The organism is Terriglobales bacterium, from assembly GCA_035487355.1.
GTDB lineage: Bacteria > Acidobacteriota > Terriglobia > Terriglobales > Acidobacteriaceae > QIAW01.
Genome location: DATHMF010000008.1, coordinates 1 through 43970 on the forward strand (window position 1 = coordinate 1; position 43970 = coordinate 43970).

46 protein-coding genes and 1 other RNA gene are annotated in these 43970 nt (G+C 56.0%); 27 read left to right on the forward strand and 20 right to left on the reverse strand.

The features are described 5' to 3' along the window. The 3 genes from VK738_01670 to VK738_01680 all read left to right on the forward strand — a co-directional run. On the forward strand, positions 1-736 hold a 736-nt coding region (locus VK738_01670; protein ID HTD21330.1), incomplete at its 5' end, for a histone deacetylase. A gap of 1029 nt (positions 737-1765) precedes the next feature. Beyond that, positions 1766-3130: a signal recognition particle protein gene (gene ffh, locus VK738_01675; GenBank protein HTD21331.1), complete on the forward strand. Its 1365-nt coding sequence runs from the start codon at positions 1766-1768 to the stop codon at positions 3128-3130. Positions 3131-3244: 114 nt separating this feature from the next. Beyond that, entirely contained in the window at positions 3245-4066 is an 822-nt protein-coding gene (locus VK738_01680; protein ID HTD21332.1) for a hypothetical protein, read from the forward strand. 108 nt (positions 4067-4174) lie between these two features. Here VK738_01680 and VK738_01685 read toward each other — a convergent pair whose 3' ends face one another. Further along, entirely contained in the window at positions 4175-4816 is a 642-nt protein-coding gene (locus tag VK738_01685; protein HTD21333.1) for a peroxiredoxin-like family protein, read from the reverse strand. 112 nt (positions 4817-4928) lie between these two features. On the opposite strand from VK738_01685, the gene VK738_01690 reads away from it, so the two are divergent. The 6 genes from VK738_01690 to rplS all read left to right on the forward strand — a co-directional run bounded on the left by VK738_01690 (position 4929) and on the right by rplS (position 7911). Further along, positions 4929-5117, forward strand: coding sequence for a hypothetical protein (locus VK738_01690; GenBank protein HTD21334.1), 189 nt, complete (start codon positions 4929-4931; stop codon positions 5115-5117). Positions 5118-5293: 176 nt separating this feature from the next. Next, positions 5294-5539, forward strand: a complete 246-nt coding sequence (gene rpsP, locus VK738_01695) for a 30S ribosomal protein S16 (GenBank protein ID HTD21335.1) — start codon at positions 5294-5296, stop codon at positions 5537-5539. A 72-nt stretch (positions 5540-5611) separates the two neighbouring features. Next, entirely contained in the window at positions 5612-5869 is a 258-nt protein-coding gene (locus VK738_01700) for a KH domain-containing protein (GenBank protein HTD21336.1), read from the forward strand. A 26-nt stretch (positions 5870-5895) separates the two neighbouring features. Further along, complete coding sequence (rimM, locus tag VK738_01705) at positions 5896-6459, forward strand: ribosome maturation factor RimM (GenBank protein ID HTD21337.1); 564 nt, start codon at positions 5896-5898, stop codon at positions 6457-6459. A 135-nt stretch (positions 6460-6594) separates the two neighbouring features. After that, a complete protein-coding gene (gene trmD / locus VK738_01710; protein HTD21338.1) occupies positions 6595-7491 on the forward strand; it encodes a tRNA (guanosine(37)-N1)-methyltransferase TrmD in 897 nt (298 codons plus the stop codon). Between the two features lie 30 nt (positions 7492-7521). Beyond that, positions 7522-7911, forward strand: coding sequence for a 50S ribosomal protein L19 (rplS, locus tag VK738_01715; GenBank protein HTD21339.1), 390 nt, complete (start codon positions 7522-7524; stop codon positions 7909-7911). A gap of 27 nt (positions 7912-7938) precedes the next feature. Here rplS and VK738_01720 read toward each other — a convergent pair whose 3' ends face one another. After that, positions 7939-10671 (reverse strand): hypothetical protein, encoded by a 2733-nt coding sequence (locus VK738_01720; GenBank protein HTD21340.1) that lies wholly within the window; start codon positions 10669-10671, stop codon positions 7939-7941. A 212-nt stretch (positions 10672-10883) separates the two neighbouring features. Between VK738_01720 and VK738_01725 the strand changes: the two genes are divergently transcribed. Further along, positions 10884-11666 (forward strand): ribonuclease HII, encoded by a 783-nt coding sequence (locus VK738_01725; protein HTD21341.1) that lies wholly within the window; start codon positions 10884-10886, stop codon positions 11664-11666. Between the two features lie 307 nt (positions 11667-11973). Beyond that, positions 11974-12717, forward strand: coding sequence for a PIG-L family deacetylase (locus VK738_01730; protein HTD21342.1), 744 nt, complete (start codon positions 11974-11976; stop codon positions 12715-12717). Positions 12718-12756: 39 nt separating this feature from the next. On the opposite strand, the gene VK738_01735 is transcribed toward VK738_01730, so the two are convergent. The 12 genes from VK738_01735 to pheS form a co-directional block, all read right to left on the reverse strand. Next, positions 12757-13848 carry an energy transducer TonB gene (locus VK738_01735; GenBank protein HTD21343.1) on the reverse strand — a complete coding sequence of 364 codons (1092 nt, stop codon included), beginning with the start codon at positions 13846-13848 and terminating at the stop codon, positions 12757-12759. Positions 13849-14009: 161 nt separating this feature from the next. Next, complete coding sequence (locus VK738_01740; GenBank protein ID HTD21344.1) at positions 14010-15902, reverse strand: hypothetical protein; 1893 nt, start codon at positions 15900-15902, stop codon at positions 14010-14012. 82 nt (positions 15903-15984) lie between these two features. Further along, a complete protein-coding gene (locus VK738_01745) occupies positions 15985-16242 on the reverse strand; it encodes a hypothetical protein (protein HTD21345.1) in 258 nt (85 codons plus the stop codon). 22 nt (positions 16243-16264) lie between these two features. Then, positions 16265-17419 (reverse strand): VWA domain-containing protein, encoded by a 1155-nt coding sequence (locus VK738_01750; protein ID HTD21346.1) that lies wholly within the window; start codon positions 17417-17419, stop codon positions 16265-16267. A gap of 113 nt (positions 17420-17532) precedes the next feature. Next, positions 17533-18570 carry an RluA family pseudouridine synthase gene (locus VK738_01755; protein ID HTD21347.1) on the reverse strand — a complete coding sequence of 346 codons (1038 nt, stop codon included), beginning with the start codon at positions 18568-18570 and terminating at the stop codon, positions 17533-17535. Further along, positions 18563-19369 carry a prolipoprotein diacylglyceryl transferase gene (gene lgt, locus VK738_01760; protein ID HTD21348.1) on the reverse strand — a complete coding sequence of 269 codons (807 nt, stop codon included), beginning with the start codon at positions 19367-19369 and terminating at the stop codon, positions 18563-18565. The genes VK738_01755 and lgt overlap by 8 nt, the downstream gene beginning before the upstream one ends. A gap of 91 nt (positions 19370-19460) precedes the next feature. Then, positions 19461-19651: non-coding RNA, 6S RNA (ssrS, locus tag VK738_01765), on the reverse strand. Between the two features lie 332 nt (positions 19652-19983). Beyond that, positions 19984-21531, reverse strand: a complete 1548-nt coding sequence (locus VK738_01770) for a hypothetical protein (protein ID HTD21349.1) — start codon at positions 21529-21531, stop codon at positions 19984-19986. Positions 21532-22141: 610 nt separating this feature from the next. Further along, entirely contained in the window at positions 22142-22459 is a 318-nt protein-coding gene (gene zapA / locus VK738_01775) for a cell division protein ZapA (protein HTD21350.1), read from the reverse strand. 102 nt (positions 22460-22561) lie between these two features. Beyond that, complete coding sequence (locus tag VK738_01780; protein HTD21351.1) at positions 22562-22858, reverse strand: hypothetical protein; 297 nt, start codon at positions 22856-22858, stop codon at positions 22562-22564. Between the two features lie 131 nt (positions 22859-22989). Next, the gene (pheT, locus tag VK738_01785) at positions 22990-25044 is read right to left on the reverse strand and encodes a phenylalanine--tRNA ligase subunit beta (GenBank protein HTD21352.1); all 2055 of its coding nucleotides are present in this window, start codon (positions 25042-25044) and stop codon (positions 22990-22992) included. Further along, positions 25041-25997 (reverse strand): phenylalanine--tRNA ligase subunit alpha, encoded by a 957-nt coding sequence (gene pheS, locus VK738_01790; GenBank protein ID HTD21353.1) that lies wholly within the window; start codon positions 25995-25997, stop codon positions 25041-25043. Before pheS ends, pheT begins: the two co-directional genes overlap by 4 nt. A gap of 21 nt (positions 25998-26018) precedes the next feature. On the opposite strand from pheS, the gene VK738_01795 reads away from it, so the two are divergent. After that, a complete protein-coding gene (locus VK738_01795) occupies positions 26019-26147 on the forward strand; it encodes a hypothetical protein (protein HTD21354.1) in 129 nt (42 codons plus the stop codon). 311 nt (positions 26148-26458) lie between these two features. Here the strand turns inward: VK738_01795 and rplT are convergent, their stop codons facing one another. From rplT to mtaB, 4 genes are all read right to left on the reverse strand, one after another. Next, a complete protein-coding gene (gene rplT / locus VK738_01800) occupies positions 26459-26827 on the reverse strand; it encodes a 50S ribosomal protein L20 (protein ID HTD21355.1) in 369 nt (122 codons plus the stop codon). 199 nt (positions 26828-27026) lie between these two features. Further along, positions 27027-27221: a 50S ribosomal protein L35 gene (rpmI, locus tag VK738_01805; GenBank protein ID HTD21356.1), complete on the reverse strand. Its 195-nt coding sequence runs from the start codon at positions 27219-27221 to the stop codon at positions 27027-27029. A 140-nt stretch (positions 27222-27361) separates the two neighbouring features. Next, a complete protein-coding gene (gene infC, locus VK738_01810; protein HTD21357.1) occupies positions 27362-27910 on the reverse strand; it encodes a translation initiation factor IF-3 in 549 nt (182 codons plus the stop codon). Positions 27911-28089: 179 nt separating this feature from the next. Then, positions 28090-29457 carry a tRNA (N(6)-L-threonylcarbamoyladenosine(37)-C(2))-methylthiotransferase MtaB gene (mtaB, locus tag VK738_01815; GenBank protein ID HTD21358.1) on the reverse strand — a complete coding sequence of 456 codons (1368 nt, stop codon included), beginning with the start codon at positions 29455-29457 and terminating at the stop codon, positions 28090-28092. Positions 29458-29687: 230 nt separating this feature from the next. Between mtaB and VK738_01820 the strand changes: the two genes are divergently transcribed. After that, positions 29688-30146 (forward strand): response regulator, encoded by a 459-nt coding sequence (locus VK738_01820; GenBank protein ID HTD21359.1) that lies wholly within the window; start codon positions 29688-29690, stop codon positions 30144-30146. Between the two features lie 84 nt (positions 30147-30230). Here VK738_01820 and VK738_01825 read toward each other — a convergent pair whose 3' ends face one another. Further along, positions 30231-30545: a zinc-ribbon domain containing protein gene (locus VK738_01825; GenBank protein HTD21360.1), complete on the reverse strand. Its 315-nt coding sequence runs from the start codon at positions 30543-30545 to the stop codon at positions 30231-30233. A 204-nt stretch (positions 30546-30749) separates the two neighbouring features. Next, positions 30750-30932 carry a 30S ribosomal protein S21 gene (gene rpsU / locus VK738_01830; protein HTD21361.1) on the reverse strand — a complete coding sequence of 61 codons (183 nt, stop codon included), beginning with the start codon at positions 30930-30932 and terminating at the stop codon, positions 30750-30752. 346 nt (positions 30933-31278) lie between these two features. Between rpsU and VK738_01835 the strand changes: the two genes are divergently transcribed. The 14 genes from VK738_01835 to VK738_01900 form a co-directional block, all read left to right on the forward strand. After that, complete coding sequence (locus VK738_01835; protein ID HTD21362.1) at positions 31279-31812, forward strand: gamma carbonic anhydrase family protein; 534 nt, start codon at positions 31279-31281, stop codon at positions 31810-31812. Positions 31813-31824: 12 nt separating this feature from the next. Beyond that, on the forward strand, positions 31825-32460 hold the full coding sequence (locus VK738_01840) for a DJ-1/PfpI family protein (protein ID HTD21363.1): 636 nt from the start codon (positions 31825-31827) through the stop codon (positions 32458-32460). Continuing rightward, entirely contained in the window at positions 32457-33743 is a 1287-nt protein-coding gene (gene hisS / locus VK738_01845) for a histidine--tRNA ligase (protein ID HTD21364.1), read from the forward strand. Before VK738_01840 ends, hisS begins: the two co-directional genes overlap by 4 nt. A gap of 78 nt (positions 33744-33821) precedes the next feature. After that, the gene (locus tag VK738_01850) at positions 33822-34334 is read left to right on the forward strand and encodes a hypothetical protein (GenBank protein ID HTD21365.1); all 513 of its coding nucleotides are present in this window, start codon (positions 33822-33824) and stop codon (positions 34332-34334) included. Between the two features lie 86 nt (positions 34335-34420). Next, complete coding sequence (gene aspS, locus VK738_01855; protein HTD21366.1) at positions 34421-36235, forward strand: aspartate--tRNA ligase; 1815 nt, start codon at positions 34421-34423, stop codon at positions 36233-36235. Positions 36236-36352: 117 nt separating this feature from the next. After that, a complete protein-coding gene (locus VK738_01860) occupies positions 36353-37018 on the forward strand; it encodes a hypothetical protein (protein HTD21367.1) in 666 nt (221 codons plus the stop codon). A 12-nt stretch (positions 37019-37030) separates the two neighbouring features. After that, positions 37031-37255, forward strand: coding sequence for a KTSC domain-containing protein (locus VK738_01865; protein ID HTD21368.1), 225 nt, complete (start codon positions 37031-37033; stop codon positions 37253-37255). Next, positions 37252-39279, forward strand: coding sequence for a DNA mismatch repair endonuclease MutL (gene mutL / locus VK738_01870; protein HTD21369.1), 2028 nt, complete (start codon positions 37252-37254; stop codon positions 39277-39279). Before VK738_01865 ends, mutL begins: the two co-directional genes overlap by 4 nt. Positions 39280-39340: 61 nt before the next feature. Continuing rightward, a complete protein-coding gene (locus VK738_01875) occupies positions 39341-40213 on the forward strand; it encodes a hypothetical protein (GenBank protein HTD21370.1) in 873 nt (290 codons plus the stop codon). 23 nt (positions 40214-40236) lie between these two features. Continuing rightward, positions 40237-40965, forward strand: a complete 729-nt coding sequence (cmk, locus tag VK738_01880) for a (d)CMP kinase (protein HTD21371.1) — start codon at positions 40237-40239, stop codon at positions 40963-40965. 220 nt (positions 40966-41185) lie between these two features. Beyond that, on the forward strand, positions 41186-41833 hold the full coding sequence (locus tag VK738_01885; GenBank protein HTD21372.1) for a sigma-70 family RNA polymerase sigma factor: 648 nt from the start codon (positions 41186-41188) through the stop codon (positions 41831-41833). Position 41834: 1 nt separating this feature from the next. Further along, on the forward strand, positions 41835-42611 hold the full coding sequence (locus VK738_01890; protein HTD21373.1) for a hypothetical protein: 777 nt from the start codon (positions 41835-41837) through the stop codon (positions 42609-42611). After that, entirely contained in the window at positions 42608-43522 is a 915-nt protein-coding gene (locus VK738_01895; protein HTD21374.1) for a DUF5668 domain-containing protein, read from the forward strand. Before VK738_01890 ends, VK738_01895 begins: the two co-directional genes overlap by 4 nt. Beyond that, positions 43515-43970: DUF5668 domain-containing protein (locus VK738_01900; protein ID HTD21375.1), on the forward strand; the 456-nt coding region annotated here is incomplete at its 3' end. The genes VK738_01895 and VK738_01900, both read left to right, overlap by 8 nt.

Below are 43970 nucleotides of genomic sequence, written 5' to 3' on the forward strand. Positions count from 1 at the left end.
ACATGCGCTACGCGATGGCGTGGCCTTCAATATCGGCGGCGGATTTCACCACGCCTTCCCCGATCATGGCGAGGGGTTCTGCATGATCCATGATGTCGCGGTGGCGATCCGGCGCATGCAGAAAGACAGCAAGGTTCATCACGTCATGACGGTGGATTGTGACGTCCATCACGGCAATGGCACGGCGGCAATCTTTAACTCTTGGCTTAGCGGTGGAAGCTCGCGCGCCGGTATGGGAAGCCTGCCATCGTCGTTTGCTGCACACACAGAAGTCCTGGTGCAAGGGAAGGGAGGTTCGTTAAAATCCAGCGCGGTCAAATCCGAATCGGATACCGGCAGCGATGTCTTTACCATCTCCCTGCATCAGCAGAACAATTATCCGGCGATCAAGCCGCCATCTTCGATTGACGTAAACCTGCCCGACGGCACTGGAGACGATGACTACCTGCACTGGCTGGATAACGCGCTCAGCTCAGGCCTGCGACAGTTCACGCCCGAGCTGATCTGCTACGTCGCCGGCGCCGACCCTTACCGGGAGGACCAACTCGGCGGACTCGCCCTGACCATCGAAGGCCTAAAAAAGCGCGATGAGCTCGTCTTTCGTGTGGCCCGGGCAAGGCGTATCCCGGTGATGGTGACCTATGCCGGCGGGTATGCGCGCCGGGTGGAGGATACCGTCACCATTCACTGCAATACCGTCGTGGCAGCCAAAGAGATCTTTGCCGAGAAGATCTAACCGCAGAGGGCGCTGAGGAGCGCGGAGGGGAAACCCGTGCCGGGCCGGGGGTGGGGTACTTGCTAGGTAGTGGTGAGGCCCTAAAAACAACGCTGATTGCCGCTTATCCAGCGGGGAAAGTTGAGGTCGGGTGGAGGACTAGCTGAGCAGGTGGATGGAGCGTGGGTGGGCATCAAAAAAACTTACCCGAGGCTAACCGCAGAAGACGCTGAGGATCGCAGAGGTGAGCGCGGCCAGTAGGTGGGGGGGTGGGGTACTACTTGAAGTAGTCTGTTTAGGGGTAAGTCATTGAAATTAAATAACATACAGCCCATTAACAAGTAGTACTCAGTACTCAGTCCGCAGTACTCAGACAACGAATTTTCAAAGACCCAAAAGGGCTATAAAAGCCCAGGCATTCTTGAATGCCTAAACGGAAACACACGTGTGGCACAATGATGGCATACAGTTGCTGAAGAATGAACGGTTTGATATCAGAGTGATATCACTGTTTGGCTAAAACAAAAGCTTGCCGCGGATTTCGCGGACTGCGCAGATTTTTGAAAGCAGCCTCTGGTGACGGTGGGCTACACTAACCTGTAAGAAGATAATCAATCACGGGCCTCTTTCAGCGGCTTTTCGCAGTCAATGAACAAGCGAAGTTTGTAAATTTAATGTAATTTCTTGCCGCAATTTTTCTGTTGAACTTTCTGGCTCACGGATGCATCGAAATCATCTTGAGCTTGCTAGAATAGCAAGGGTTTTGAGGCATCTAAATAAATATGCCGGTGCTCACTTTTGCTCAGGTGGCAAGGCAACGCTCATGATAAGGAACATAAACGGGAACATGGATCTTGGCTATGAACGCGGTTTTCAGTTCTCAGTCAAAACCCAGGTCCCTCGACTCCGCCGCGAAGCGCGGCTGCGCTCGGGATGACAAAAGTTGGAACTAGTAGAAATTGGACCAGCAGAAATTAAGGATGCGAACAGAGCCAAACAAACTCTAACTGCCAAACAAACCCTAACTAAATATGTTTTATCTAACTAAGTATGTTTGAGAATCTCTCCGAAAAACTTCAGCGCGCATTCAAGAACCTTCGCGGACAGGGCAAGCTCACCGAAGAAAACATGGGTGAAGCCCTGCGCGAGATCCGGCTGGCGCTGCTCGAAGCCGACGTCAACGTCAATGTCGTCAAGAAATTTATTGACGAGGTGAAAGCCAAGGCCACCGGCGCCGAGGTCATGACCGCGCTCTCGCCCGCCGAGCAGGTGGTGAAGCTGGTGCGCGACGAGATGGTCGAGCTTCTGGGCAAAGATACGGCCAAGCTTAAGTTTGCCTCGCAGCCACCCACGGTGGTGTTGATGGCAGGTTTGCAGGGTTCCGGTAAGACCACCACCACGGGCAAGCTGGCGGCGTGGTTCAAGAAGGGCGGGCACCGGCCTATGCTGGTCAGCGTGGACGTTTATCGTCCGGCGGCGCGCCAGCAGTTGAAGATCGTTGCGGACGCCATTCCCGCGCACATCTACGAAGGCAAGATTGAGGGCGAAGGCAATACGGCCATGGTCGAACGCCTGGCCAAAGAGGCTCGCCGCGAAGCGATCAATAACGGCTGCGACGTGCTCATTGTGGATACCGCCGGGCGCCTGCATATTGACGATCAACTGATGGACGAAATGCAGTCGCTCAAGAAGCTGCTGAATCCATCGGAGATCCTGTTCGTGGCCGACGCCATGACCGGTCAGGATGCGGTCAAATCGGCCGATGAATTCCATAAGAAGCTCACGCTGACGGGCGTGGTGCTGACCAAGATGGATGGCGACGCCCGCGGGGGCGCGGCACTTTCGATCCGCAACGTCACCGGGCAGCCCATCAAGTTCCTGGGCATTGGCGAAAAATACGATGCGCTTGAACCTTTTCATCCCGACCGCATCGTGGGCCGCATTCTGGGCATGGGCGACATTCTTTCGCTCATCGAGCGCGCGGAAGAGACCATGGACCGGAAGAAATCCGAGGAGTTCGCCAAGAAGGCCCTCACCGGCGACGGATTTTCTCTGGAGGACTTCCGCGACCAGTTGCGCCAGGTGAAAAAGATGGGCTCGCTGCAAAGCATTGTGAAGATGCTGCCCAACGTGGGGCCGTTCCAGGGCCTGCAAAAAGCATCTGACAATATTGACGAGAAGCAACTGGTGCGCACGGAGGCGATCATCAATTCGATGACCGCGCACGAGCGCGATCACCATGAGGTCATCAATGGCAGCCGGCGCAAACGGATCGCCCGCGGCTCTGGAACTTCGGTGCAAGAGGTCAACCAGCTTTTACGGCAATACGCGCAGATGCGCAAGATGTTCAAGAGCATGAGCAAATCAGGCTTCATGCAAAAACGTTTGGCAGGAATCAAACTGCCAGGGATGTAATATTTGCGGATTTTGAGTATTATTCCGTGCGCCAGTGTGACCGTCAGGAGGGCTTTGTTGCCAAATCAAAGTCGTTCAAAGATATATCGGCTGCTTTTGTGCAGTGTCTGCAGTGTGTTGTTGTTTGCCGCTTGTGCCTATGCAAGCGAATTGCTGCCGCCTGCACCGTCACTCGATCACGGATACCAATTGGCCTATAACCTCGACTTTACTTCTGCGCAGCAGGAATTCACTGCCTGGCAAAAAGTCCATCCACAAGATCCGCTTGGTCCGGTTTCGGAAGCTGCCGGCCTATTGTTTTCCGAATTCAGCCGGCTGGGCATCCTGGAGTCACAGCTCTTCACCAAGGATTCCAGCTTTGAAAAGCGCAAGAAGCTGACACCTGATCCCGCGCTCCGGGCACGTTTCCAGGCTGCCTTGCTCCGCGCCGATGCTCTAGCCCAGGCGCAGCTTACGAAAGACCCCAACAACACCGATGCACTCTTCGCGCAGGCGCTCAGCAACGGCTTGCGCGCCGACTATACTGCCCTCATTGAGAAGCGCAATGTGGCTTCGCTGGGATATACCAAGGACGCCAGCGCGGCCGCCAAAAAATTGCTGAAGATTGATCCGGAATATTACGACGCGTATCTGGCCACAGGACTCAACGACTACATTGTCGGCAGCCTTTCCGCGCCGGTGCGCTGGTTCATGCGCATGGGGGGATACGAAGGCGATAAGAAGGCGGGCATCAACGAGTTGAGACTCGCCGCCGAGCATGGCCGCTTCTTCGCACCCTTTGCCCGAATGCTTTTGGCGGTGACCTATTTGCGCGACAAAGACCCGCGTCATGCGCGCGAGTTGCTGTCAGGGTTGCGTGACCAGTTTCCGGCCAATCCGTTGTTTGCCCGCGAGATCGCCCGCCTGGACCATAGCCACACGGGCGGCGGGGAATAAGGCAGCTTCCTACAAAACCCTTACCGCGGATTTCACGGATCAACGCGGATTTTAATCGTTATTCACCACAGATCACATGCGCCTTGGTAGAGGCAAACAGAAAATCAGTTAGCCTGCGAGAACTGTGAGAATTTCTTCCGGCTCCATGCGGCGGGTGTAATCGGCGTGCGCTTCAGCAAACTGGACCTTTCCATCAGGCTCGATGACAAACGTAGCAGGCAGCGGCAGCTCCCAGCTTTCGTCTCCGTTGCAATGCGGCAGATTTACGAAGGTGCGTTTGTATTGCTGTTTTAAATAATCAGGGATGGCATAGACCAATCCGAATTTTCTTGCCACCTGATTGCCGGCATCGCTGAGCAGAGGAAATTTCAGGTGATGCTGTTCGGCAGCAAAGCTGGTCTGCCGCTGGGTTTGCGGCGATACGGCGATGAGAGAAGCTCCTTTGGCCTGAATCTGCGCCCAGACTTGTTGCAGCGCCTCGAGCTGCGCCACACAGTACGGACACCAGCGCCCACGATAAAAGCTGATGACCAAACGGCCGCGGGCGCGAAGCTCCGAAGAGCGTACGAGCTTGCCATTCGCATCCGGCAACTCAAAGTCGGGAGCGGTAGCACCTGCGGGCAGTATCCGTTTCGCAAGGCCTGATTCCTGCAGCTCTGCAATGGCGCGGTCGGTGACGGCCAGATGCTCGGGGCGCAGCAGTTCACGAGTGCGGCTTCGGATTTCATCGAGTTGCGCTTGCAGGGACATGGGTTCATGCTAGCATTGCTTCTTATAAAAACGTTCACCCAGCGCCCAGTTAGCGGCATCTAAAGATTGAGTAATAGGGTAATTGTAAAATCGGGTAATTGAAGGTGCTGCTATGCTTCGAGAGTTATCTGCAGAACAACCAACACTGAAGGCTGCGCAAGAAGAACCTGAGCGGTTACCCTTAGCCAATCGAGAAGCCCACGAGCGTGCGCTCGATGAGACCCTGGCAGAAACCTTTCCGGCCAGCGATCCGCTTTCTTCGATTCCTGACCCGGCCAGCGATGATCCTCTGGCTGCATAGGTCAAAATCCCCAACAATATTGCCAAACCTGCTGGTTTTACGTGATAATACTTGTTTGTCTATTGCCCGATGACCCCACGGTAGGATCGTGTTATAGCGACCAGGCCGGGGAGGCGCGTTAGACGCTGCCGAGCAGTTTTTCCTAGTCATTAGAAAGGACAAGTTTTACAGTGTTAATGATTCGTTTAGCGCGCATTGGTGCGCGTAAGAAGCCGTATTACCGCGTGGTCGTGATCGAAAAAGACCGCGCCCGCAACGGACGGTCGGTAGAGGTTGTGGGAACCTACAATCCGCGTACGACTCCGGCCACCATTAATCTCAAACGGGACCGTATTGACCATTGGGTCTCCAAGGGCGCACAGTTGTCGGAGACCGTCAGCAAGCTTATCTCCAAGCAGGCGCAACCGGCTCCTGCGGCTTAGGTTCGTGGCTGGTGTGGCATTGACTTTATGGAGTTCCCTCGGCTCTAGAAAAAATCAGGAGTGCCGTCACCTATGACAGGCGAACCCGGTGGGGACATGAGAGCGCTCGTGGAACAGATGGCGAAGGCGCTCGTGGATGAACCAGATCAAGTTTCCGTCAATCTTGTCGAGGGAGATGGGGAAAGCGCCGTGCTTGAGTTGCGCGTTGCCCCCGGCGACCTGGGCAAAGTCATTGGCAAGCAGGGCCGCACAGCACGCTCGATGCGAACCATTCTGGGCGCAGCCGGCATGAAGCTGCAAAAGCGGTTCACGCTGGAAATTCTGGAGTAGCGCGTATCAGCGAAGGGTTTGTCACCATTGCGCGCGTCCTCAAACCCCAGGGGCGGCGCGGCGAAGTTGCAGCCGAACTTCACACCGATTTTCCCGAGCGGTTTGCCGAAGAACAGCGAGTGTTTCTGCTGGGAGCGGACGGAGAGCGGCGCGAGCTGGAGTTGGAAGAACACTGGCTGCACAAAGGCCGCGTGATTCTTAAGTTCCGCGGCGTAGATTCCATCAGCGAAGCCGAGTTGCTGGCAGATGCCCAGGTGCAGATTCAGGCCAGCGAGCGCCACACGCTGGAACCGGGCGCGGAGTATATCAGCGACCTGGTGGGTTGCTGCGTAGTGGACCTGAGCGGCACGCCTACGGAGATCGGTATTGTGCGAGAGGTCCAGTCGGGGGCGGGAGAAGCCCCGTTGCTGGTGATTGAGGCCGAAACGGAAAAAGGGAAGAGAGAGATTCTTGTGCCATTGGCCGCTGAATACTTGAAGAAGGTGGATGTAGCCGCCAAGCGCATTGAGATGATTTTGCCGGAAGGGTTATTGCAGCTTGATGCTCCTCTCACAGCAGAGGAAAAAGAGCGGCAGGCCCGAGGGAAATAGCGTAATAAGGCTAGTTCATGTTGGTCGGCCAGAAACAAGGGGTGAGCTTTTGGTGAGCGCCGTTCAGCGCGAACCAAAAGCGAGGGCGGAGCGGCCTTGTTTTGGCTGCGAAGCCCTTAGAGAAATGTCCCGACAATGAAGTTCGAAATTATCACGATTTTTCCGGACTTTTTTCACGGGCCATTGCAGCATGGCATTGTGCGGCGGGCACGCGAAACTGGAATTATTGATATTCGCGTGCATGATCTGCGGGCCTTTACCCATGACCGGCATCGTACAGTAGATGACCGGCCCTTCGGCGGGGGTGAGGGCATGTTGCTCAAGGCGGAGCCGATTTTTGGTTGCGCCGAATCGCTGGCAGTGAGCCCGCGGGAAGTACGGATCACGGGGCGGGCGACAGAGTCGGTGATATTGCTCTCTCCGCGGGGAACGCTGTTGACCCAGGATGTGGCCGCGCATTTGGCCTCCCTGGATAGACTGGTGCTCATCTGCGGGCGTTACGAGGGTGTGGATGAACGCGTAAGCGAGCACCTAGCCGATCGCGAGATTTCGGTGGGCGATTATGTGCTGAGCGGCGGTGAATTGCCGGCAGCCGTGCTGGTGGATGCAATCAGCAGATTGCTCCCAGGCGCTCTGGGCAACGAGAATTCCGCACGGCAAGAGTCTTTTACGAGCTCGGCCGTGACGAAAAATAGCAACGCACGCGCCGCGAAGGCAAAAGGCAACGCGCACTCTGCGAACTCAAAGAGTGCACGGAAGAACAAGAACGAAGACGCGCCCGCTGCTCCGGATTCCACGTGTGGCTCCGGTGGGCTGTTGGACTATCCGCAGTACACCCGGCCCGCGGATTTTCGCGGAATGAAGGTGCCGGAAGAGCTGATGTCGGGCAACCATGATGAGATCCGGCGCTGGCGGCGCGAGCGAGCGCTGGAAAAAACATTTCACCACCGCCCAGAGTTGCTGGACCGGGTGGAATTGAGCGCGGAAGACAAGAATTTTTTGCAAAAATTGCGGCGCGAGGCCGCGAGCTAACAAATTTAGAATTTTTGAAAAGGGCTGAATATGTCAACGTCAACATTACTCGATAAATTGAATGCCAAGCTGCAGCGCAGCGACATTCCCAACTTCGTTCCCGGCGATACCATTCGCGTGCACGTCAAGATCAAAGAAGGCGATAAAGAGCGCCTGCAGGCTTTTGAGGGCACCGTCATTGCCAGGAGCCGCGGCCCGCAGGCCAGCTTTACCGTCCGCAAGGTCAGCTTCGGGCAGGGGGTGGAGCGCATCTTCCCAGCCAACTCCAAGGTGATTGATAAGGTGGAAGTGCTTCGTTCCACGCGCGTCCGCCGCGCCAAGCTGTACTACCTGCGCGGCCTCAAAGGCAAGGCGGCGCGCCTGACGGAAGTTGAGCGCGAACGTCCGGCACAGCCGGCGGCGGCTGAGCCACAGAAGTAGCCAAGTTCCAGACTATTGGTTATTAGCTTATTTATGGTCTGAGAGCAGGGCCACGCGCATCTGGCCCAGGTTGGTGACGTGCTTCATCAAGCTTTGCGTGGTGGAGTCGGGGCCGCCGTTGAGCAGCCGGCGGAGTTTGCCGCGTTCTTTCAGATCAATACCTATGATTTCAAAGCTCATCTGACGGGGCTGCTCTTCCCGCATCAGGACTGCTGCCCGCACCCGGCGCACACCCACGTGCAGTTCCAGATCGGCTTCTGTACCGTTGCCCAGGCGTGTATTGGTGGTCCCAAATCCGCCACCCAGGCTGAGACGGTTGACCTTTAATTTCGATTGCGCTCTCGACGTGCTGACTGTTCCAGAGACCGCGGCTGTGGGCATAACGCGGGGATAACGCCGCTGCCGTGACCACGGGCAGCCATTTACCGCATCCAGGGGGCCGAAGCAGAGGTCGCTATCGGTCAAACCCTTGGACATGGCAAACGTGCGCCCTTCCAAGGGATCAATCATCAGCAACGCCTGGGCAGCGGCGATACGAAGCTCATGGGGATACTCCCAGCGCATCAATTTGCGCGCTTCAATAATCGTGCACAGTTGGTTTCCTGCCTTGCTCTCACGCAAACGTCCCAGAGCTTCCATGGCCTTGATGCGCAAATAGTCGAACCCCTCGGTTTCGTTATCGAATGCAATCCGCATCAACCGTGGGCTGGCCTCGCGATGGCCGCTCATGCCCAGCTCATCTAAAAGGATGGGTAGAAGCACCGGGTCAATGTCATCCATGATTTTCAACAGCAGACGTCCGCGTTCGGGAGCGCCGGCCGCAGCGATCTGGCGTATGGCCATATCCTGATAAAAGCGGCTCCAGTTCACCATGCGCTTGGGCAGCACCTCTTCCAGGACAGCTGTATCCAGCCGGCTCAAAATGCCCACGGTCACCACAGCATCAGCAGGAGATTCCCCCTTCAGCTTCTCTTTCATGTGGTTGACTGCGTGTGGGCCGAGGTGCTTAATCAGGAAAAGAATACGTTCACACTGGTCGCGGCGCACACTGTGGTCGAACTGGTGCAGCAACTTTTCTGTGGCCGTCTGCGGGATGCCACGCAGCATCTCGAGCAGATCGGCGGAAAGCTGCGGAGTACGCGTGGCTTCGGTCACGAATTCATCCAATTTATCGAGCACGCCAATGCGGGGCCGCAGGCGCTCGGCCAGGGCTGGGAATTTTTCCCGCAGCTCATCCACCGACGCTATCGCCTGCTGGATGGCGATGTACTGCTTGTTATTGGCCGCCTCCTGGCTGAGCCGTATGAAAGTGGCCCCCAGGGTCTTTTGCAATTCCGGATCAGGTTCCTGGCCCAGTTGATCTCCAACGATCTGCAGCGCCTCCTGCAGCAAGCTGGGAGAGCGACCGTAGAATTCTGCCAACTGACTGAGCCCCAGCGCGGCCTTCATGCGCCCTTCCAACTCTTTGCTCTTTACACACTGCGCATAGTTGATCAGGATCTTTCCGGGAAGATTGACGGCATCCCGCTCCAGCAGCTCGCCCACGTATTGCGCTACGTTGCGGGGCGGAATGCACCAGGCATCGGAGGAAAGCAGAACGCTGCGCTTGCCCTGCTCGGGCATGGCGGCCCAGAATTGGCGGTCCAAGATGTCGGCGCGGTTTTCCACCAGCATGCCGGCGCGGACCATTTTTTCTTCATGAGCGTTCAGAACCTTGCGCAGAGATTCCATCTCGCGGCTCATGCGCTCCATCATGTCGCGGACGGCGTTGACTTTGACCTCGCCGCGCTGGAAGCGGTCCATGGCGAATTTGATGGCAAGGTTTTCCGCCAACTGGATAAGCAACGGCGCATCCGGCTGGGCGCTGGGATGTTCTGCAATGTGAAGCAGCGCCTGCTGCAGTGCCTGCTGGCCGGCACGGGTAAGCTGGGTAACCTGCCTCTGGAACTCGGCCGGCATCTGCTCCGCGGATTGATTGGGAGCCTGGCTGCCATCACCAAGGTTGGTCAGCATGTGAATAATATTGATGATGTCGGTCTCGCGCGGCGTCTCACAGATAAGCGGCATAGGCGGCGAATCCGGATCGCTGCTGGCGGCCTGGCTGTTCGCGAATATCCCACTGCCGGGCGTGAATACTCCGCTGCCGCTGGTGAATATTCCACTGCTGGCGCCCTCGGCGGCGGCGATCATCTGCAAAAGCTTTTGCGGATTGCTCAGCCAGGCGCGGATTTCACCGGCATGCTCGCCCAGCGATTGCATGGCGATCTGCGAGGCCAGGTTTGAAACTTCGCTTTCGTCACCGCTCTGGGCTACAAAGCGGATCTGGTTAATGCGGATGCTGGAAGACTCACCAAAAGATTTTTTCAGCTCATCCGCCAGGGTGGAAGACTTATTGCCGGAGTTCATGAAGGCGCGCACGAAGCGCGAGAAATCTTCTATGCTGGTGGCCGCGGAAAAATGAATGCTGCCCACACCGGCCGAATTGAGCATTTGCGCAAAACTGCGCTCAGCGGCGGCAGCTTCCAGGGGGATTCCGTCTAACAGCAAGCGGGTCCCAGAAACTCCCAGCATCACACCTGATTTCCCATCAGCGGGCTGGGCGGCGCACAGCTCTTTCCATGCGGCATTAAATTGTTCAGAAGTGCGGGTGTGGTCGCATCCATACAGGCGGGCATACTTCAGCAAGATGTTCAGACTGCGGGCAAAAGAGCGAGCGGCCAGAGATCTAGCGGTTTCAACTGCCCCGGGTGGGGAACCCACGGTGTACCACCTGCCTTAAAAGTACATATAGTGTCTGCTGCCGAGGGACAATAGACAACATTACGGAAGTACGAGAAGGTTAGTGCACCTTGGACTGTGCAGGTTTTTACGAACTTAGAGCGGCTTCGCCGGTGAAATGGAATTTTCTGTTGCCAGATTGATGAAATGGGGTGAAACTTTCCAGGATAGAGATATCAGGAACGGCGAGGCACATGGATCCCAGGAGAAAGACCGGCAAAAACGGAGAAGAACAGGGAATATCCCCCTCTGCCCTGAAGATGCGGATGCTCAAGAAGCTGCGCTGCACACAGCGTTTTGAGAAGCTGGCCTGGCAGGCAGGGGCAAAGCTGGTGGCGGGGGTGGATGAAGTTGGACGCGGCTCGCTGTTTGGACCAGTCGTCGCTGCAGCCGTGATTCTGAATCCGGAAGACCGCATTCGCGGTCTGCGTGATTCCAAGCTTTTGCCCCCGGAGCGGCGTGAGGTGCTGGCGGCCCAGATTCGCGAACGCGCCGTATGTTTTGCCATCGCAGAGGTGGATTCGGCTACGATCGACGCCATCAATATCTATCAGGCCTCGCGCCGGGCCATGCTGCAGGCCGTGCAACTGCTTTCCCTCAGGCCCGACCATCTTCTGATTGACGCCATGCAGATTGATTTCGACTGCGCGCAGACCAAGATCATTCACGGCGACGCGCTTTCGGCTTCCATCGCCGCCGCTTCCATCATTGCCAAGGTGGAGCGCGACCGCATGATGCGCGAGCTGCACGAGGTTTATCCGCACTATAACCTCGCTTCCAACAAAGGCTACAGCACGCCCACCCATATCCGCAGCCTGCGCGAGCATGGCCCCTCACCGCTGCACCGGCAATCGTTCGCTCCGGTATGGAATTCCAGGTTGAAAGCGCCGCAAGAGGTGCTCGATTTCATGAGGGAAAACGAAAGTGCAGATTCAACAGATTCCCAAACTGATCCAGGGTTCATAGCGGATGCATAAAATTAATTCAAAGTACAGCCGAAGAGTTTTCTTCAAAACATTGCTTCGAACTCTACATTTTTCCGCATACCTCAGCGTCTATTGATGCCTGGCTTAAATAATGTGCTACTCAAAAGAGGCCAGGGCTAAAGCCCGATTTTATTTAAGCTTACCCCCGGCTAAAGCCGGGGGCTCCCACCGTGAGCCGCAAGCGGCTCGTCGGTTGGGCAACCTTACCTGATCTCACTGACTTTGCGTTCCTGCAAGCCGCATGTTACACATTTAGGTTTGCCGTTGCTTCACCACACCTTTTGCCGGGGGAGAGACTATGCTGCGATTGCTCTGCGTTACCGCTCATCCTGACGATGAAGCGGGCGGCTTTGGCGGGACCCTGCTGCGTTACGCCAACCGAGGAGTCGAAACTCACGTCATCTGCCTCACCCCAGGCCAGGCGGCTACCAATCGCGGCGGAGCCAGGACCGACGACGAACTTGCGGCCATGCGGCGCACCGAATTTGCCGCTGCCTGCAAGATTCTGAAGGTCAGCCATGGCGAGGTGCTGGACTATCCCGATGCGCGACTGTATCGCCAGGATTTTTACACCGTGGTCGAAGACCTGACGCGACGGGTGCGCAGCATTCAGCCACAGGTGGTGATCACGATGGGACCTGACGGCTCGATTACGGCGCATCCGGACCACTCCATGGTGTCGCTGTTTGCCACCATGGCTTTCCACTGGGCGGGAAGGACGAACCGCTTTCCAGAGCAGCTCAAGCAGGGCCTGGAGGCCCACCAGGCACAGAAGCTGTATTTAATAACATCCGGGTTCACACTGCCCGATCGCGGGCCGGTGCTGGTGCCTCCCATTACTGCTACAGTAGACGTCAGTGAATTCAGTGAAGCCAAAATCGCCGCCTTCAAGGCGCACACCTCGCAATCCCCCCTATTTGCGCGGGTGGAAGACGTAATTCACCGGCGCGGCAGTAAAGAGCATTACCATCTGGCAGCGGCTGCGCAACCGGGTCCACTGGAGCAGGAGACGGACCTGTTTGCTGGAGTCAAAGACGGGTAAATCGGTGCCCCGACCCAAGCCCTATTTATGAAACCAGCTCTAGTAGACGCTGAAACTTGTCTGGATAGTCAGTTTCACTGCAACAGCGATACCTTCTTTGGTGGCCGGAATAAACCGCCAAGTGCGCAAGGTGGCTATGGATTGCTGATCCAGATCGGGCCGTAAAGAACGCTCAACTTGGACATCTCTGACGGTCCCATCAGGATTCACGATGACAGATAGACCTACGATTCCCGAGACCTTCGCGTTGCGGGCAGCGTCGGTATAGCTAGGGTCTGGCGAATAGACGGGAACTGGAGCTGCGACCCCGCATCCGACGCGGTAAACAGGCGTTCCATCGCTCGCGGTCATTAAGACGACACTCTTCTTGGCACAATCGGGTTCGGCGGTTACAAAACCGCGGTAACCAGAAGGTATGTCGAACAACGAAGAGTCAAGAGGGCCTGTTGAGAGCTCGACAATATCGGCAGTGTAGGCGGCTTGCAATCCCTTCGAGCCGCGTGGCACCTTCACCTTAAGCTCAAGAGGAAGCAGGGCAGGACTGAGATTCCCATTTGCCTGCAAGTATTTGTCCGGTGCACTGTAGGAAAGCACACCCAGCCGGTCGGCTTCCGTCGTTGCCGGACATTCCGGCAGATCCGGCAGTTCGGCGTACCAGCCATCTCTCTCCCATCCGACGAATGAAGCGAGCTTACGGTCCGCGGCGCAGGAACCGCCCGGCTCCATTCGCTCGCGAAAGATGATGTGACGAGCGTCGCGGCCGAAGATCTGTTTGTGCTCCTTCTTCTCAATCACCTCACGTTTCCCCTGGACCGTGCAATGGTTCTCGGTTGCAGCGGGCGCCGTCTGCGGAGCGGTATCAGTGGATTGAGGTGGAGCGGGTTGGGATGGAGCCGTGATGGGAGTAATCGTATAGGTTTTTTTCTCAGTGTTCAGTCGAATCGTGCGGAGTTGATCGCATTGTTTGATCACGACAATAGGATTGTTGGGATCCTCCTGGCGTATCCGTTGTCCTTGTACAAATACAATCTGGTCGTGATTGGTTATGCCACCGAGATGAATACGGTATTTGAGATCTGCAAAACAGCTTGAAGAAAGCATCAGAACGGTAATTGCAACCAGCTTCTGCATAAAAATTCCTCTTTCCGGGGTATTTCCCAAATTTCAAATGCTGAAAGCTCTCTTGCTGCTCAATATCCTGAACGACATGCATTATAAGCAGCAGGCTTTCCTCCCAGAACGAAAAAAGGCCCCTGACTTGCAGGAGCCTTACAATTTTTTTCGCCAACTTCTTACTGGGCGTGGGGCCGGATGATGTCGCTTAATACGTCCGGCTTGTTGCGATCGCGTTCCAGATGCGGATACTTATTGCCTTCGTGATAGTCAACCTTGAAGGTGCGATAGTATTCGCCGTTGCGCACCAGCAGCTCCACCGGCGCACTGCCGTTATTTTGGGCGGCCTTGAGGGCTTCATATAGCACCGGCGAATCGTATTTGCGGCCATTGACGGCAATCAGCACCATTCCTGGCCCGATGCCGGTGTTATAGGCCGGCGAGCCAGTTACCACGTCGGTCATTACGTCTTCACGATCCAGCACGAAGCCCAGCGAGAAGCGGAAGTCAGCATTATGGCGGACACGCTGCTGCACCCGGTGCATCGGCGACGGAGTGTCGGTGTATACAACCCGCCATCCGCTGTTCTCGATTCCGCCCAGCGGCGCTCCTGGCCCGTTGCTTTCGAGGCGAGTATGGAAAAATGTGCTCCAGTCGTAAGGCGCGACCTGGTTCATGGCAGTTACGAGCTGGTCGAAGTTGTAGGGGACGACTTCCGGTGCCCCGCTTGGGGCTCCGTAAAAGAGCTTGCAGAAGTCATCGAGCGACTTTTTGCCTTGCGTGAGGTTGCGGATTATGGTGTCAGCCTCCAGCCAGATCAGCGATCCATCCTGATAAAAGTCGGTGCTGCGGCGCCACGAAACCCACGCCTTGGTGCGGTTGCCGTATGTATCCTGCGCGTCACGGGCGGTATCGAGCACGTTGCGCCAACTGCGGCCAGGACGGTCGCGGTCCATCTCGGAGGCAACCAGCGCCAGTTCATCGCGGTACTCCTCCGGGGTCCATAGCCGGCTGCGGGCCGTGAATACATTGCCCAGATAGGTCGTCAGACCCTCATAGACCCACAACAAGTCACCAACCATGGGCTCCTGGTAATCGGGGGTTGCTAATCCCGCCGGGCGGCGGTATTTCCCATTCCAGGAGTGCGTCATTTCGTGCGGCATCAAGCCGGCGGAGTACCTGCGGAAATCGTCATCCACCAGGGCGCCTTCGTTGGTGCGGTCGTCGCTGGATTCGTGGTGCTCCAGCCCAAAATGCGCTGTGTTGTCACTCAGAGTAAGCAGGAAGTCGTAGTGGCGATAGTGGGTTGCGCCGAAGAGCGCGCGGGTTTCTGCCACAAGATTTTTGAGGTGATCGAGCTCTTCCAGCGTGATTTCCAGTGCAGCGGCCCGGTCAGCGGCAACATCAAGCGAAACTTGCGGGTCGCTTTCTTTCAGGGTAAGTTTTTTAAAATATTCTCCCGCCAGCACCGGCGAATCCACCAGGGTGACCAGGGAAACCGGCGCAAATTGCACGGTGCCGCCTGCTTCACCCGTGCTTTGCAAAGCGGTGCCGTATTTCCATCCCGCGGGCAGCTTCAGGCTTGCGGTGAAGGTGATGTCGCTGGCCTTCCAGCCCTTGGGATATAACAGCGCCTGGTTCCAACTAATGATCGTCAGTTTTTCTGTTGCGGAGGCGCCGGAAGAAAAACCTGCGGCCTCGGCGGGGGAAAGGTAATCCAGAACTACGTCAATGGAACTCGCGCCCTGGGGAACTTCGCAGTGCAGGGCATACATATCCACCTGGTCGCGTTGCCAAGCAATCTCTTTACCGTTAGCAAAGAACTTAATCCCGGCCAGGTCTGCGATGGGGCCGGTGGGCGCGTGCTCTCCCGGCAACCACTTGGGATAGTAAAGCGTAAGCGGCCCGGGCGAGGCTTCGATGTTCAGCTTGGCGTGGAAGATCTTGCGCGGCGCTTCGGAGGCATCCACGATGAGAGTGACCTTGGGTGCGGCATTTTCAGCAGGAGCAGCGGCGAAGCCCGCTCCAGGAAGCAAACAGAGAATCAGAGCAAGAAGCGTAATTCGAGGCATGTCAAATCCTAAAGATTGAAGATAAGAAGAACCAAAGAAGATAACAGAATTGGACGAAGCGCTCCAGCGAAGGTGATCAGGCTCACCGCTTCTTTTTGGTTTTGCTGGAATCCTGCAGCGGTTGGGGCTGCGTTGAAGCGACGCTGGCCAGCACCTTGTTGAAGGCCTCCTGCGCCGTCATCTCTTTTTTGCCGCCTTTGTTCTTGCGGTATTTATGCTCAAAATCACAGGTGCGGCAGCGCACCTGGAGTATCTCTTCGCCCATCATGGCCACGATGGAGTGGTCCATGGTGCGTTTGCAGCGCGAACAATGATCGTCAATGACGTCGCCAAGACGCATAGCGGGAATGTATCACAGCCGGCTACTGTGCGGGAGCGTAATAACCCTTACGCGTGCGCACGTGCAGCTTCTTGTTGTTTTGCGCCTCGATCTCAATGGCACGGTAATGACCGTCGGCGCGGAAGTCGGGCGGCTTATAAGCCAAAGCGTACTGGCTGCGCAGCTCTTCCTGGATCTCGGAGAAGGCGTTGGCAACGTCCTCAATCTTGAAGGGAAAGAAAACGCGCCCGCCGGTGGATTCGGCGATGTATTGCAAGACCTTGTCTCCATGCAGAATCATGCCGCTGGTGTTGGTGCTGATGCTGTACACGATTACCTCGGCACGCTGCGCCATCTCCACGGCCTCATCGCGGGAGACGCGGCTCTGATTATCTTCGCCGTCACTCACCAGGATGATCGCGCGCCGCTGCCCCGTGGGGCTGGCGGTCTTCATCAACTTGTCGCGGCAGGCCCAATAAATGGCGTCGTACATGGCCGTGCCGCCGCCCGGGCGCAACATGCGCACGCCGTGCGAGAGCTTCTCGCTATCGTTGGTGAAATCCTGGGTGAGCTCGGCGGTGGTATCAAAGCCGACGATAAAGGCCATATCGGTTTTGGGCCGCACAATCTGGTTGAGAAACTCGATGGCCGCCTCCTGCTCAAACTTGAAGCGGTCGCGGATGGAGTTGCTGGCATCAATCAACAGCCCTACGCGCAGCGGCAGGTCGGTTTCGGGGCGGAACCCGTCGATTTTTTCTACCGGCTTGTGATCGTCGAGCACATGAATATCATTCTGAGTAAGGTTCTTGATGAATTTTCCGTGCTTGTCGGTGACCGTGAAAATCAGGTTTACCTCGTTCACGCCGACGTGGATGGTTTCAGCAGTCGCGTTGTCCGGAATCGCCGACTGAGGCGGATTACCCGGAGCGTTGGAATTAGATGGAGCTGAGAGCGAATCGGCTTTCTGCTCCTGGGCTGCTGCGGCTTTCTGCTGCGCGCTTGCCGGTGTGGGTGCAGGTGCTGCCGGCTTGGCTTGCGGAGGCGGCGCTGGCGGTTTTTGCCGTTGCTGTTGTTCTACAAGCACGGCCGACGGGGCCGAAGGCAGTTGGTCAGAAGACTGCGCCAGGGCTGCGGTAGTAAGCGTTAATGACCCACAAAGAACGAGGGCACACGTTGTAATGCGACAAACTGAGTGCATGTTTTCCTGATTATAGCTGGGTTTTACTGCAAGAATTATAAATTCCCGGAAAAGAAAGCTGACATTACGAAAGGGCATATACATAGATTCCAGCTCACGTGCAAAAAGGAATTTTATTCAGTGATGCTGCCGCGCAAAGCCGAGAGAAAACCTTCCAGTTCGGACGGCAGATCAGACCGTAAAGTGAGCAGCTTTGCGGTTCGCGGATGAAGAAATTCGATCTCGGCAGCGTGCAGAAAATTTCTTGGCAGTGGCTTCAGGGCTTTGATTGTGCCTTGCTTTTGGTTCTGGCCCTTGTATTCCCGGGCTGCGCCATAGAGAGCATCGCCCACCACGGGATGGCCGATGGAGGAAAGATGTACGCGGATCTGGTGGGTACGGCCGGTATCGATTTTGACCTCTAACAGCGCGAACTTGCCCCAGCGGGTGCGTATCCGCTCCAGCACTTTATAGTGAGAGAGAGCTTCGCGGCCCTGCTTCGTGCGCGTGGTCATGCGGGTGCGCCGCGCGCGGTCGCGGCCAATGGCAGCGGAAATCGTTCCGCTTTCCCGCTGCGGCCAGCCTTGCACCAGGGCAAGATATTTTTTCTTCACCTTACGGTCAGAAAATTGTTCCGCCAGCTTGCGATGGGCTACGTCGCTCTTGGCCACCACAATCAAGCCGCTGGTCTCTTTATCTAAACGATGCACAATTCCCGGCCGCAGTTCACCGCCGACCTGCGACAGCTTTTTGAAATGATGCAGCAGAGCGTTGACCAGAGTGCCGCGATTACGCGCCCGCTCACTTGTGCCCGCTCCAGCGTGCACCATCATGCCAGCAGGCTTATTAACGACGGCCAAAGAATCATCTTCATAAACAATGTCGAGAGGAATATCCTCCGGTTCGGCGTGCAGTGGGGGCAGTTTGATTTCGCCGATGAGGTTGATTTCATCGCCGCTCTCGACGGAGTAAGAGGGCTTTTGTTCTTTCCCATTGACCAGGATTTGTTGTTGTGCAATGAGCTGCTGTACGCGGGTACGGCTCACATCGGGAATGCTTGCGGCCAGAAACTGGTCGAGCCGGCGTCCGGCGTGATCCGCGGAGACGGTAAATTTGCCGGCTGACGGATTGGTATCAGGTGCTCTAAGCTGAGATGGCTTGCTCTCAGGCATGGGCTGGTGGTGCGGCGGGCTCGGGTTGGCGGCGGGGCATCCGCATCCACAACAAACCGCCGGCGATGACCATGAGAACGGAGATCAACTGCGTGGTCGTCATCAGACCGTTAAATACACTGCCACGGTCGGGGTCGCCGCGCAAAAATTCCAGAAAGTAACGGGCAATGCCGTAGAGGAACAAATACGTCCCGAAAATCTGGCCGTCAAATTTCTTGCGGCGGAAAAGCCACACCAGCAATGCGAAGTTGAACATCTCAACCAGGAATTCATAAATCTGTGTAGGATGCAGGGGAATCCCTAAAGGCGTTCCTGCAAGCTGGGCCAGAGGACTGGTGAAGGTCACGCCCCAGGGCAGATTGGTAGGTTTTCCGTAACAGCAGCCCGCGGCAAAACAGCCCAGACGGCCGATGGCATGACCCAGGGCAAGTCCGGGGGCGAAAACATCCATGGTCTTGAAAACCGGCATACGATGACGCAGCCCATAAACCAATCCGGCGGCAAGGGCGGCTACGACCCCGCCGGAAAAAACTCCGGCTTGTTGCAGAAAGTTCAGGCTGAACAAGGCGGAAGGGTTGTGGACGTAGAAATCCCACTCATTAAGAACCAGCAGCAGCTTGGCGCCAATGAGGGCGGCAAAGATGCAAACAATCCCCAGGGACCAGGCGCGCTCGGGATCAATGCCTTCACGGCGCGCAAAACGGACCACGGTAAACAGCCCGATAATCAGCGCCAGGGCAACCAGCACACCATAGGTGGCCAGGCTGAAATGGCCGATTTGAAGGAGTCGGGGAAACATGCGAGATGCTTATCAAGATTGTAACAAGAGGATTACAGCAGGGAACGCTGATTTAGATGGCGACCAAGCGTATAGAGCCAGCAAAAAAACAAGCCGACCCACGGGGCCGTGAGGTGAGCCGCTAATGAACCTGTCGTTAGACAGTTTGGGCGCCCTCCGCAGCCCTTTAGGCATTTCCGCATGACGGAACATTGCGCACCAGGCCGATTCGAGTCGGGCTCCCGTTCATTTGAATGTTGGTTCAAATAACGGTTATCACCAGCACAAACTTAGCAGGCCGGCTCTTACATCGGGATGCTAAAGAAATCCGAGGGAGATGGCAAGTGCTCCCGGAAAAAAGTTGGAACCAGAATTGCCGAAAATAAGCTCTTAAGCTTTTAGCCCTTAGCTAAAGGCTACCAGATATTGGCTGAATGCTGACCGCTGAGTGTTTTTAGGTAGTGTCCTAACACTGTGTTGCTGGCCACGGTATTCCTTTGTCTCGGTGAGCGCGGAAAGAGTTTATAGCTGCTTCCAGTCTCTTCTTTCTAGCTTCCAAGTGTTTTAACTTCCGTTCTGCGTCCTCTATGGCCGTATCCCAAAGTTTGCTTTTTTTAGTGGAATTTTCTTGACTTTTACGCAATTGCATAATATTCTCGCATAAGTGATTGGTTTAAATTTAAATGACTATTAACTCTTACAAAAACGCTTTGATTCAGGCACAAGCTGACCTTGAGCACGCAGCTAATAAGCGCGATGAATGGGTTATGGAAGTTGCTCGTTTGGAGCAACTGGTAAAGTCGCTTGAAGCTATGTGTGAACGCGGTAAAGATTCGACTAAGAAACCGGAAGAAATCGGAATACAGGAATTGGTTTTTACTTGTGTGCGTATGTCGCCTAAGCCAGTGACCGCCAAAGACGTTAAACGCCAGATTGAAGCGATTGGCTACGATCTGGGGAAATATTCTAATCCGCTGGCAGTTATCCACGGGGCACTGAATAGACTGGCAGATTCCGACAGGATTACTCGCACTGGTGATGTTTTTACGAAGTAAATACGAATGCCCCGCCGAAACGGGGCATTCAGGAAGGATGAAACAACGATGCTGAGACTCAAAATTATTATCCGCTTCGCTGCCGGTCAGACCGTGGAAATCACGGTTGAACCTCCACCCTAGAAACTTAATGCTGTAACTAAGCGCCCCGCTTTCGGCTGGAACCGTCAGCGGGGCTAATCCAAAGCACGGGATGAGCCGTACTCCAGACCCAAATTGAGTATAAGGCTTTTCCCATTCTGAAACAAGTGGAGAAAAGCCATGACCTGCGTAAAATGCCAACACTCTAAAGTTAAGAAGTTTGGCCGCTACGGTAAGCACAGAATCCAACGTTACCGTTGCACTTCCTGCCGTACTACCTTTTCTGAATCCGATTCCAAGCCCCTTGGCAATATGCGGATTGAACAAGACGACGCTATCCGCGCCCTGCAATGCTTGCTGGAGGGCTGCTCTGTGCGCTCTACCGAGCGCCTTACCGGATTGCACCGTGACACTATCCTGAGTCTTTTGGTTCTGGCAGGCGAGCGCAGCGCCCAATTGCTGGACGCTAGAATGCGGGAACTTACCTGCAAATTCATTCAGTGCGATGAAATCTGGACGTTCTGCTTTAAGAAACAAAGACGAGTCCGAAAGGATGATGCTGCCGAAGTTGGCGACCAATGGGTTTTCGTGGCCATTGACGCGGAGACAAAACTGATTCCGTCGTTTGTTGTAGGCAAACGCTCCAAGGGTACGACAGATATCCTGATTAACGATCTCGCGCAGCGTTTGACCAATCGCGTACAAATCACCACAGACGGTTTTCGCTTTTACGTAAGCGCCATTGAGAACTCGTTTGGCGCTGACATTGATTTCGCGCAGCTTGTGAAGCTGTACGGCGACTATGGCCAACATGACAGCGAAGCGAAATACTCCCCAAGCCCAATCATGGAGACGATATCCAAGATCAGACAGGGAGACCCTGACCCGGAGCATATCAGTACCAGCTATATCGAAAGACAGAATCTCACTATGCGAATGGCAATGAGACGGTTTACCAGATTGACCAATGCCTTCTCGAAGAAACTGGGCAATCTGAAAGCTGCCGTTGCTTTGCATTTTGCTTTTTATAATTACTGTAGAATTCACAAAAGTTTGCGAGTAACGCCTGCTATGCAAGCGGGATTGACTGACCACGTTTGGACGCTTGCTGAGTTGCTGAGAGCGGCATAGACTTTAATCCCACGCTAGGAGATAGAGATGGTGTCTTGCAACTTTGGATATTGGACGGAATGCCGTAAGTGTCACGCCAGAATGCTTCTGCTCGAACCCATCCTAGAAGGAACACTTCAACATCTAGGACGGTGGTCCAGGAACGACTGGTATATAAATCTTCTATGCCCAACATGCGGGCACGGATACTTGCATTCCGAAACTCCACCGGGTGATACGGTGGTTGTTGATGATCCCGGTCCAGGCTTACACCCTCTTTCCCCCACCGTGTTTCGCGTTGTCTTTGAATGCGCCGGTAACAATTGCGAATCTCCCTTAATATGCCATGCATTTCGCGATACCAATGCGACTGTCGAATCCGTGATAGCAGAACTTCCAAAATGGGAGACCGCTGGTGTTGACTGTCGGTGCTTAAAGGGACACGCACCACGCCACCCGTTGCAATTCCGTAATCAGCCATTCTTTGTACCTCTATGGGAATAATGCTGTATTTATCAGCAACACAGTGTTAGGACACTACCTGTTTTTAGCCTGCTTTGCGCGCACTTTCTTTCAACACCTCATCCAGCTTGCCGGAGAGCTGGTGGGCCCGTTCATTGTATTCGGAGGCGATGGCCTCATACTTGCGCTTGAGTAGATGATATTCGTCAGCAATATTAAGCGCTGCCAATACCGCCAGCCGCAATGAATCCACGGTGGAAGTCTGTTCGGCAACGGTGCGCATCTTCAGATCTACGTAGTCGGCGAGGCTGAAGATGTAGTCGGGGTCGGTGCCGCGCAAGTTATAAGGTTGGTCGTAAATTTCCACGCGCACGCTGGTGGCACTACCGTTTTGTTTGCTCACTCGTTTCTCCCTTGTGATGCAGCCTGGGCTGCACCGGAAACGTGCTGGTTGATGCGGCGCACTCGATCCTGCGCTTCCGTCTTGCGGCTGGCGCTACTGTGATTATCGCGCAGAATCGTCTGCCGTCAACGCATCAATTTGCTTGAGCATCTTTTCCACCCGGCTGCGGACCTCCTCGCGTTCGCGGCGCAGGGCCACAACCTCGCGGCGCAAGGACTCGGTCTCATCGTCGCGGCCGCCGATCTGTTCGCGCAGCCGCCGGGCATCGCGCTCGGCCGCCGCCTGCCCCTCACGGGCCTGCTTCAGCAGCTCGATGGTGCGGTAAATCTTTTCTTCGAGGGCCTGGAAATCATCGGACGATGTGTTCACATCAACTTCGGAAACCACTTTGACAGACATGGGAGAGTGTCCTTTAAAAGATTATGTGAGCGCAGTATAAAGCAGTGTGCAACGTAGAGCAATTGATTGTTGGAAATAGCTCTTAGCCCTTAGCCTTTAGCTCTTAAGGCTTCGAAGTTAGGAGCTAACAGCTAAGAGCTTCTTAAAGATGCTCCGAGCCTCGTCAAACTCTCGATGATCTTTGCCGACCAGGTGGCAACCTCGTCCTCGCGCAAAGTGCGCTCGCTGGATTGGAAGGTGACGCGCAACAGCAGCGAATACTTGCCGGCGGGGATGCCGGCTTTTTCGGCGTCTTTGCCGCGCAGCAGGTCAGCCGGCGCAAAGCTCTGCAATTCCGGGATGCGCAGATTCGCCAGGGCCGAGTGAATCTGGGCATACTCAACCTGCGCGCCAAAGACAAATGAGAAGTCGCGCTCCACGACAGGGAAGCGTGAAAGCGGCCGATATTGCGGACGGCGCAGGGCGTGCTTATATAAGCGGTCGAGGAAAAGCTCGGCAACGTAGAGATCCGGCTTGATCTTGCGGGCGGCGGCAGTCTGCGGGTCAATTTGTCCCAACCGGGCCACAATAGTTCCATCCATCACAGCCCGTGCGGAACGGCCAGGATGGAAATGCTCTCCAACGTTTTGCGCATCAAAACAAAGCGAGTCGTAATCGAAGGCTGCCAGCAGCGTCTCGACATCACCTTTCAGGTCAAAGAAAGAATAGGGACGAGGGGTAATATGCACGCTCCCAGGATTGCTCTTTCCCGTTGCCCCCACACAGATGTGCCTGTACTCTTCGCGTCCAGGGCCAGAGAGCTCGAAAACAGTTCCAGCCTCGAAGAGGCGTACGTTCTCCGAGCCGTGATTCAGGTTATGGGCCAGCATGTCGAGCATGCCGGGCACGAGCGAGGTCCGCATCACAGTGGCCTCTTCATTCAGCGGATTGGCCAGCTCTGCGGCCTTCATCGCAGGCGCGAATTTTTGTGCGTCTGCGGCGCTGATGAAAGTGGGCGAGATGGCCTCGTCGTATCCCAGGGCCAGCAGGGTCGAGCGCAACCGGGTGTCGGCGGCAGCTTCGGGCAATTCCACCACACTACCGACGAACGTGGGCAGGGTATTACGGAAGTTGTTGAAGCCGTAGACGCGGGCGATTTCTTCAATCAAGTCAATCTCGCGCTCCACGTCCAGACGCCAGGTGGGCAGCTCGACCAGGAACTCGTTCTCTGATTTTTTGCTAACCTCAAAACCTAAACGGCCCAGGATGCGGAGGAGGTCTTTTATCGGAATCTCCTGCCCGAGAATGCGCAACACCTCGCTGCGGCGCAACAGAACAGGCCGCCGTAGTATTTTGCGAGCCACCACATCAATCTCGCCGCCAACAAGTTCTCCGCCACCAGACACCAGAATGAGTTCGGCCACGCGCGCGCAGGCAAGCGAAGTTGCGCCAAGATCAGCACCACGCTCGAAACGGTGCGAGGCGTCGGTATGCATGCCGTGGCGGCGCGCCGTCTTGCGGACGCTGGCCGGGTCGAACCATGCTGACTCGATCAGAATGTTTTTAGTCTTCTCGGTGATCATCGAGTCGAAGCCGCCCATTACTCCAGCGAGTGCTACAGGTTTTTTGGCGTCGGCGATGACCAAGTCTTCGGGGTGCAATCTGCGCTCGACGCCGTCGAGCGTCTTCAGACTTTCTCCGGGACGGGCCCGGCGCACGATGATCGTGCCGCCCTCCAGCAGGTCGAGATCAAAGGCGTGCGTAGGATGCCCCATCTCGTGCAGGGTGTAATTGCTGGCGTCCACGGCATTGCTGATGCGGCCGGCATCCAATAGCTCCAGCCGCTCCTGAATTTTCTGCGGCGAAGGTGCGATCTTGATCCCGCGAATAACGCGAGCAGTGTAACGCGCACACCCAGGTGCGTCTTCAATCTTGATGGCGAATTGCGCATCGCCTTTGGCGGCCGACAGTTTGGGCTGTATCGGCTTGAGATCCGCGTTGTAAAGAGCGGAGCACTCGCGGGCCACACCGTAATGATTCATGGCGTCAACGCGGTTGGTGGTGAGGTCCATCTCAAAGATGGTCTTAGCCCCTTCACTGTGGACCGATTCCACCGCAATACCAGCGTGCGTCAGTTCGTTGGCCAATGTGCGGTCGTCGGCTTTGATCTCCACAAATTCGCGCAGCCATGCCGGAGAAACTCTCATGCGAATTGCTCCAGGAAGCGGATATCACCCTGATAGAACAACTGGATGTCATCAATTTCATACATGCACATGGCAATGCGCTCAACGCCCATGCCGAAAGCGAAGCCGCTGATTTTCGCCGGATCATAGCCGTTGCCTTTGACGAACTCGAAGACGTTGGGGTCAACCATGCCGCAGCCCAGCAGTTCGATCCATCCGCCCTGCTTGCAGATGCGGCAACCCTTGCCGCCGCACTTGAAGCAACTGACAGCCACGTCGGCGCTGGGTTCGGTGAAGGGAAAGAACGAAGGGAAGAAGCGCGTCTTCACGTCCGAGCCGAACAGCGCCTTCATGGCGTGATCAAGCGTGCCCTTGAGGTCGCAGAATGTGATGTCGTTATCCACCGCCAGGCCCTCGACCTGATGGAAGACCGGCGAGTGAGTTGCGTCGGCGGTATCGCTGCGATGCACCTTACCAGGGATTACCACGCGCACCGGCGGTGGCTGCCGCTCCATGGTGCGAATCTGGACCGGCGAAGTATGGGTGCGCAGCAGCAGACGCTCGCGCTGGGGCTTGGATTCCTGACCAGCGATGAACAATGTATCCTGCGTGTCGCGCGCAGGATGATTAGGAGGAAAGTTCAGCGACTCGAAGTTGTAGTAGTCGGTTTCGATCTCCGGGCCGGTGCCGACGGAGTAGCCCATCGCGCGGAAGACGTTGACGATGTCGTTCATCGTCTTGATGACCGGGTGCTCGGCGCCCAGCGGACGGCGTGTGCCGGGAAGGGTAACGTCGAGCTTGTCAGCGGAGACCTGCGCTCCGCCCGAAATTCTTTCCTGGGCTTTTTCGATTTGTTGTTCGACAAAAATTTTTAGTTCGTTGACCCACCGCCCAACTTCCCGCTTGGCTTCGTTGGGAGCAGCCTTGAGCCACAGGTCGTTAATCTGGGTGAGAATGCCGTTCTTGCGTGCCATCCAGCGGTCACGGAAGTTCTTATGGTCAGCTTCCGTTTGGACCGCACCTGCTTCCTGCTGCAGCGCAGATTGCAGCTCGGCCGCAGCGCGATCGAGCGCAGCAGCCGAGTAATCTTCGAGTTTGGGAACGGTGTACGTAGCTCACCTTAACTTGCTTCCGAAAATTCAGTCGTCCCCTGCGGGGACTTAGGAATCTTTTTATCCTACCCGCCGTTGAAACGGCGGGCTATTTTCATCCGTCCCGCTTTGCGGGACTGGGTTGTCGCTGCTCGACAAAGCTTCGTAGAGACGTAGCTTGCTACGTCTCTCTGTTTGGTGTGTCCATAAACTATAGGCACACCAAACAGAGACGCAGCGAAGCTGCGTCTCTACCACACGATTTAAAAATTTAACAAAGCATTTTGGATGGCAATGCTTGTGTGGCACAACCGTCCCCGGCTGTGCCCTGCTGCTTCAAGAATCTAAGCCGCCGATGTCCCCAGTGCGCTCTTCGCCTGTTCGGCCAGGCCCTTAAAGCCGGCTGGATCTTTCACTGCGAGATCCGCCAGGATCTTGCGGTCCAGTTCGACTCCGCTCTTTTTCAGGCCGCTGATAAATCGGCTGTAGCTGAGCCCGTGCTGTTTGGCGGCGGCGCCGATGCGCACGATCCAGATGGAGCGGAACTGGCGCTTTTTCTGCTTGCGTCCGGAGTAGGCAAACTTGAGGGCGCGCTCTACAGACTCTTTGGCGGAGCGGTAGAGCTTGGATTTTGTGAGGTAATAACCGCTGGCGCGCTCTAATATCTTTTTGCGGCGCGCGCAGCGCTTGGTTCCACGTTTTACGCGGGGCATGGTGTTTCTCCTTTTTCTACTTCAATTTTCGCGGCTGGAGGCAAGGTATGCCTCTTCACACGCGTAGAGCATTCAGCACTCAGCATTCAGCCAAGACATAGTATCCAAGGCCGAAGCGGGCCGCATAACCGTCAGCATTTACCGAGATTGCCTCTTTAAGCTGAGGCTGAGTGCTGAATGCTGACGGCTGACTGCTTCTTTAATACGGAATCATCCGCTTGATTTTAGGTGCGTCGGCCGGGTCCACCAGCTTGCTCTTATCGTTCTGGCGCTTGCGCTTGGTGGGCTTCGAGGTCAGGATGTGACGCGACATGGCATGCGCGCGCTTGATCTTGCCCGTGGCCGTCTTTTTAAAGCGCTTGGCGGCGCCTTTGTGAGTTTTGAGTTTCGGCATTTTTACTTTCCTTCAAAAATTATTCTTCGCCTCAGCGCACAATTGCGCGCTGCAAGGCGAGCTTGCAACCAATTACTTTCTGCAGCTTATTCTGAAACCAGTTCTGAAAACCAGAAATTCTTCGGAGTCCTTACGGCTTCCTACTGTTGCTGCGGCTGCTGTGGTGCTTGAGGCTTGGGCGGCTTAGGCATCGATTCAGCCTTCTTCGGCGCCAGGATGGCGTGCATGGTGTTGCCTTCCATGCGCGGCGCAAATTCCACCACGGCTTTTTCGCTGACATCACGAATCAGCCGGTCAATCATGTCACGACCCAAATTGCGGTGCGCCATTTCGCGCCCGCGGAAGCGCAGGCTGGCCTTTACCTTGTCGCCCTCGGCCAGGAAGCGCAGCACGTGGTTCTTTTTGGTCTCGTAGTCATGGTCGTCAACGTTGATGCTGAACTTGACTTCCTTGACGGTGATGACCTTCTGCTTCTTCTTGGCCGCCCGTTCCTTTTTCTCTTGCTCGTAAAGGAACTTGCCGTAGTCCATGATCTTGCAGACCGGCGGGACGGCGTTCGGAGAAATTTCAACCAGGTCGAGGCCGCGCTCGCGCGCCTTTTTAATCGCCTCGAAAGGCGGCATGATTCCGAGCTGTCCGCTCTCGTCGTCAATCACTCGCACCTCGCGGGCACGAATGCGTTCGTTCATCCGGATAAATCGCTTATCTATGCAGCCCTCCAGGAATCTGAACTGGAATTTCGATTATAGCAAAGCCGGAGGGAATCTTCTCTCTGTGAGTGGCCTGCGGACATAGTTGCACTCAGCCGGAACAAAAATAAAGTTCACCACAGAGACACCGAGAAAAGCAAGGACTCTGGCCCTGTCGCCTAAAAGAGAGTCGCTTCTCCTCGCAACCCATCTTCCGTCAGCGCCGTAATTCTCGAATCAATCCACTGATTGGCGCCGTGATTCCCGTTCAACCGCAACTTGATGAAATTATCGGTCAAAGCTTCAGTACAGCCTTCGTCTTCGCTGGGGGTGGAGAGCGTGATCGCGCGCAGGCTCGCGCCAAGAAATGACTGGCGGAAGGTTCGATTTTTCTCTGCAATCAGGTCGCGCAAGATCTTGTGACGCTCACGTGCAACATGTGCCGGTACCTGATTAGGCATAGTGGCAGCCGGTGTGCCCGGACGCGCGGAAAAAGTAAAAATGTGCAGATAAGTAAAGGGAAGCGAGGCGATGAACTGCCGGTTTTCTTCAAAAAGTTCGTCGGTCTCTCCGGGGAAGCCCACCATGACGTCTGCGCCAATCGCGGCCATCGAAGACCGCTCACGAATATTTAGCACACGCTCCGCATAGTGCCATGGACGATATTTGCGATGCATCATGCGCAAAGTGCGGTCGCTGCCGGACTGCAGAGGCACATGCGCGTGACGGGCAATGCGGGGGTGCGAGGCCACTAGGTCAATGAGCTCGCTGTTCCAATCCATGGGTTCGACCGAGCTGATGCGAATTTTTTCAATGGCGGTGTGCTCCAGAATGCTGTGCAGCAGCTCTTCAAAATCGCCTTGAGGAGTCAGGTCATGGCCCCAGCGGCCCAGGTTAATGCCAGAGATCACCATCTCGCGGTATCCGGCACGCACCAAAGCCTCTACCTCACGCAGGACTTCTGCCAGCGGCAGCGAGCGGCTGTGCCCGCGCACCGACGGAATGATGCAGAAGGAGCAGCGGTTATCGCATCCGTCTTGCACCTTGAGGTTGGGCCGGGTTCGGGCAGAGCCCGCGGTGGCATCCGTATCGAAGACCGGGGCTGCCAGAAAGTCAGTGTGTGCGAAGATGTCACCCACCAACACCGTAGACTGCAACGTCGGTGAGCACGCAGCAGCAATGGTGCTGTGCGGCTCTAAGGCCTGCAAAGGGAAGAAGTTCTGTCGCGGTGGAGCAATCAGGTCGGCAATCTGGTGTTTATGGGAGTTGCCCACAACCCTGCTCACGCCTTCGAGGGAGGCAATTTCTTCCGGCGCGCGCTGAGCGTAACATCCCGTCACCAGGATTTCACAGCCAGGATTGTCACGATGAATGCGGCGAATGGCGGCGCGGGCATCGGCATCGGCAGCGGCCGTGACCGTGCAGGTGTTGAGCACAACCACCTCAGCTTCTTTAATAGATTCGGCGGCAAACAAGCCTCGCTGTGCGAGGCTGCGCTCAATGGCGGCCCCATCGGCCTGCGTGGCCCGGCATCCGAAATTTTGCACAAAGAACTTTCCCGGCATTACGTTTGATTATAAGGAAATCGGGCGCAAGATATATTTTTGATTTTTCTTAAAATTGTAATGAAACTGGAATGCGCCGGAGTATCATTAGAAGCACTGCAGCTTCGATGTTGCGGCTGTTTTGCCTAGAATTTCCATTTCACAACCAGAGTTGTAATTCCTGCATCACAGTCCAGATCAAGCGCAATTTCATCTTCCTGAGGAGCTTCCCCATGAAACGACGCATTCTCTTAGTTGATGACGAACTGGCAATCCTGCTGACGCTGAAGGCAATCCTGGAAATGAACGGGTTTGAAGTTGAAACTGCCGCCTCGGCGAAAGAAGCTGCTGGTAAACTGCGAGCCCGCGAATTCCACATGGTCATTACCGATATGCGGATGGAAACGGAAACTGCCGGTTACGATGTCATCCGCGCCGCCCGCAAGCAGCGCTACAATCCGGCAACCGCGATTCTTACTGCCTTTCCTGCCCTGGGCAGCGACTGGAAGAATGCCGGTGCGCATTCATTGCTGGTCAAACCGGTGGGAACCGATGATCTATTGCGCCAGATCGAATCCCTGCTGATCCAGCATGAAGACGCCAAGGGCAAGTCGGGACGGGTGCCGGTGAAAGCTGCGGTTGCGGCACAGCAAAAATCCCGCAAAGAGACTTTTGTGCGCAAGGCAGGATAAGGATTCTCGTCAGCCAACGGCGGCGGATTCACACACAGCCACCTTCACACCTGGCCGGCAGAGTTTTGGTGAAGAGAAAAGTTTTTATGCGGTTGCTGCCGCTGTACGCCGCTGCTGGAAGCACTCGCGGCAAAATACCGGACGTCCTTGGGTCGGTTTAAACGGCACCGTGGTTTCCTTGCCGCATCCCGAACAAGTAGCCCGTGTTTCCACCTTCTGATAACCGCCGTGATGGCCTGAACTGGGCCCTGCATGCGACAGGCGCTTGTTCTTGCAAATCTTGCAGCGCTTGGGTTCGTTTTTGAATTGTTTATCGTGAAAGAAAAGTTGTTCTCCGGCTGTAAAAACAAAATCAGCCCCGCAGTCGATGCATTTGAGAGTCTTGTCCTGGAATTCCATGAAAGACCGACCTCCCCCTATGTTCCACCAGCCCTTTTCCTCATGAGAAAAAGCGCCAGTTTCAAAGCTCCCTTGGTTCGGCCCAACGCCGCTCCGAGGAGCTGCGCTTACTACTCAAAATCAATAAATGCGTGACTGCTATGAACTGTCTTTACCGCTGGAAAAAGGGGAAGGCTCGCTTTACATACGGCCTTCCCCGATTTTTTATTCCTGCTCTTTCCGGGCCTTTTTGCGGCTCCGTTTACGAGCGAGAGCTTGTTTCAGACGCTTCTTTTCACCTGGCTTCAGGTAGAAAGAGTGGCGCTTGACTTCTTTAATGATGTCTTCGGTCTGCACCTTGCGCTTGAAGCGGCGGAGGGCATTCTCTAAAGACTCGCCCTCTTGCAATCGAACTTCTGCCAACTAAAACACCCCCAAACTTACCCAGTAGGACAGTCTCAGTTATTGCAATCTTAGAGCCATAAGTCAAGCAGAATCAGCAACGCCAGGATCAAAAAGGGAGACGGCTATCCATCCCCCGAGATGCCCATTTTGGGCAGGAGATGGCCCGGAAAGACCGTTCCTGACAACATCGATTTTTTAAGGCATTTTGACGGTTTTGAAGGCAAGTTTGGAGATGAGCCGCGAAGCGAGAGCGCAAACAAGACTTGTTTTTGGGCTAACGAACATTAGCGGCATTCGGGTTGCGCATGTTATTTTCATAAGTTCGGCTCCTGCCTCACAGTGGATCCATATGATCAGACCATACCAAGGAATCGCTCCCCAGGTTCATCCTTCATGCTATGTGGATGAGTCGGCGCAGCTCATTGGTGACGTGACTTTGGCCGAAAACTCGAGTGTATGGATGAACGCCGTGCTGCGCGGCGATGTTCACTTCATCCGCATTGGGGCCAACTCCAACGTGCAGGATTGCAGCGTACTGCACGGCATGCGCAACAAGCATTCGGTGATCGTCGGCGATTGGGTCACCATCGGTCATTCTGTGACCCTGCACGGATGCACCGTCGGCGACCGCTGCCTCATCGGTATGGGGTCGGTGATTCTGAATAACGCCAGGATCGGCGAAGGCAGCATCATCGCCGCCGGGACCGTGATCCCGGAAAACACCGTGGTCGAGCCCCGCTCGCTGTGGATGGGCGTGCCGGGCAAGTTCAGAAAGTCGCTGGACGAGACCGATCGGGAGATGATTCTGCGCTACGCCAAAAATTATCTTGATTACAAAGAGCAGTATCTGAAGGAATGCAAGGCCTGGGAGCGTAAGGGCTGAAGGGTTAGGTCCATGGAAAAGCAGAAGACAGTCGGGATTCTGATATTCGATCAAGTCGAGGTGCTCGATTTCTGCGGCCCGTTCGAAGTCTTTTCAGTTACGCGGCTCGATGAAAGCAAACGGTTCGAGGAGCCTTCGCCTTTTCAAGTCGTGCTCATCGCCGAGCGCGACCAGCCGGTGGTGACCACGGGCAAGATGCGTGTGTTGCCTGACTACACTTTAGAGAGTTGTCCGCCGCTGGATATCCTGGTTGTCCCCGGTGGCTTGGGAACGCGCCGGGAGATCTCCAATACGAAGCTGCTTGCATGGATCAAGCAACGCGCTCCGCAGGTACAGACCCTGAGTTCGGTTTGCACCGGATCGCTGCTCTTGGCTGAAGCGCATCTTCTGGATGGCCTTCGCGCTACCACCCACTGGGCGTCGCTGGAAATGATGCGTAAACGCTTCCCGCAGGTGAAGGTTGAGAGCGAATTTCACTGGGTGGAAGAGGAAAATGTTATTACTTCTGCAGGCATCTCCGCGGGAATTGACATGGCACTGCGCATCGTCGCCCGCTATTTTGGTGAGAGCGTGGCGCGTACCAGCGCGGAGCGTATGGAATATCCGTATCCGGAGTCGGATGCCCGACGTGTGAGTGTGAGCGCATGATCAAATCAGTTCGTGGAACCCGCGATCTGCTGCCGCCCGAGACGGCGGTGTGGAATTTTGTGGAGGCTGCTGCTCGCGATGTTTTCCGCATCTACAACTTTCACGAAATCCGTACGCCGATTATCGAAGACCTGCAGCTTTTTAAACGCTCGGTGGGGGAAGAGACCGATATTGTCTCCAAAGAGATGTTTGCCTGGGAGGACCGCGCCCGCGCGGAGAGCGAAAAAGGGCAGTGGCTGGCCCTGCGTCCGGAAAATACCGCCGGTGTTGTGCGCGCTTACATTGAGCACAAGATGTGGGAGCGGCCCGGCTTACAAAAGCTGTTTTACATCGGCCCGCAGTTTCGCCGCGAGCGCCCGCAGAAGGGAAGATATCGCCAGTTCTACCAGATTGGCGCCGAGGTCATTGGTCCTACCGCTGCCGGAAGTGAGTCGCCTGCTGTAGATGCCGAAGTCCTTGAGATGCTGGTTACGCTGCTTGATCGCGTGGGCATTAGCGGATGGGAGCTGCAACTCAACTCCGTAGGCGACGCCAATTGCCGGCCCAAGTATTTTGCCGCGCTACAAGAGGCTCTACGCGATGTGGTGAAAAACATGTGCAGCGATTGCCAGCGGCGCGCCGAAACCAACCCTCTGCGGGTCTTTGACTGCAAGGTGCCTGAAGACCAGCCCATCATCGAAAAGCTGCCGCGCATGAGTGACTACCTGGATGAAAGTTGCCGCACGCACTTCCAGGCAGTGCAGGATATCCTGCGCTCTCTCGAAGTCCCGTTTGTGCTCAACAGCCGCCTGGTGCGCGGGCTTGATTACTACACGCGTACGGCATTCGAGTTCACGCACGGCGCACTGGGAGCGCAAAACGCAATCTTGGGCGGCGGCCGCTATGACGGCCTCTCGGAGAACCTGGGCGGCCCGCCCGCGCCAGGCATTGGCTTTGCCATTGGCGAAGACCGCTTTGTGATGGCCATTCAGGAGTCGGCGGAAGCGGTATCGTCCAAGCCGGATGTTTACATCGCTCCCTTGGGTGCAGGCATGGACCGCGAGGCCGCCCGGCTGGCCCGCGAGTTGCGCCAGCATGATGTGATTGTCGAGCTGGGGAATGAAAGCTTCCGTCTGAAGAAATCGCTCGAAACCGCCAGCAAGATCGGCGCACGCTTTGCCCTGATCGTAGGAGAGAATGAAATTAAAGCCAACGAGTTTGCGCTTAAGAATCTCGCTACCGGTGAACAGATCACAGTTCCTCGTGCAGGTCTGGCCACAAAAATTCAATCTGTACGCGGATAGAATAGAGGACGGAAGTTTGTTTGTGCCGTAAACTGGCTCGAATCTATCTTTTTTGTTTGCGACCCCTGCGGAGGGTATATGTCTCGAAAGCGGCTATTTTTCTTTTTGATCGCTGTTTTAGGCGCACTCGTTCTGCTGACAACAAGTTGTTCCAAATCGGGTCCTAACTCAGCTTCGACCAACTCGGCGAACCTGCGGCCGGCGGGTCCTCCCAAGCCGTGCTCTCTGATTACACAGGAGGAGGTAGAAACCGCCTTGGGCAAAGGGGCCAGCATGAACTCCGGCACCAACCCGCGCACAGGAATAGAGGAATGCAGCCTGAAGCCGGTTAATGCAACCGATCTGGATCAGCTTATTATCGTCGTCCACGAAACCACCCCGGAGAGTTGGGAGAAGCTGAAGAAAAACTACATGCGGGACCAAAGCGTGAAACCGATTCCCGGTCTTGGCGATGACGCAATCAATGTAGACAAGTATGGCGTCTGGGTGCGCAAAGGCAACCTGTATTTGCAGATTTTTGGCGCAATCAATAGCCAGCGAGACGAAAAAGCCGAGCTTTACCTTGCAGAGAGAGCTGTCTCGCATTTATAGGTTGAGCCCAGACGGAGCCGCATCCCCGACCTTATATAATCTCTAATTCCGCCTCCCAGCGGATATTTCCTGTACAGGACAAACGCTTGCAACTGGACTTTTTAGGCGATCTTCAACGTACACATACCTGCGGGGCATTGCGCGCCGCAGATGCTGACAAGGAAGTTGTGCTCATGGGTTGGGTCAACCGCCGCCGCGACCTGGGCAACCTCATCTTCATTGATATCCGCGACCGTAGCGGTGTGAGCCAGGTGGTCTTTAACCACGAGGCCAACGCTGCGCTGCACGAGAAGGCGTCCGGGCTGCGCTCGGAGTACGTCATTGCGGTGCTGGGCAAAGTGAAGCAGCGCGATCCCAGCACCTACAACAAAAATATCCCTACCGGTGAAGTCGAAGTTGTGGCGCGCGAGCTTCGCCTGTTGAACGAATCCAAGGTTCTGCCTTTTCTTCCCGGCGAGCCCGATGCGGCCCAATTACCTAACGAAGAGGTCCGCCTGAAGTACCGCTATCTCGACCTGCGCCGCACGCCCATGCAAGCCAACATCGAGTTGCGGCACAAGGTCGCGCTGGCCATCCGCAATCATCTGGCCGGGCTGGGTTTTTACGAAATCGAGACGCCGTTTATGACGCGCTCCACGCCTGAGGGCGCGCGCGACTATCTGGTGCCCAGCCGGGTCTATCCCGGGTCGTTCTATGCGCTGCCGCAATCGCCGCAGTTGTTTAAGCAGATCCTGATGATCTCGGGCTTCGACAAATATTTCCAGATCGTGCGCTGCTTCCGTGACGAAGACCTGCGCGCCGACCGCCAACCCGAGTTCACCCAGATTGACCTGGAGATGACCTTCCCGCAGCAGGAACGCGTCTTCGAAGTTGTAGAAGGATTCTTGAAGGCCGCTTTTAAGGCTGCGGGCATTGACCTGCCCACGCCTTTCCAGCGCATGACCTATGACGAGGCTATCCGCCTCTACGGCATTGATAAGCCCGACCTGCGCCTGCCTGCCATGACCGATGTAAAGCAATGCTTCACGCCGGAGATGATGCAGACGCTCGATATTGCAGACGAATTGCCGGTCGTGGCCATTCGCATCCCATCGGTGGGCGAGCTTTCGCGCAAAGACCGTGAGACGGCGCGCGAAAAGCTTTGGGGCGGACACGTGAATCTCCATCTATTCGACGACCTGAAGCGGCTCGATAAGTCGTTTGCAGGTGTTGAAGAAAAACTGCGCTCCGCAGCGAAGGGTTCTTCCGGTGATCTTGTTGTCGTGGTTGCCGGTAGAAAGTCCGCTGTTCAGGAACTCAGCACTGCTGGCGTGCTGAAGACCGCCGGAGCATTTCGCCTGCGGCTGGCAGAAGAATACGCCGACCGCCACAAGGCGTTTGCCGGTGATCTCAAAGACCCCAAGTCCTATCATCTGCTGTGGGTCACCGATTTCCCCATGTTTGAGTGGGAGGAGGAAAGCCAGCGCTGGATGCCGGCGCATCATCCCTTTACCTCGCCGCACGAGCGCGACATGGAAAAAGTTCTGGCGCATAAGGATCTCGGTTCGGTGCGCGCCCTGGCCTACGACGTTGTCATGAACGGCACCGAGCTGGGCTCGGGCTCCATCCGTATTCACCGCCAGGACGTACAGAAGCAAATCTTCAGTGCGCTGGGCATGAGCGAGGAAGAGGCCAAATCACGCTTCGGCTTTTTCCTTGAAGCGCTGGAGTACGGCACGCCTCCGCACGGGGGGATCGCACTGGGCTTGGATCGCATAGTCATGATTCTGGCCGGAGCCGAGAGTTTGCGTGAAGTTATCCCATTCCCAAAAACAGCCAAGGCGGTAGACATGATGGTGGACGCGCCTACTCCGGTCAGCGATGCGCAGTTACGAGAGCTGGGGATCAAGGTGAAAAACTGAACCTTGCTTATTTTCCTCATTCGGCGGTTGCTGCAGCACCTGCAGCCGAATAAGACGGCAAAGATTTCTCTTGTCTGTTACTCATGCATCGTTGTCCCCTGCATGATCATAGACAGGATGCGCCTCGGAATATTGATAACTGCAACTTTCTCCCTGATGTTTCTATTGTTAGGTTTTTTGGCATTCCCGGCGCGTATGCCTGAATTCCAATTCAACCTTCCCGGGCGGGAAGGAGATGCCCCGGAAGAGGATCAAGTTACAAGCCTTTCTAATCTTCGGATCGAGGCCAGCGCATTTCCACAGTATTTTCATGGAGAGGTGCTGGTGCGAAGCTGGTCTCTCGTAGCAGCCTTGTGGTTGGTGTCGCTTGCGGCGGTGATTCTGCTGCTCTCTCCAATTTCATTTGAAAAACTGCTGAGATCAGATCTTGGGTTTTGGTCGTTAGTGCTTCCGGTGATGGGCGGAGCCATACTTTTAGGTTCCGCTGCGACCTGGTGTCATGAACGATGGTTCCTGCGGCGAGCGCTATTAACTCTTGGTCTTGTACAAAGCATCACGGCGACTGCCAACGGCCGGCTGCTGATTCGTTATGAGTTCCTTGACCAAAGCCGCGAACGCAGAGGTGGAATGGAGTACGATCTGAGCGGCCATCAACCAGAGCCGCTGGTGTTCGTGCTGTACAGTAGCCGTAACCCAGACAAGAACCGTTCTGCACGTGGATTATTTTTCCATAGGTTTGACATTAAAAAACAAGGGTCTACGCTGAAAACAACTGAAACATAGGCTACATGCCGCATGAAACGCCTGCCCATAGACTCCCGCGCCATCCGCTCTGCGGCATACGATACAGAGCTGCTGATTCTTGAAATCGAATTCACCAACGGGAGCATTTACCACTACTACCGCGTGCCGCCTGCAACCTATCAGCAATTCTGTGACGCCGATTCCAAGGGAACCTTTGTCAATCAAAGCATCAAGCCCAATTTCGAATACCGGGAAATCCGCAAGCCTGCTCGTTGAAACAATCGCCACTGGTTTCCTCAGCGTTTACAATCAATCACAAGATGGCGCGCATTCATGTTCTGCCTGAGCACGTTGCCAACAAGATTGCCGCAGGTGAAGTGGTGGAACGCCCGGCCTCGGTGGTCAAGGAGTTGCTCGAGAACTCGCTCGATGCCGGCGCGCGCCGCATCAAGGTGCAGGTTGAGGCGGGCGGCAGAAAGCTGATTCAGATCACCGACGACGGCTGCGGCATGGTACGCGACGATGCCTTGCTGGCCTTTGAACGCCATGCCACCTCCAAGATCAAGAATGCTGACGATTTGTTGAATATTGCGACCCTCGGCTTCCGCGGCGAGGCGCTGCCTTCCATCGCCTCAGTGTCGCGGCTGCTGCTGGAAACCCGCGCCGCCGATGAGAGCAGCGGAACGCTCATTGAAATTAACGGTGGCAAGATGCAGCGCGTGGAAGATGCCGGACTGCCATCCGGTACCACCATCACCGTCCGCGATCTGTTCTTCAACATTCCAGCCCGCCGTAAATTTCTGAAAGCCGAGTCCACCGAGCTCTCGCATATTGCCTCGCTGGTCACGCACTATGCGCTGGCGCATCCCGAGATGCACTTTGAATTGCATTCCATGTCGAATGCCATGCTGGTGGCGCCGCCGGTTGCCGGGCACTCTGAGCGGGTCTTTCAGGTTTTTGGGAAAGAGATTCTCGATCAGCTTATCCCGGTTTCGGCAGAGCTACGGCTGGAGCATGTTGGCCTGCCCCAACCTCCGCCCTGGAAGCGCGACGAAGATTATCAGGCGCCCGTTCCAGGGGAGCTTAAGTTGCATGGATTTGTAAGCAAACCTGAGGTTCAGAAGCTCAATCGCAATTCGATTTTTATTTTTGTGAATCGGCGGTTGATTCGTGACCGCGTGGTGCAGCACGCTATCACCGAGGCCTACCGCAACGTTATCCCGCCGACGGTTTTTCCTGTAGTTCTGCTCTTCCTGGAGCTGCCCGGCGAAGAGGTGGATGTGAACGTGCATCCTTCCAAGACCGAGGTCCGCTTCCGGCAGGGTTCGACCGTGCATGATTTTATACGCGACTCGCTGCGGGCGGCCCTGATGCAGGCCCGGCCTGTGCCGCAGTTCACGCGCGAGATTCATACCCAGCCAACGGCACGCCAGGCGCTTACGCAGGGTATTGCTCCTGCCGGTTCAGAATCGGACCTCGCCGCGAATGCCGAGACCGCCCAGAGCAGCGATTTTGTCTTACAAGCGCCCACTCTGCCACCGCGCAATGAGAGTTTTTCATTTCAAGAAGGGATCTCGATTGACGCCAATGCGGCAGCGTCAATGTTGGCGCCTGGACCGGCGGGGCTGGTTTTGGAGACGCGCAACGGATCTTCATGGTGTAGCGGTATTGCTGTTACAGAGAGAGAAGTCGCGCCGGGCCAGAACGAAGGGCCTATTGCTCTGGGGAATCTCAAGCCCCTGGGCCAGATTCGTGATTCGTTTATCATTGCCGCCGATCCCAGCGGTCTGTGGATTATTGACCAGCACGTCGCGCACGAGCGCGTGCTCTTTGAGCGCATCCTGCGGCAGCGGGAGACGCGGCACGTGGAGAGCCAGCGCCTGCTGATGCCGCTGATTGTGGAGCTTACTGCAGGCCAGCAGGCGGTTTTTGCCGAGATCAGCGATGAACTTCGGCGCAACGGATTTGAAGTCGAGCCTTTCGGCGCAGGGACAATCGCCGTGAAGGCTGCGCCCGGCGGGATTGATCCTGCCGACGTCGAGCGCCTGCTGCACGAGCTGCTTGATCACTTGGAAAAAGAGGATCAATCCATCAATTTGGAAAAGTTGCGCGGCGAAATTGCGGCTTCCATCGCCTGCCACGCTGCCATCAAAGTGAACATGCCCCTGGAGCACTCCAAGATGGAGTGGCTCATCTCTGAATTGAGCAAGACACAGTGTCCTATGTCTTGTCCACACGGACGTCCGGTAGTACTGCGGTATTCTGTAAGGGACATCCAAAAGGCATTCAAAAGGATTTAGGGTAGAGACGTAGCTTGCTACGTCTCCTGATTAACCGGCAACTGAGAACCGAGAACTACTAATGACTGAAGTCGAAATCCAAGAGCAACGCCGAAGCAAGTGGCGCATTGGGCGTCCTGCTCGCACGCTGGAAGATGCTGCTGAATTCGTGAATTCGGTAGGGCTCTGTCTTGTGCACCCGGTCCGCCCCCCGCTCTTGGCGCCGACGTTTTTGGGGGCATACACCGGCAGCGACCAGGATTTGCCGACTGCGCAGCAGGCATACAAAGATCCCCGCGTGGCCGAAGCGCGCGAACTGATGGTGCGTCTTTTGCGCCAGCGCCTGGCCTATGAGGTCAACATTGCGGGTGAGGGAACTCTCTTGCTTTCGGCGCAGACCTTCCCCTATTTTTATGCGCTGGTGGGCGACCGCAATCCCAGGAAAGATTTGAAAGACGATGCTGCCGGGCGGAGTAATTCTCCGCTGACCCAGGATGCCTTCATGGTAATTCAGCGCGAGGGGCCGATTTCCTGGCGTCGGCTGGGAGAGGTTCTGGGCGGCGCTCCTTCAGAGGCGGCGCTCGATCGCTCGCTGATGGAGCTATGGTCGCGCCTGCGCATTACCCGCGTGGATTACCGCCCCGAAGAGGGTGTTCTGTGGGACGTCCTCTATCGCTGGTCGCCGGATGCGGTGAAAGAAGGAATACAGCTTTCGGTGGCAGAAGGTCTTTCGGCATTGCTTTCCAAATACTTGGATGCGGTGGTTGCCGCCGAGCAGGGTGAGATCGAAGCTTTTTTCCAGCCGCTGGTGGCCCGCTCCCGCGTGAAGGAGGCCATCCATGCCCTTCTGGCTGCTCGGCAATTCAGCTTTGTGCAGACTGGCCGGCGAACCTTGATCCAGAACACGCCTCCGGTGGAGCCGCGCCAGCAGCGCAATTTGGTGCGAAGCCGTTAAACTATAGGGCTGCCCATTTTCCCATGAGCGTCAAAAAACTTATCATCGCGATTGATGGCCCCGCCGGTGCGGGCAAGAGCACCATCGCCTCTAGACTCGCCCGCCAGTTGGGATACGTGAATATTGAGACCGGCGCTATGTACCGCGCGCTGGCTTTGAAAGCTGTCGAGTCGGATGTGGGCTTCGACGAAGGGCCCGAACTGGTCGCATTGGCCCAGAAGTCGCATATTGATCTGGAGCCTACCCTTGATGGCAACCGCGTGCTGCTGGATGGCCAGGATGTTACACGGCGAATACGCGAGCGTGATGTTACTGAGGCGGCCTCGCAGGTTTCGATTCATCCCGGCGTGCGGGAGTGGATGGTAAGCCGCCAGCGCGAGATGGGCCTGGCCGGCGGAGTGGTGATGGAAGGCCGCGATATCGGCACAAAAGTCTTTCCCGATGCCGCCGTAAAGATTTTTCTTGATGCGGCACCTGAGGTCCGTGGCGAAAGACGCTTTCGCCAGCAAGGGCCGGTGGCCTCTCCTGCACCTTCGGCAGTTCCGACTGAAGCTGCGCAAAAAAAAGCGGCCGCGGTGGTTGCCGAGATGCGCGAGCGGGATGAGCGCGACCGCTCCCGCGCCAACTCTCCCCTGGTCCCCGCTCCTGACGCCGTGATCATTGATTCCACCAATCTCACCATCGAGCAAGTAATGGAGCAAGTGGACCGCATCATCGCAGAAAAGCTGCGTGTCTCGGCGGGGTCCAACTAGGGTTAGAGATGTAGCATGCTGCGTCTCCGCAGTTGGTGTCACCCCTCCCGGGGCATTGGTTTTCTCTGTGCCTCTGTGGTGAATCTTAAGCGGGCTCAACTTGCTACAATCCTTTGGAATCAGGAACAATCCGTCAGGATTTTTCGTATTACAAGCTGGGGTGGCTAGTTTCGCGCCAATCCGAGTAATACGGGCGCCTGCAGTTCGGGCGAACTCAGAGGTGCAGGAGACGAGGCTGGCTGTACCGACTCAATCTTCGAGTGCGGGGGGGCACGATGAGCAGCAACAATCCGCTGCCCTGCTCCGCCGTTGTCTCGCCGGCGATGCCGCCGCCTGGGCGGAAATTGTGCAACTCCATAGCCGCAGAATCTATAACATCTGTTATCGTTTCACCGGCTCTTACGAGGATGCTCAGGATATCGCCCAGGAAGTCTTCATCAAGATTTACCGGACTCTGAAGACCTATGACGGGACTAGGGGAGCGTTTACGACCTGGATTACGACCGTGACCCGCAACCTCCTGGTAGATCATTACCGCTCCCGCAAGAGCGACCGGCTTACCGATTCGCTGGAAGCTGCTCCCTCCGGCAATGAGGAGGCACCGACCCTGGGCGAGAGGCTGCAGGATTCGACCCCCAGTCCGGAGTCGCACATGCGGCGCAAAGACACGCAAAAGGTGGTGCAGCAGGGGCTGGCTAAGCTCTCACCCGAGCTGCGCGAGGCGGTAATCTTGCGTGACCTCGAGGAGCTGGACTACCGAGAAATAGCCGCTGTTTTAAAGGTTCCTGAGGGGACCGTGAAATCCAGGATTAATCGCGGGCGCACGGAACTTGGGCGCCTTTTACAACGTACATATAAGCAGGTATAGGATGAACCAAAACCAGCAATACGGCATGCAATGCGCAGAATTCGAAGCTCTGCTGACCGAGGCCGTGGAAGGCTCGCTCGAGGAAGGTCATATGCAGAACTTCCGGGCACATGCAGGCACATGTGTCATCTGCGCGTCTTCATTCGCCGAGGCCACGGCAGGGTATCAGTGGGTGCGGTCGCTCGACCCGGAAGAACCACCGGTCCATTTGATCCACAACATTCTCGTGGCCACGACCGGCGTCGAGCCGGCCTCGACTCCAGCTCAGGTCCGGGTATCGCAATCCTGGACCCAGCGGCTGCAGGCATGGCTGCGCCCCGTGGTGAGGCCTATGCTGCAGCCACGCTTCGGCGCAACCTTCGCCATGGCGTTTTTCTCCATTGCTTTAATGCTGAATCTGGCAGGGGTTGACTTCACTCATATGGATTTGCGTCCCGGTGCCCTCCGCAGCCAGGCCGAGCACAGTTATTACGCAACCAAGACCCGCGTAGTGAGGTATTACGACAGCATGCGCTTTGTCTATGAGCTGCAGGCCCGCATGCGCGAGCTCCGGAGCATGCTGCCCGAGGAAAACATCCAGCCGGAACCGCAGCAGCGCCAGGACCAGGAAAAAGACAAGAAAGAAAAGAACAATAAGGACATCAGTGTGCAACCCGACCCTAAGCAGGAAGAAGAAAATCAAGCCCAGCAGGGCAGCAATGCCGTGCTGGCGTCTTACACGCCCCATCTTTTGCGCTCCCCCTATTTCTTAATGCAACGAAACAGGAGGACAGCATGAACTGCGCCATCCATCAACAGACTCCAGCCGTAGCCTACTGCCGCACCTGCGGCAAACCGCTCTGCGAAAGCTGCAAACGCGAGGTGCACGGCATCATCTACTGCGAGGATTGCCTTGCCTCTCGTGTGCAAAGCGCGCCAGCCGCGACTGGGGTCGTGAATCCCAATGCTCCTCATCCGGGTGTTGCTTTTGTTCTGGGCTTCATTCCCGGCGTGGGGGCAATGTATTGCGGCGAGTTCATGAGGGCATTCATTCACGTTGCGGTCTTTGCCACTCTGATCGTCGCTACCAGCGAAGTCAACGGTCTGTTCGGGATCCTGATTGGCTTCTGGTGCTTTTACATGATCTTCGATTCCTACCAGATCGCCAAGGCCAAGCAGGAAGGCCGGCCGATACAGGATATCTTTGGTTTCGGAGCACCTTCTTCTTCTTCCGCCCCGGCCCCAGCGTTTTCCGCTCCGCCGCTGATTGATGCAACCCGAAGCCGAAACATGCCCATAGGCCCCATTGTGCTGATTGGGCTGGGCGTTCTGTTTCTGTTGCATACCATGGGAGTGCCCCTTTTCCATCATTTCGGAAAGCTGTGGCCCGTAGTCCTGATAGGAATTGGCGGATGGCTCATCTGGCAACGAACCCAAAGAGCCGCTTGCCGCTGCGTTGCTTGCACCGCGGTCTCCCTTATGGGGCCGACAATCCTGGTTACGATTGGCGTAATGGGCATGTTGTCTGAATTTACTCCCGTCGGTTGGAAAGAGAGCTGGCCACTTATTCTGATTGTGGTCGGAGTGTTGAAATTCCTCCAGATCACCGGTTCGCGCGCGGGACACATTCCATACGGCGCTCCTTCGGTTCCACCGCCGCCCGGCAGCCCGGCTACGTCTTCCTCAGAAAACGAGGTCACCCATGGCTAGCGAACCTGTTCCCGGCATTCCTTCACGCCGCCGCAGCTTTGCCGGCCCCATAGTTCTGATTTCGCTCGGCGTGATCTTTCTTCTGGGAAACATGCGAGTCATCACCTGGCCCAGCTTGGGAATCTGGTTTGCCCATTACTGGCCGCTGCTGCTGATTCTTTGGGGCCTCATCAAGCTGGTTGAACATACGATGGCTCGCCGCCAGGGTTACCAGGCTCCCAGTATTGGGTTCGGAGGAGGCTTTCTGGTCTTTATGATCATCGCCTGCGGACTTATGGCTTCCTGGATGGGAGGGTGGGACTGGACTAAAATCGGGCAAACCGTAGACGGTTTCAACATTCCCTGGGGCAACAAATACGACTATTCCAACGAAATTGATCGGGCCGTCGCCTCGCATGGGGTTTTCACTTTGGCCCTGCAACGCGGTTCGATCACGGTATTGCCTTCG

What these genes read in the sequence shown, in the direction of transcription:
- ffh (HTD21331.1), top strand. Translation starts at nt 1,766, where the DNA reads ATGTTTGAGAATCTCTCCGAAAAACTTCAGCGCGCATTCAAGAACCTT.
- VK738_01685 (HTD21333.1), bottom strand. Translation starts at nt 4,816, where the DNA reads ATGTCCCTGCAAGCGCAACTCGATGAAATCCGAAGCCGCACTCGTGAA.
- VK738_01690 (HTD21334.1), top strand. Translation starts at nt 4,929, where the DNA reads ATGCTTCGAGAGTTATCTGCAGAACAACCAACACTGAAGGCTGCGCAA.
- rpsP (HTD21335.1), top strand. Translation starts at nt 5,294, where the DNA reads ATGATTCGTTTAGCGCGCATTGGTGCGCGTAAGAAGCCGTATTACCGC.
- VK738_01700 (HTD21336.1), top strand. Translation starts at nt 5,612, where the DNA reads ATGACAGGCGAACCCGGTGGGGACATGAGAGCGCTCGTGGAACAGATG.
- trmD (HTD21338.1), top strand. Translation starts at nt 6,595, where the DNA reads ATGAAGTTCGAAATTATCACGATTTTTCCGGACTTTTTTCACGGGCCA.
- rplS (HTD21339.1), top strand. Translation starts at nt 7,522, where the DNA reads ATGTCAACGTCAACATTACTCGATAAATTGAATGCCAAGCTGCAGCGC.
- VK738_01725 (HTD21341.1), top strand. Translation starts at nt 10,884, where the DNA reads ATGGATCCCAGGAGAAAGACCGGCAAAAACGGAGAAGAACAGGGAATA.
- VK738_01730 (HTD21342.1), top strand. Translation starts at nt 11,974, where the DNA reads ATGCTGCGATTGCTCTGCGTTACCGCTCATCCTGACGATGAAGCGGGC.
- VK738_01735 (HTD21343.1), bottom strand. Translation starts at nt 13,848, where the DNA reads ATGCAGAAGCTGGTTGCAATTACCGTTCTGATGCTTTCTTCAAGCTGT.
- VK738_01740 (HTD21344.1), bottom strand. Translation starts at nt 15,902, where the DNA reads ATGCCTCGAATTACGCTTCTTGCTCTGATTCTCTGTTTGCTTCCTGGA.
- VK738_01745 (HTD21345.1), bottom strand. Translation starts at nt 16,242, where the DNA reads ATGCGTCTTGGCGACGTCATTGACGATCATTGTTCGCGCTGCAAACGC.
- VK738_01750 (HTD21346.1), bottom strand. Translation starts at nt 17,419, where the DNA reads ATGCACTCAGTTTGTCGCATTACAACGTGTGCCCTCGTTCTTTGTGGG.
- VK738_01755 (HTD21347.1), bottom strand. Translation starts at nt 18,570, where the DNA reads ATGCCTGAGAGCAAGCCATCTCAGCTTAGAGCACCTGATACCAATCCG.
- lgt (HTD21348.1), bottom strand. Translation starts at nt 19,369, where the DNA reads ATGTTTCCCCGACTCCTTCAAATCGGCCATTTCAGCCTGGCCACCTAT.
- VK738_01780 (HTD21351.1), bottom strand. Translation starts at nt 22,858, where the DNA reads ATGTCTGTCAAAGTGGTTTCCGAAGTTGATGTGAACACATCGTCCGAT.
- pheT (HTD21352.1), bottom strand. Translation starts at nt 25,044, where the DNA reads ATGAGAGTTTCTCCGGCATGGCTGCGCGAATTTGTGGAGATCAAAGCC.
- pheS (HTD21353.1), bottom strand. Translation starts at nt 25,997, where the DNA reads ATGGCACGCAAGAACGGCATTCTCACCCAGATTAACGACCTGTGGCTC.
- VK738_01795 (HTD21354.1), top strand. Translation starts at nt 26,019, where the DNA reads ATGGTCAGCTTCCGTTTGGACCGCACCTGCTTCCTGCTGCAGCGCAGA.
- rplT (HTD21355.1), bottom strand. Translation starts at nt 26,827, where the DNA reads ATGCCCCGCGTAAAACGTGGAACCAAGCGCTGCGCGCGCCGCAAAAAG.
- rpmI (HTD21356.1), bottom strand. Translation starts at nt 27,221, where the DNA reads ATGCCGAAACTCAAAACTCACAAAGGCGCCGCCAAGCGCTTTAAAAAG.
- infC (HTD21357.1), bottom strand. Translation starts at nt 27,910, where the DNA reads ATGAACGAACGCATTCGTGCCCGCGAGGTGCGAGTGATTGACGACGAG.
- VK738_01820 (HTD21359.1), top strand. Translation starts at nt 29,688, where the DNA reads ATGAAACGACGCATTCTCTTAGTTGATGACGAACTGGCAATCCTGCTG.
- VK738_01825 (HTD21360.1), bottom strand. Translation starts at nt 30,545, where the DNA reads ATGGAATTCCAGGACAAGACTCTCAAATGCATCGACTGCGGGGCTGAT.
- VK738_01835 (HTD21362.1), top strand. Translation starts at nt 31,279, where the DNA reads ATGATCAGACCATACCAAGGAATCGCTCCCCAGGTTCATCCTTCATGC.
- VK738_01840 (HTD21363.1), top strand. Translation starts at nt 31,825, where the DNA reads ATGGAAAAGCAGAAGACAGTCGGGATTCTGATATTCGATCAAGTCGAG.
- hisS (HTD21364.1), top strand. Translation starts at nt 32,457, where the DNA reads ATGATCAAATCAGTTCGTGGAACCCGCGATCTGCTGCCGCCCGAGACG.
- VK738_01850 (HTD21365.1), top strand. Translation starts at nt 33,822, where the DNA reads ATGTCTCGAAAGCGGCTATTTTTCTTTTTGATCGCTGTTTTAGGCGCA.
- VK738_01860 (HTD21367.1), top strand. Translation starts at nt 36,353, where the DNA reads ATGCGCCTCGGAATATTGATAACTGCAACTTTCTCCCTGATGTTTCTA.
- VK738_01865 (HTD21368.1), top strand. Translation starts at nt 37,031, where the DNA reads ATGAAACGCCTGCCCATAGACTCCCGCGCCATCCGCTCTGCGGCATAC.
- VK738_01875 (HTD21370.1), top strand. Translation starts at nt 39,341, where the DNA reads ATGACTGAAGTCGAAATCCAAGAGCAACGCCGAAGCAAGTGGCGCATT.
- cmk (HTD21371.1), top strand. Translation starts at nt 40,237, where the DNA reads ATGAGCGTCAAAAAACTTATCATCGCGATTGATGGCCCCGCCGGTGCG.
- VK738_01890 (HTD21373.1), top strand. Translation starts at nt 41,835, where the DNA reads ATGAACCAAAACCAGCAATACGGCATGCAATGCGCAGAATTCGAAGCT.
- VK738_01895 (HTD21374.1), top strand. Translation starts at nt 42,608, where the DNA reads ATGAACTGCGCCATCCATCAACAGACTCCAGCCGTAGCCTACTGCCGC.